At 68.4% G+C, this 57,671-nt stretch carries 45 protein-coding genes (1 of these 45 running past the window's edge); 20 read left to right on the plus strand and 25 right to left on the minus strand.

The window, feature by feature from the left end; all coding sequences use genetic code 11:
- Positions 1–205 (minus strand): hypothetical protein (locus OXG83_00005; GenBank protein MCY3963386.1); only part of this gene is annotated, 205 nt, incomplete at its 3' end.
- Between the two features lie 57 nt (positions 206–262).
- Entirely contained in the window at positions 263–1,096 is an 834-nt protein-coding gene (locus OXG83_00010; GenBank protein ID MCY3963387.1) for a hypothetical protein, read from the minus strand.
- A gap of 152 nt (positions 1,097–1,248) precedes the next feature.
- On the opposite strand from OXG83_00010, the gene OXG83_00015 reads away from it, so the two are divergent.
- Both OXG83_00015 and OXG83_00020 read left to right on the plus strand, forming a co-directional pair.
- Positions 1,249–2,820: a sodium:solute symporter family protein gene (locus tag OXG83_00015; GenBank protein MCY3963388.1), complete on the plus strand. Its 1,572-nt coding sequence runs from the start codon at positions 1,249–1,251 to the stop codon at positions 2,818–2,820.
- 3 nt (positions 2,821–2,823) lie between these two features.
- Positions 2,824–3,414, plus strand: coding sequence for a malonic semialdehyde reductase (locus tag OXG83_00020; protein ID MCY3963389.1), 591 nt, complete (start codon positions 2,824–2,826; stop codon positions 3,412–3,414).
- Position 3,415: 1 nt separating this feature from the next.
- On the opposite strand, the gene OXG83_00025 is transcribed toward OXG83_00020, so the two are convergent.
- From OXG83_00025 to OXG83_00040, 4 genes are read right to left on the minus strand one after another with little or no spacing between them, the layout of a single operon-like run.
- Positions 3,416–4,858: a TrkH family potassium uptake protein gene (locus OXG83_00025; protein MCY3963390.1), complete on the minus strand. Its 1,443-nt coding sequence runs from the start codon at positions 4,856–4,858 to the stop codon at positions 3,416–3,418.
- Positions 4,859–4,876: 18 nt separating this feature from the next.
- Entirely contained in the window at positions 4,877–6,901 is a 2,025-nt protein-coding gene (locus OXG83_00030; GenBank protein ID MCY3963391.1) for a PQQ-binding-like beta-propeller repeat protein, read from the minus strand.
- Entirely contained in the window at positions 6,898–8,067 is a 1,170-nt protein-coding gene (locus OXG83_00035) for an alpha/beta hydrolase (GenBank protein MCY3963392.1), read from the minus strand. Before OXG83_00035 ends, OXG83_00030 begins: the two co-directional genes overlap by 4 nt.
- Positions 8,068–8,123: 56 nt before the next feature.
- Positions 8,124–9,485, minus strand: coding sequence for a hypothetical protein (locus tag OXG83_00040; GenBank protein ID MCY3963393.1), 1,362 nt, complete (start codon positions 9,483–9,485; stop codon positions 8,124–8,126).
- 58 nt (positions 9,486–9,543) lie between these two features.
- Between OXG83_00040 and OXG83_00045 the strand changes: the two genes are divergently transcribed.
- A complete protein-coding gene (locus OXG83_00045; GenBank protein MCY3963394.1) occupies positions 9,544–11,043 on the plus strand; it encodes an AMP-binding protein in 1,500 nt (499 codons plus the stop codon).
- A gap of 13 nt (positions 11,044–11,056) precedes the next feature.
- Positions 11,057–11,914 (plus strand): SDR family NAD(P)-dependent oxidoreductase, encoded by an 858-nt coding sequence (locus tag OXG83_00050; GenBank protein ID MCY3963395.1) that lies wholly within the window; start codon positions 11,057–11,059, stop codon positions 11,912–11,914.
- Between the two features lie 94 nt (positions 11,915–12,008).
- Here OXG83_00050 and OXG83_00055 read toward each other — a convergent pair whose 3' ends face one another.
- Entirely contained in the window at positions 12,009–13,079 is a 1,071-nt protein-coding gene (locus OXG83_00055) for a hypothetical protein (GenBank protein MCY3963396.1), read from the minus strand.
- Between the two features lie 33 nt (positions 13,080–13,112).
- A complete protein-coding gene (locus OXG83_00060) occupies positions 13,113–15,728 on the minus strand; it encodes a DUF3604 domain-containing protein (protein MCY3963397.1) in 2,616 nt (871 codons plus the stop codon).
- A gap of 89 nt (positions 15,729–15,817) precedes the next feature.
- Between OXG83_00060 and OXG83_00065 the strand changes: the two genes are divergently transcribed.
- A complete protein-coding gene (locus OXG83_00065; GenBank protein MCY3963398.1) occupies positions 15,818–16,606 on the plus strand; it encodes a DJ-1/PfpI family protein in 789 nt (262 codons plus the stop codon).
- Between the two features lie 41 nt (positions 16,607–16,647).
- Here OXG83_00065 and OXG83_00070 read toward each other — a convergent pair whose 3' ends face one another.
- From OXG83_00070 to OXG83_00110, 9 genes are all read right to left on the minus strand, one after another.
- Complete coding sequence (locus tag OXG83_00070; GenBank protein MCY3963399.1) at positions 16,648–17,268, minus strand: superoxide dismutase family protein; 621 nt, start codon at positions 17,266–17,268, stop codon at positions 16,648–16,650.
- Between the two features lie 72 nt (positions 17,269–17,340).
- Entirely contained in the window at positions 17,341–18,585 is a 1,245-nt protein-coding gene (locus tag OXG83_00075) for a dicarboxylate/amino acid:cation symporter (protein MCY3963400.1), read from the minus strand.
- 30 nt (positions 18,586–18,615) lie between these two features.
- Entirely contained in the window at positions 18,616–20,070 is a 1,455-nt protein-coding gene (locus OXG83_00080; GenBank protein MCY3963401.1) for a DUF1501 domain-containing protein, read from the minus strand.
- 34 nt (positions 20,071–20,104) lie between these two features.
- Entirely contained in the window at positions 20,105–22,321 is a 2,217-nt protein-coding gene (locus tag OXG83_00085) for a DUF1549 and DUF1553 domain-containing protein (GenBank protein ID MCY3963402.1), read from the minus strand.
- Complete coding sequence (locus tag OXG83_00090; protein ID MCY3963403.1) at positions 22,318–24,792, minus strand: hypothetical protein; 2,475 nt, start codon at positions 24,790–24,792, stop codon at positions 22,318–22,320. The genes OXG83_00085 and OXG83_00090 overlap by 4 nt, the downstream gene beginning before the upstream one ends.
- Entirely contained in the window at positions 24,789–26,132 is a 1,344-nt protein-coding gene (locus OXG83_00095; protein ID MCY3963404.1) for a hypothetical protein, read from the minus strand. Before OXG83_00095 ends, OXG83_00090 begins: the two co-directional genes overlap by 4 nt.
- A 484-nt stretch (positions 26,133–26,616) precedes the next feature.
- Positions 26,617–28,035 carry a DUF1501 domain-containing protein gene (locus OXG83_00100; protein ID MCY3963405.1) on the minus strand — a complete coding sequence of 473 codons (1,419 nt, stop codon included), beginning with the start codon at positions 28,033–28,035 and terminating at the stop codon, positions 26,617–26,619.
- The gene (locus OXG83_00105; GenBank protein ID MCY3963406.1) at positions 28,032–31,943 is read right to left on the minus strand and encodes a PSD1 and planctomycete cytochrome C domain-containing protein; all 3,912 of its coding nucleotides are present in this window, start codon (positions 31,941–31,943) and stop codon (positions 28,032–28,034) included. Before OXG83_00105 ends, OXG83_00100 begins: the two co-directional genes overlap by 4 nt.
- A 28-nt stretch (positions 31,944–31,971) precedes the next feature.
- Positions 31,972–34,065, minus strand: a complete 2,094-nt coding sequence (locus tag OXG83_00110; GenBank protein ID MCY3963407.1) for a serine hydrolase — start codon at positions 34,063–34,065, stop codon at positions 31,972–31,974.
- Between the two features lie 144 nt (positions 34,066–34,209).
- Between OXG83_00110 and OXG83_00115 the strand changes: the two genes are divergently transcribed.
- The 4 genes from OXG83_00115 to OXG83_00130 all read left to right on the plus strand — a co-directional run bounded on the left by OXG83_00115 (position 34,210) and on the right by OXG83_00130 (position 37,776).
- Positions 34,210–34,737, plus strand: coding sequence for an SgcJ/EcaC family oxidoreductase (locus OXG83_00115; GenBank protein MCY3963408.1), 528 nt, complete (start codon positions 34,210–34,212; stop codon positions 34,735–34,737).
- Between the two features lie 2 nt (positions 34,738–34,739).
- Positions 34,740–35,258: an SgcJ/EcaC family oxidoreductase gene (locus OXG83_00120; GenBank protein MCY3963409.1), complete on the plus strand. Its 519-nt coding sequence runs from the start codon at positions 34,740–34,742 to the stop codon at positions 35,256–35,258.
- Positions 35,259–35,339: 81 nt separating this feature from the next.
- Positions 35,340–36,389, plus strand: a complete 1,050-nt coding sequence (locus tag OXG83_00125; GenBank protein ID MCY3963410.1) for a glutathione S-transferase — start codon at positions 35,340–35,342, stop codon at positions 36,387–36,389.
- A 106-nt stretch (positions 36,390–36,495) separates the two neighbouring features.
- Positions 36,496–37,776, plus strand: a complete 1,281-nt coding sequence (locus OXG83_00130; GenBank protein MCY3963411.1) for an MFS transporter — start codon at positions 36,496–36,498, stop codon at positions 37,774–37,776.
- Between the two features lie 8 nt (positions 37,777–37,784).
- Here OXG83_00130 and OXG83_00135 read toward each other — a convergent pair whose 3' ends face one another.
- Positions 37,785–39,239 carry a deoxyribodipyrimidine photo-lyase gene (locus OXG83_00135; protein ID MCY3963412.1) on the minus strand — a complete coding sequence of 485 codons (1,455 nt, stop codon included), beginning with the start codon at positions 39,237–39,239 and terminating at the stop codon, positions 37,785–37,787.
- Between the two features lie 67 nt (positions 39,240–39,306).
- Here OXG83_00135 and OXG83_00140 point away from each other — a divergent pair, with 67 nt between their 5' ends.
- The 4 genes from OXG83_00140 to OXG83_00155 are packed head-to-tail and all read left to right on the plus strand — an operon-like array spanning position 39,307 to position 42,445.
- Positions 39,307–40,578, plus strand: a complete 1,272-nt coding sequence (locus OXG83_00140) for a PQQ-binding-like beta-propeller repeat protein (GenBank protein MCY3963413.1) — start codon at positions 39,307–39,309, stop codon at positions 40,576–40,578.
- 24 nt (positions 40,579–40,602) lie between these two features.
- Entirely contained in the window at positions 40,603–41,664 is a 1,062-nt protein-coding gene (locus OXG83_00145) for a DNA adenine methylase (GenBank protein ID MCY3963414.1), read from the plus strand.
- A gap of 33 nt (positions 41,665–41,697) precedes the next feature.
- Positions 41,698–41,964 (plus strand): type II toxin-antitoxin system VapB family antitoxin, encoded by a 267-nt coding sequence (locus OXG83_00150; GenBank protein ID MCY3963415.1) that lies wholly within the window; start codon positions 41,698–41,700, stop codon positions 41,962–41,964.
- Entirely contained in the window at positions 41,951–42,445 is a 495-nt protein-coding gene (locus OXG83_00155; GenBank protein ID MCY3963416.1) for a type II toxin-antitoxin system VapC family toxin, read from the plus strand. Before OXG83_00150 ends, OXG83_00155 begins: the two co-directional genes overlap by 14 nt.
- Before the next feature lie 79 nt (positions 42,446–42,524).
- Here the strand turns inward: OXG83_00155 and OXG83_00160 are convergent, their stop codons facing one another.
- The 5 genes from OXG83_00160 to OXG83_00180 form a co-directional block, all read right to left on the minus strand.
- The gene (locus tag OXG83_00160) at positions 42,525–43,178 is read right to left on the minus strand and encodes a glutathione S-transferase family protein (GenBank protein MCY3963417.1); all 654 of its coding nucleotides are present in this window, start codon (positions 43,176–43,178) and stop codon (positions 42,525–42,527) included.
- 73 nt (positions 43,179–43,251) lie between these two features.
- Positions 43,252–44,118, minus strand: coding sequence for a dienelactone hydrolase family protein (locus OXG83_00165; protein ID MCY3963418.1), 867 nt, complete (start codon positions 44,116–44,118; stop codon positions 43,252–43,254).
- A gap of 51 nt (positions 44,119–44,169) precedes the next feature.
- Positions 44,170–44,757 (minus strand): gluconate 2-dehydrogenase subunit 3 family protein, encoded by a 588-nt coding sequence (locus OXG83_00170; GenBank protein ID MCY3963419.1) that lies wholly within the window; start codon positions 44,755–44,757, stop codon positions 44,170–44,172.
- Positions 44,754–46,448: a GMC family oxidoreductase gene (locus tag OXG83_00175; protein MCY3963420.1), complete on the minus strand. Its 1,695-nt coding sequence runs from the start codon at positions 46,446–46,448 to the stop codon at positions 44,754–44,756. Before OXG83_00175 ends, OXG83_00170 begins: the two co-directional genes overlap by 4 nt.
- A gap of 31 nt (positions 46,449–46,479) precedes the next feature.
- On the minus strand, positions 46,480–47,463 hold the full coding sequence (locus OXG83_00180) for a hypothetical protein (GenBank protein MCY3963421.1): 984 nt from the start codon (positions 47,461–47,463) through the stop codon (positions 46,480–46,482).
- A 97-nt stretch (positions 47,464–47,560) separates the two neighbouring features.
- Here OXG83_00180 and OXG83_00185 point away from each other — a divergent pair, with 97 nt between their 5' ends.
- Positions 47,561–48,571, plus strand: a complete 1,011-nt coding sequence (locus OXG83_00185; protein ID MCY3963422.1) for a PmoA family protein — start codon at positions 47,561–47,563, stop codon at positions 48,569–48,571.
- Positions 48,572–48,681: 110 nt separating this feature from the next.
- Complete coding sequence (locus tag OXG83_00190; protein MCY3963423.1) at positions 48,682–49,191, plus strand: nuclear transport factor 2 family protein; 510 nt, start codon at positions 48,682–48,684, stop codon at positions 49,189–49,191.
- Positions 49,192–49,198: 7 nt separating this feature from the next.
- Here OXG83_00190 and OXG83_00195 read toward each other — a convergent pair whose 3' ends face one another.
- Both OXG83_00195 and OXG83_00200 read right to left on the minus strand, forming a co-directional pair.
- Positions 49,199–49,966 carry a hypothetical protein gene (locus tag OXG83_00195; GenBank protein MCY3963424.1) on the minus strand — a complete coding sequence of 256 codons (768 nt, stop codon included), beginning with the start codon at positions 49,964–49,966 and terminating at the stop codon, positions 49,199–49,201.
- Positions 49,966–51,435, minus strand: coding sequence for a Gfo/Idh/MocA family oxidoreductase (locus OXG83_00200; protein MCY3963425.1), 1,470 nt, complete (start codon positions 51,433–51,435; stop codon positions 49,966–49,968). The genes OXG83_00195 and OXG83_00200 overlap by 1 nt, the downstream gene beginning before the upstream one ends.
- 138 nt (positions 51,436–51,573) lie before the next feature.
- Here OXG83_00200 and OXG83_00205 point away from each other — a divergent pair, with 138 nt between their 5' ends.
- The 5 genes in view from OXG83_00205 to OXG83_00225 are tightly spaced (at most 43 nt apart) and all read left to right on the plus strand, a layout consistent with a single transcriptional unit that may run on beyond the window.
- Entirely contained in the window at positions 51,574–53,148 is a 1,575-nt protein-coding gene (locus tag OXG83_00205) for a sulfatase (protein MCY3963426.1), read from the plus strand.
- Positions 53,149–53,191: 43 nt separating this feature from the next.
- Positions 53,192–54,742: a sulfatase gene (locus tag OXG83_00210; protein ID MCY3963427.1), complete on the plus strand. Its 1,551-nt coding sequence runs from the start codon at positions 53,192–53,194 to the stop codon at positions 54,740–54,742.
- Positions 54,739–56,202: an NADH:flavin oxidoreductase gene (locus OXG83_00215; protein ID MCY3963428.1), complete on the plus strand. Its 1,464-nt coding sequence runs from the start codon at positions 54,739–54,741 to the stop codon at positions 56,200–56,202. The genes OXG83_00210 and OXG83_00215 overlap by 4 nt, the downstream gene beginning before the upstream one ends.
- Positions 56,199–57,314 (plus strand): DUF993 family protein, encoded by a 1,116-nt coding sequence (locus OXG83_00220; protein ID MCY3963429.1) that lies wholly within the window; start codon positions 56,199–56,201, stop codon positions 57,312–57,314. Before OXG83_00215 ends, OXG83_00220 begins: the two co-directional genes overlap by 4 nt.
- A protein-coding gene (locus OXG83_00225; protein ID MCY3963430.1) for a carboxypeptidase regulatory-like domain-containing protein crosses the window boundary here: on the plus strand, positions 57,307–57,671 show its 5' end (the start). It continues 2,575 nt past the right edge of the window; the window shows 365 of its 2,940 coding nt (coding positions 1–365); its start codon is at positions 57,307–57,309; its stop codon lies off the right edge, out of view. The genes OXG83_00220 and OXG83_00225 overlap by 8 nt, the downstream gene beginning before the upstream one ends.

The raw sequence follows: 57,671 nt of genomic DNA on the forward strand, positions 1-57,671 counted from the left end.
CGACATCGTCCTTCAGTCCGGCGACATCGTTCTTGAGCAGGCCGACATCGTCCTTCAGCCCGGCGACGTCGTCCTTCGTGGCGCCCTGTTGTTCGCGTTGGCTGATCACGTCGGCTAGCAGCCTGGCCTGACGGGCGTCGAAGCCAACTTCTTCAAACCGTAGCTGCACCTCTCGGGGCTCGAGCGACAAGTCTATTCTCTCCATACCGACCAAGACGGATTGTGGAGCAGAAACCGAGGTTGCCCGGTGCCGGCGCGACCGCTAGAACTCGAACTCCAGCAGCACCTCCACGCTCTGACCCTCCGCGGTGACGGTGAACCGGTTCATTCCGAGGCGGAAGTGCTCCGCCAGTTCCTGGAAGTCGACTTCACCCATTCCGTCGACGATGGAGATTCCGATCCATCGGATCGTCTGGCCGTTGACCTCGGTGACGTGGGCCTCGTTGGTATCGGCCGCCAGTCCCGTGAACAGGAGCGGCAGGCTGACGAGCCGAACCTCGGGGTCGATGCTGTCATACGGGATGCTGACTTCGAATCCGGGGATGTCGGAGCGGAGAACCGGGAGATCCCGGGGCGTCACGACGTCTACCTCCGCGGGGGCGGCGGTCTGCGCGTCGAAGATGACGCCGCGGCTCAGGTGCGCCTGCTTGCCCTTGATGAGGATGAAAGGCCAGGCGATGACCTTGGCCAGGACAGCGGCGGTAACGAAGCGGCCCCTGCCGGAGCGGTCATAGCCGCCTGCCAGGCGGATCGATGAGTCGTCCACCGCAGCGACGGTGTTGGCTTCGACCTCGAGCCGGCCCCGGATGCCGGCGATCTTGGCCCGCCGGGCCTTGCTGACTTCGGACCAGACCACGGTGCCCGCTTCGATGACGACGCGGCCGTCGATCACGACATCCTCGGCGACCCTGGCGCGGACGCGGTCTCCCAGGCGGACGAAGTTGCTTGACTTCTTCTTTGTCGAGAGGCTCTCGTCGAGGACGCAGTAGACGGTCGTTCCGGCCGGAATCCGCACCCTTTCGGCGATTCCGGCGGCTGGCAGAGCGGTCAGCAGGACGGCAGCGACCGCCGCCCTGAAGAGACGGGTTTGGCGCACGGATGAGACCTCCCGGGTCATGAGCGTTGGCAGTGAGATCTACGCCGCCGGGCGGCCCGCGGTTTCAGTGCTCGCCGTCGAATCCGGGATCCACTCGTACCGGCTGCGGCTTGGTGCCGGTCCGCTCCTGCGATACCGTGACGCCTTCGCGCATGAGCTTGATCGTCTGGTCCTGGCTGTTCCTGGTCGTCTATCTGGGCGGCATGCTGGCCTTCGGCGTGATCGGCCGGAACCGGGTTCAAGGCGCCGACGACTTCGCGACGGCCCGGGCGGCCTACGGGCCTTTCTTCCTCGCCCTCGCCTTCGCCGCAACGACCGCGAGCGGCGCGACATTCCTTGGCTTCCCGGGGCTTGCCTACGAGCACGGCACCGCGGCGCTGCTGTCGGCGGTGCTGTACCCGGCCGGCGTGTATCTGGGCGTGCTGATCTGCATGCGGTTGGTGGCGAACGTAGGCGACCGGTTCGGTTCGCGTTCGATTCCGGAGTTCCTGGGAGACCGGTACCAGTCGGACGGCATCCGCGTGATCGTGACCGTGGCGTCCCTGCTCCTCTTCTTCTACCTCGCCGGCCAGCTCCTGTCGGGCCTGGTCATGTTCGAGACGATGCTCGGCCTGTCGCCGGCCTGGGCGCTCGGGATCACGGCCGTCGTGCTGATGATCTACGTGTCGCTTGGTGGCGCCCACGCGGACATCCTCACCGACGGCGTCCAGGGCTTCCTCATGCTGCTGATCGGCGTCCTCGTCATCCTCCTGTTCCTCTTCGGCGCCGGCCTCGACGGCGGCTTCGGCTCGGTCATCTCGAGCATCCGGGGCCAGGACCCGAACCAGGTGGGCTGGATCAACCGCTCTACGCCCCTCTACCACTCCTGGTGGTCGCAGATGGCGGTTCTCCTGGCCCATATCCCGCTCGGGCTGTTGCCTCACATCGGGAACAAGATCTGGGCTCTCAAGACCGGCCGGTCGCGTTTCACCTTCCTGCGCTTCGCTTCCGTGTTCGGCGTCACGCTGGGCATGCTCGGTCTCGGCGGCGCCCTGGCCCGGGCAGTGCTGGGCGGCCGTCTCTACGAGGAAGGGTCGAATCCGAACGAGGCCCTGCCGGCTCTGTTCATCGAGCTCTTCCCGGCCTGGCTGGCGGCGCTGATCGGCGTCGGCATCCTGTCCGCTGTCATGTCGACGGCGGACGGACTGGTCGTGTCCTCGTCGCAGATCGTCGCGAACGATCTCTACCGGCGGACGATCGCGCCTCGCTTCCATTCGCACTTGAGCGACGAGCAGCTCGACCGGCGGGTGCTGCTCATCAGCCGCTGGGCGACGGTGGGCGTCATGGTCGTCTGCGTGACGATGGCCTGGATGCTGATGGACATGAACATCGCCATCCTGGTCTGGACGGGGAACGGCGGCATGATGGCGGCGTTCGCGGGCCCGCTCGTACTCGGCGCGCTCTGGAGCGGCGTGACGCGCACCGGCGCGTACACGGGGCTGATCGTGGGCTTGAGCTCCTTCCTGATCCTGCACACCGGCGTCATCGATCCGTCCTGGTTCGAGGGCAGCTTCCTGCACCCGGTGTTCTCCTGGCTGCATGGGGAAGCGCCGAACCCGACCTCGTGCGCGGCGCTGGCCGGACTGTTCGCGATGGGTTGCACGGCGGCCGTGTCGTTGGCGACGAAGCCGCTGCCCGAGGCCCATGTCGGGTCGCTCTTCCGGCGCGTCGAGGCGACGGACTAGGTCATGCCGAGGATTGCGGAGGAGGCGATGGATGTCCTGTTCCGGGACGCCCGCAGCCAGAACAGGTGGTTGCCGCGGGAGGTGCCGCGGGAGACCCTTCAGGAGCTCCACGACCTGATGAAGTGGGGGCCGACGAGCGCGAACTGCTGGCCGCAGCGGGTCGTCTTCACCGTGAGCGATGAAGCGAAAGAGCGGCTGGCTTCGATCGCCATGCCGGGCAACCAGGACAAGATCCGGCAGGCGCCAGCGACCGCGATCCTCGGCTACGACCTGGCGTTCTTCGACAGGATGGACGTGCTCTTCGCCCACAACCCGGGCATGGCCAAGATGTTCCGCAACAACGCGGAGCTGGCGGAGGTGACGGCGTTTCGCAACGCCACGCTGCAGGGGGCCTACTTCATGCTGGCCGCTCGCTCGCTCGGCCTCGACTGCGGCCCGATGTCGGGGTTCGACAACGCGAAGTGCGACGACTTGTTCTTCCCCGGCACGACCGTGCGCTCGAACTTCCTGTGCTCGATCGGCTACGGTGATCCCGAAGGACTCTTCGGGCGGCTGCCGCGGCCGGAGTTCGAGGAGGTCTGCCGCGTCGAGTAGGTCAACGCCGCCAGAAGGCGGGCAGGAGAAGCGCGGTCACGGCCACGATCTCCAGGCGGCCGAGCCACATCAGGACGATCAGCAGCAGCTTCTCCCAGCCCGCGAAGAAGGCGTAGTCGAGTGACGGACCGGCGGCTCCCATCGCCGGGCCCACGTTCGAAAGGCAGGCGAGGGAAGTCGACAGGGAGGTCACCATGTCGTTGCCCGCGATCGCGAGGGTGGCGGCGACGCCCAGCCACAGGAAGGCGAAGAGCGTCATGAAACCTCCCAGGCTTCGTGCGACCTGATCGCTGATCGTGCGTTCACCCACGCGCAGGGCGAGCACGCGGCGCGGGTTGAAGATCAACTGGACTTCGCGGAGCGCCATCTTCAGCGTGATCACGAACCTGCCGACCTTGACGCCGCCCGCGGTCGAGCCGGCGCAGCCGCCGACGAACATGGCCAGCAGCAGCAGGGTGCGGGACGTATCGCTCCAGGAGTCGTAGTCCCGGGTCGTGTAGCCGGTCGTCGTCATCAGGGAAACCGAGTTGAAGGCAGCCTCACGTAGTGCCTCCAGGAAGGGCAGATCGGTGCTGCGCCAGCGATCCAGCGTGACGAGCGCCACCAGCACCGCGGCGATCGACGTGTAGGCGCGAAACTCGGTGTCGCGGTAGAGCTGGCTGGGCCGGAAACGCACCGCGAACATCAGGGAGAAGTTGATCCCGGCGATCAGCATGAAAGCGATGATCGTCCACTCGATGAAGGCCGAGTTGAAGGCGCCCACGCTGGCGTTCAAGGGCGCGAAACCGCCGATTGAGACGGTGGTGAAGGCGTAACAGAAGGCCTCGTACTGGCTGGCGCCGCCGGCGAGCAGCAGCAGGATGAGGGCAATCGTGAGGCCGACGTAGATCTGCCAGAGCACGGTCGCCGTCTTCTGCACCTGGGGCTGCATGATGTCCTGCGTCGGCCCGGGTACCTCCAACCGGTAGAGCAGACGGGCGCCGGGTCCCAGGCTCGGGAACAGGGCGACGAACAGGAGCAGGATTCCCATGCCGCCGAGCCACTGGGTGAGGCTCCGCCAGAGCAGGATGCTGGCGCTCAGTTGTTCGATGTCGGTCAGGATCGAGGCGCCGGTCGTCGTGATGCCCGAGGCGGACTCGAACAGGGCCGCGATCGGATCGGTGATCTCGCCGCTCAGCAGGTAGGGAAGTGCGCCGAAGAAGGAGGCCAGGATGTAGGCGCCGACCACGACCAGGATCGCCTCGCGCCGGTAGATCTTCTCGTGCGGTTTGCCCCACCAGTGAGCCGCTATGCCGGCCGCCGCGCACGCCAGGAGCGATCCTCCGAGCGCCGCGGCGGGTCGTTCCTCGCCGTGCCAGAGCGCGAAGAAGAAGGGGATCAACTGCGCGCCGGCGAGCAGCAGCAGAAGCCGCCCGACCAGACCGGAAACGGCTCGCAGGTTCATGGGGCGGGTTTGGCGGCCTTAGGGCGCCGGAGCCGCCGGCAGGTCAGGCAGTGCGAGGGCCAGCAGCTCGCCCTGGAACTCCTTGCCGCTGATCGCCATCACGACGTACTGGCGGCCTTCGTGGAGATAGGTCATCGGCGCTCCGCTCACGCCGGCTGGCAGTTCCGTTTCCCAGAGGACCTCCCCGGTCATCTTGTCGTAGGCGCGGAACTTGCGGCTGCCGGCGGCCTCGGGCTGGACGATCATCGCGTCGGAGCCGTCGGCCAGGAAGACCAGGGTCTTCGTGACCAGGGCGGAAACGCGGCCCTGCTGGCCGAGTGGCGGGAGGTCGAGGTGCGCGAGTGCGGGGTGGTCGCGCGGTCCGTCGCCGTTCGGAACCATCCACAGGTGTTCGCCGGTGTCGAGATCGATCGCGGTCAGGCGGCCATAGGGCGGCTTCGTGATCGGCAGGCCATTCGGCAGGGTGGCCCACTCGTAGCCGTCGGCCTCGCTCAGGTCGACCCGGTAGCGCACGTTGGAGCGCGCAGGGTCGGGTGGCGGCCGCAGGCCCAGGATCGCTGGCACGGTGACCGAGGGCAGGTAGAGCACGTTCGTCTCCGGATCGAGGGCCGCACCGTTCCAGTTCGTACCGCCAACCGCCCCGGGCACCTGGATCGTCGGTTTGGCGCCAGGACCTTCGATCAGCGTTGGTGGTTGAAAGATCGGGCCGATCCGGTACTCCGAAACGTACTCGAGCGCCATCGCCCGCAACTCCGGGGTGAAGTCGATCAGGTCGTCTATGGCCAAACCCTGGAGGTCGTACGGAAGCGGCCACGTCGGATGCGGCTGGGTCGGCCAGGCCTGTTCTCCGGGAACCTCGGACGGCGGTACCGGCAAATCGACGATCGGCCAGACCGGATCGCCGGTCTCCCGGTCGAAGACGTACAGGAACGCCTGCTTGGAGGGCTGCGCCAGCGCCTTGATCGGCTTGCCGTCGACAACGATGTCGGCGAGCACGGGAGCGGCCGGGAAGTCGTAGTCCCAGAGTCCGTGGTGCACGGCCTGAAAGTGCCAGAGACGCTCGCCGGTCTCGGTGTCGAGAGCGAGGATCGACTCGCCGAACAGGCCCATGCCCGGGCGGTGGCCGCCGTACCAGTCGTTGCTCGGGGTGCTGGTCGCGGCATAGGCGATGCCAAGTTCCTGGTCGCAACTGATCCAGGTCCAGACGTTCGCGGCGCCAGCCTCGGCGGCTTCCGGACTGTCCCAGGTGTCGAAGCCGAATTCGTCCGGCTCCGGGATGATGTTGAATCGCCAGAGGAGGTCGCCGGAACGTGCGTCGTAGCCGCGGATCATCCCGGGCGGGTTCTTGCGCCTCGACCAGGCGTCGGACGTCGACTCTCCGAGCACGATCACATCGCGGCAGACCACGGGCGCAGAAGTCCAGAAGTACTGCCGGCGGCGGATGCCCTCTCCCGCGTCCAGCATGTCGATCCGGCCTTCGTCGCCGAAGTCCTGGTCCAGGGCGCCGGTTTCGGCGTCGAGCGCGGTCAGGCGGCCGTTGCCGTTGAAGAAGAGGCGCCGTCTCTCCCCGTCATTCCAGGTGACGCCGCCGCGAACGGAGAGCCGCCCCAAGTTCCTTGGCTCTTCGTCCTCGAAGGGGTCATAGGTCCACAGGATCTCGCCGCTGGCGGGATCGAGCGCGGCCGCCCCGATGCCGGTGGCGACCAGGACCCGGCCGTCGCGCATCATCGGCGTGTTCTGGAACACCGTCGGCGGGAGGACGCCCCGGTGGCGCGCGGCGAGACCGTAGTCGATCGACTTCCATCGCCAGGCGACCTCGAGCCGGTGGACGTTGGTTCGGTCGATCTGGTCGAGCGGCGAGTACTTGCTGCTCCGGCTGTCGGCGGCGTAGTTGTGCCACTCGCCGACCGGTTGGGCCGCGGCAGTGCTGGTTGAAGCCGGCCGCGGAACCTGGGCTGTCTGAGCCTGAACCGCGGCTCCAAGTCCTAACGTGCTGACGGCAACGGCGCTGAGGTACCGGCGGATCCTGGAACCGCGGATCATTCCGGCTCGATGCCGTCGGGATCGCTCTGCTCTTCGCCAGAGGGAGCCGTCTCTTCGCCGCTCTTCTTCTCGTCTTCCGAGGCCCCCGGGATGTTCCTTCCGGCTTCCAGGGCCTCCTTGATCTCGTTGAAGCCTGGGGGGAGACTCTGATTGGCGAGCGCCTCGCTGAGCGACTCCTGCCAGGTCAGGCGCTTCCCGGGTGTGCCGTCGGGGTTCGGCTTTGGATCCAGCCACTCCAGGGAGTACAGGAAGCCATCCATCCTGGACACGGTGTCCTTGTACATCTTGTTCTTCTCGTCGCCCTCACCGCGCCCATGGTTGAAGAAGCCGTGCGCCTTGTCGTGGTAACTGACGAAGTCGCATCGCGCCTTGTGAGACCGCAGACCGAGGCAGAAGTCGTGGGCTGTGCTGTGGGGCACGGTCTGGTCGGCGGTGCCATGAAACATGATGGTTGGAGGCAGACCGGTGCGGAGGTGGTGGTACGGAGACATCGACTCGGCCGGCGCGCCGAGACGTTCGGCAAGTGCTTCGAGCCGTTCGCTCGCCTCGTCCGTGAGCTCGGGACCGCCTTCGACCGGCGCCAGAACGGTCGCTGGATTGAACAGAACCAGGGCGTTGGGGACCGGGCTCACGCCGTCGGGATCGGGATCGTGGCCCGGCAATGTGGCGGTAGCCGCGGCCAGATGGCCGCCTGCCGATCCACCGCCGGCGGCGATCCGATCGGGATCGATGCCGAGCCGGTCCGCGTTGGTGCGCAGCCAGCGGACGGCGCTCTTGGCGTCCTTGACGCACTCATCCGCCGTCACTCCGTGGCGGCTGGCCACCCGGTAGTCGGCCGCAGCCGCGACCATGCCGCGGTCGGCGAGGTATCGGCAGTGTGGAAGGAACTGCTGAGGCGAGCCCGCGCGCCAGCCTCCACCGAAGAAGAAGACGATCGCGGGTCTGCTGTCCTCAGCCGAGTGGCCCTCGGGGTTACACAGATAGATCTTCAGTTCGACATCGCCGACGGTGCGGTAGACCTCCGGGGTCGTTCCCTCCATTTCGGGCGGATAGGGCCGTTGGGCCGCGACCGGAGCGGCAGCGGCCACAACCAGGAGGACGGCAAGGGAAAGCGACGCGCGCATGGACGGACGTCGGTTGGATCGGAGGAAGGTCGAACGGGTCATCGGCACCTCGTGAAGATCGGGAAGTCCGCGCCGGATTGTACCGGCCCGGGAGAGGGTTACCCGCCCGTCTCGATGGGTGTCTCAGCAGCCTCCCCGACGCTCTCGCCGGGTTCGCCGCGGATCCAGACCAGGCGGTACTCGTCGAGGGGCTGCAGCTCGGCTTCCAAGGCTTGCTGGATTCGCCTCGAGGAGCCCGGCCTGGCACTCATCGGCCCCCTCTCCAGGAAAGCGGAGACGCGCTGGTTGCTCCTGCAGGCGTCATCATCCTCGCGGCAGCCGAAGTCGTCGTTCTGGGTCTCGAGCAGGAAGACGAGCGGGTCGGGCGAAACGAACAGGCCGTCCAGGGTCCGGTAGGCGTTCCAGAGGTCGAGCGAGGGGATGCCGTAGCCGTTGCCGCCCTCCACGAACCCGACTGCTTCGGCCACCGCGCCGTCAGGTTTGACGGTGACGATGCCCGGGAACGGATCGAAGACCCGGCGCGACAACTCCTGCAGCGTGAAGGCGTCCCCATCTTTCAGTTCGAAGATCTCGACGAGCGGTTCACCCGCGTCCACGACCCTCTCGATCAGTTCGACCTCCAGGTCTCGGAGCCGAGAGAGGCTCTCCGAGCCGCGGCGGACGGGCGGTGGCGCTGCCGGCGGTGTCAATTGCCGCGGTTGTGAAATCAGTTGAGACTCCGGCAGTTCCTCGCCGTCCGCGGCCGCGAACAGCCCGCGCAGCGTCTCGAAGCGGCGGCCCGGGTTCTCGTCCATGTACTTCCACAGCACCGCGATCCGTCGCTGGTAGCGGGCAGCATCGGCCGCGAAGTTGCGGAAGCCGCGGTCGACGGTTGTCGACTCGCCCGCCGTCGCTCGCGTGCCGCCCGTGAACAGGAACGCCAGGGTGACGGTCTGCGGCGGCGGACGGCCCTGATCCGGCAGCCGTGGCTCGTTGTCCCGGACCTCGAAGACGGGCTGCATCGGAGTGTCGACAAAGAAGTCCTGGAGAGCGCCGTTCGGATCGGCCGCCAGCGCCCAGCGGCGGTAGGAGGTAAGTTCTCTTTCGGCCCGTTGCCACTCAGCGCCGTCGGCCAGCGGCTCGAAGATGCGGTCGAACCGGATGTGCCACGGGTCATGCTCGTTCATCAGCGCCTGGGTGCGGTCGTTCACCCGCCGCGCGACGAGGGAGTTTTCCTTCGGGATCATGTGGCGCCGGATGTCGACCTGAGCCTCGATTCGCACGTAGCCGGCTATGTCCACTGGCGTTGGCGCATCGGTTTCCGCGGCTGGCGCGTCCGCGGATTCCGGGAAGAACTCGAGCGTGAGCGTCTCGGAGACCGGATCGTCCGTGCAGGCCGGGAGGGCTGCCGTCAGGAGGACGACTATCAGCGGTAGAGCGCTGCGGCGAGAGGAACGGAGGGGCGTTCCGGTTCGGTGCATGGACCTAGTCTGCAACACGCGTAGGATCAGCGATCTTCCGGAGAACCGACTCTCGACGATGAACCTCTTCGCCCTACTCTACGAGCGTTTCGAGGAGGCGCTCGATTGTCCCGCGCTGGTGCTGTCCGGCGCCGCGAAAGGTGCAAGGGAACCGGCGTGGACGTACCGCGACCTGGATCGTGCTTCGGCCCGGTTCGCGGCGACGCTGCGCCTGCGCGGTGTCGAGCCCGGGGACCGGGTGCTGGTGCAGGTCCCGAAGTCGGTCGAGGCGGTGGCGCTCTACCTGGGGGTTCTGCGCTGCGGCGGAGTCTATGTACCGTTGAACACGGCCTACACCGAAAGGGAGGTGGCCTTCTTCGTGTCCGACGCGTCACCGCGGGTCGTTGTGCGTGACGCGACAGGTGTTGGCGTGGGGGACTCCGGTGCAGCGCCGCGCACTGTCGACATCGACGCGTTGTGGCGGGAGAGCAGGTCCTTCGATCCCGATCCGGCGATCGAACGCCGCGCCGACGACGATCTGGCGGCCATCTGCTACACGTCGGGCACGACCGGGCGTTCCAAGGGCGCGATGATCACGCATCGGAACCTGACCTCGAACGCACTGGCGCTGCACGAGATCTGGGGCTTCGAGCCCGGTGACGTGCTGCTGCACGCCTTGCCGATCTTCCATGTCCACGGACTGTTCGTGGCTCTCCACACGGCGTTCCTGAACGCCTCGAAGGTGCTCTTCCTGCCACAGTTCGATGCCGCGGACGTGCGCCGTTTGCTGCCCGAGGCGACGGTGCTGATGGGTGTGCCGACGTTCTACTCGCGGCTGCTGGCGGAGCCTGGTTTCAGAGCCGCGGACTGCGAGGGCTTCCGGTTGTTCGTCTCCGGCTCGGCGCCTTTGACGGAAGCCGTCTTCGGTGACTTCCAGGCCCGCACCGGTCACCGGATCCTGGAGCGCTACGGCATGACGGAGGCCGGCATGATCACCTCGAACCCGCTGTGTGGGGATCGGGTGGCGGGTACGGTCGGCTTTCCGCTGCCGGACGTCGAGGTTCGGGTCGTGGGGGAGGACGGCGCCGAGCTGCCTGCGGGCGAGGTCGGCACCCTGGAGATCCGCGGACCGAACCTCTTCGCCGGCTACTGGGGCCTGCCGGACAAGACGGCAGAGGAGATGCGCGGCGACGGCTTCTTTGTCACCGGCGACCTTGCGAGCCTCGACGGCGAGGGCCGCGTCACCCTGGTTGGTCGCGGCAAGGACCTGATCATCGCAGGCGGATTCAACGTCTATCCCAAGGAGGTCGAGGACCGGCTCGACGAAGTAGCGGGCGTAGCGGAATCGGCGGTGATCGGCGCGCCGCACGCCGACCTGGGCGAAGGCGTGGTCGCGGTGCTCGTCGCCGACGAGGCTCCGGTGGAAGACGATACGCTCCGCGCCGCGCTCGATGCGGGGCTCGCGCGCTACAAGCAGCCCCGCCGTTTCTACTGGGTCGGCGAACTGCCGCGCAACGCGATGGGGAAGGTGCAGAAGAACGTGCTGCGAGAACGATACCGCGACGCGTACGACGGATGAAGGAGAACGCTGAATGACGCAGACAGAGAAGAAGCTCGAAGGCAAGGTCGCCCTGGTCACCGGAGCGAGCCGCGGCATCGGCAAGGCGATCGCCGAGCTGTTCGCGGAGCACGGAGCGCGGGTCGCCTGCACGGCGCGGACGCTGTCGGAGGGCGGGCACTACCTCGGCGGCTCGCTCGAGACGACGATCGAGGAGATCCGGGCCGCTGGCGGCGATGCCACTGCGTTCGCCTGCGACGTCTCCGAGTACGAGAACTGCGAGCGCCTGGTCGACGAAGTGCGCGACGCGATCGGGCCGGTCGACGTGCTGATCAATAACGCCGCCCTGACCTACTTCATCCCGGTCGTCGACTTTCCGATCAACAAGTGGCACCGCTCGACCGCGGTCAACTTCCACGCGCCGTTCTATCTCTCGAAGCTCGTGCTGCCCGGGATGATCGAACGTGGCGCGGGCAGCATCGTCAACGTCTCCTCGGGCGCGGCGATCGGCCCCGGCCGCGGTCCCTACAAGGGGCCTCAGTTCGCGGGCGGCTCGCTCTACGGCGCCGAGAAGGCGGCCCTGGAGCGCTTCACCCAGGGCCTTGCTTCCGAGGTCTACGAGGACGGCGTCTCGGTGACCTGCTACAGCCCGTCCCAGATCGTGCCCACGCCGGGCGTCGTCCACCACCGACTGATGGAGGGACGCGACCCGAACGAGGCCGAAACCGTCGAGATCATGGCGCAGGCGGCCCTGCTGCTCGCCACCGAACCGATCGACCGGGTCACCGGCCGGGTCACCTACAGCCAGGCGATCCTGGAGGAGTTCGGCTGGATCGAGAAGGGGCGGGGACTCGGCACGGAGCGCCAGGGCTCCGGCTACAGCATGATCTAACCACTGGGTGCGCCGGCCGTTGCGCGGGCCTTCTGGCCCGCGATCCGGGCGATGCCGCGAAGCGGCGAGCCCGGGTTCAAGCCTCCTTCGCCCGCTACTCCGCGCCTTTCACCGGCTTGCCGGCGGCGATCCACTCCTTCTCGAGCTGCCTCGCCCCCCTGAGTTGGCCCAGCATCGAGTAGTTGCCCTCGTGGCAGGCGTACTCGTAGTTGTACTGGTCGGTCCTCGGCCAGGGCATCTCGCCGCCGAACGGCGCCGTGTACTCCTCGTCCTCGACCTCGAACTGGTAGAGCAGCGACTGGCCGTCGATCGGGCTGAAGCGTTCCGTGACCTTCATCGCGCCGCGCGGCACGCCGGCCGACGTTCGACCGTGGAACATCTGGGGCGCCGCTTCACGACGGAAGTTCGTCGTCTCGACGACCAGGGTGTCGCCCTCCCACCGGCCGATCGAGTCGCCGGAGTAGGACTGGTACGCCGCGGGCGAATGCTCCGCGTCGATCCTCACGACCCGCGTCCAGTGCATCCACTCGATGTGGATCATCAGGTAGTCGTCGGTCTGCACCAGGGTCTTCAGGTTGTTGTAGGAGATCGTGCGGATCGGGATCGAGGCGCCGGGCTGGTAGATGCAGCGGACGCCGAGGACCATCGTCTCCGGGCTGTCGAAGGGCGTGTCACCGGATTCCAGCCACCAGGCCGTGCCGTCGTCGTTCATCCAGATGAACCGCGGCAGTGCCCCGCGGTTCTTCTGGGCTTCCTCCGTCAGCGGTGGCATCCGGCCGTTCGGGGGGTGCGTCAGAATCGACGTGCGGTACTTGCCGTCGATCTGGAACATCGTGTGGCCCGGATCGAACCAAGCGTAGTTGTAGCTCTGCCGGTCGATGAAGGCGCCTTTCTCCGGCGGCGGCCGATCCGGCGCACTGGCGGCGTCGCCGTCCAGGACGCGCTGACGCTGGTTGGCTTCGACCTCGGCCGCCTCCTCGGGGCTGAGGACGAGTTCCTCGCCGCGCTCGGGCCGGCGCTCGAAGGGCGTCAACGAGCGGATGTCGTAGCGGCCGGTGAAGTCGGGCTTGCCGCTTGGGGTGCGGGGAATGTCGTCGTCGGAGGCCGTGGCGGCGCCGGCCCCCCATATGAGCAGCAGAGAAAGCAGCGCGAGGGTTTTTCGCATCTCGGTTCTCCTTGTTCGACGGTGCCGTCTAGCCTACCCGGAGCTTTCGCCGACCCAGAAGGGGCTCGACCAGGCCATGCTGCCGTCGATCTGACGCACCCGCAGGTAGTAGTAGTCGCCGGACTGGACCTCGCCCTGGTCGGTGAAGCTGAACTCCTGGTCGAGTGCCCGTCCCTCGGTCACGATCTGGGCGGAGAGCGCGTCGATGTGCTCCAGCACCTGGTACTCGTGGCGCTCGACCTGGCCCTTGAGGTCGCCCAGGCGGAAGCGGACCGTGTTCGCGGGCAGTTCCTGGGGCACGCGCACATAGCCGCCCGAGCCGCGGGACTCGGTCGTGGTCTCCATCTCGACGGTGATCACCGTGTCGGGCCCCGCGCCGCGGAGTTCCAGGACCAGGGACTTCGGGCGTCCGCGGGTAGGGAAGTCGAAGTCGATCCGGTTGCGGTCTTCCGCGCTGCGGGCAACTCGATAGGTCGCGGGCTGTATGAACCAGGGATCGTCGTAGTCGACGAGTTCCGCCCCGGCGACGAGGATCGCCCCCTTCCAGGGTCGGCCGCCGCGCGGCGGCGTACGTTCAGTATGGATCTCGGTCGACGACTCGAAGGTGATCTGCACGCGCGCGTCCTCGGAGAGCGCGCTCTCCAGGTATCTCCGCGTGTAGACGATCGCGCCGTTCTTGATCACGTCGATCTCGTCGACGGGCGCCGTGCCGTGGACCCGGCAGTCGATCCGCCGGACCGTGGCGTCCTCCTGGCGGGTGCCCATGCGAGCGCCGTTGAGCGTCGCTTCGAGGATGATGCGCTCGCCGGTCGTCGAGTAGGCGGCCCGGTCGCGGAGCGCGCTGAAGATCGCGTCCGCGTTGTTCTCGGGCGCGTACACGGCCGCCAGACCGCCCAGTTGCCGGTTGCCGGCCCCGGAGTACCCGGGATGGCCGTTGTGGTTGTCGGAGGCGCCGATGAAGCCGACCTCGAAGCCGTTCTGCAGGTACTTGTTGCCGAACCAGTCGAACGTGCCATGGCCGGACTGGATCTCCACAAGACGCTCCATGTCGGGATCGCTGTTCGTCCAGTCGCCGGGCTGGTGGGCGTGGGGGATGACCAGCACGTCGTCGGCGCTGTTCTGATCGCGCAGACCGGCGTAGAGCTCGTCGAGGAGGGGAGCCTTCTGGTTCGGCACGCGGCTGCGGCCGGGCGTGTCGCGGAAGAACACGTTGTGGTGGCCGCCGAGCGGCGAGCGCGAGGTCCATTCGAAGCCGAGGATCGTTGTGAACTCGCCTTCGATCCGGTACTCCTCGACCAGTTCCTGCAGCTTCCTCCACTCGCTGTCGTCCATCCAGATGTCGTGCTCGGAGAGGCTCAGGAAGTCCAGCCGCGCCACGTCGCGCCCGAAGCGGTAGTAGCCATCCGGCGAGCCCTGGCCTTCGGCGAAGGCGGTGTGGCCGTGCGTCTCGCCCCAGTAGACGCGGGCTTCGGGATCGTCCTCGACGCGGACGGGATTGCTGGTCGCCCGGATGGAGCCGTCCTCGTTCCGAACGGAGAAGCGGTAGACGCCGGGTTCGGCGAGGCTTACGTTCTCTAGCAGCGAGATCGCCGGACTGCCGGCGGCGATCGTCCGGAACGGCTCACCGTCCAGCAGCACGTCGAGCGCGGGCATGACGCCGGACGACGGATTCTTCATCCGATCCTCGGCGCGGACGGCGAGGGTGAAGGGCTCGCCCGGCGCCACGATCGACGGGGCCACGGCGTTGACGTAGCGGACCTCCTCGCGCCCCAGGACCTCGAACGAAGGCCAGGCCGGCCGGAACAGGTCGCCCGTTCCCTCGATGTCGGCGTAGACGTGCAGGATCACCTGGTCGTTGGAGGTTTCCTGCAGGGTGTATCCGGGTCCCCCGCCCGACGTGTCGCCGTAGGTGATGGTGATCGTGTCGCCTTCTGCGAGAGCCGTGCCGCCGAGGCGAAACTGCAGCACGGTCCGCGGCACGCCGGGGCTGACCTGGCCGCGTCCGGCGCTGAAGTGCATGCCGAACCATTCGCCCCAGGGTTCGCCGGAGGTGAACGTCGCGTCCGGATTCGAACTCCCGACCGTGACGTAGTTCGGGCCAGCCGGATCCTCGGCCTGAATCCCTCCCCGCCGTGCAGCCCGCACCAGGATGCCGCCGCCCTCCGCCATCCCGAGCGTGCCGACGGTGTAGATCTGCCGGATCGTCACCTGGTCGCCGGCGCGGAACGGACCCGGCGGGTCGAGCGTCAGCGTGCCGACCGCTCCCGGGTGCTCGTCCTTGATCTGGAACTCCCGGGTGTAGAGGCGGATGAACTCGGGGATCCTCGGCACCGGAATCGTCGCCCCGCCCCCCAGCCCGCGAAGTGAGCGGTTCGCATTCGCGAGAAGCTGGGGGAAGACGTCGGGGATCGGTCCGCCGGTGAGGGAGTACGCGTTCGCCCACTGCCACAGCGTGTCGAGTCGCTCGCTCAGGACGGCGACGTCTTCGGTGCTCTCGGGCGCTTCCAGCTTCAGCGCCTCGACGCGTTGCCGCAGCTCGGGTGTCAGGTAGTCGCCGGAGTCCTGGGTGGTGCAGCCCTGGGCGACCAGCGCCAGAGCGAGCGGAGCGAGGAGCACGGGGCGGGTTGCGAAGCGGCGTCGATTCAACATGGCGAACCCTCGCGGTTTGGCTGCCGGTCTCTCAGATTGGCGGGACTCTCCCCAGTACCATAGCGGGCCGAGATTCCTGGGAGGTCCGCATGACGAAACTTGCTTCAGCGTTCGCGACCGTTGTCGTCCTCGCGACCGTGTTCGCCATCCCGGCCGCGGGGCAGTCTGATGCTCCCTCGTACGACCCGCCGCTCGACATCGGTGTCGTCCTGTACGACGGCGCCGAGCCGCTCGACGTCTTCGGGCCGGTCGAGATGTGGCTCAACGTGGGGCCGGGCCTGATCCGCGTCCACCTGATCGCGGACTCCGCCCGTTCGGTCGCTCTGACCACGACGACCTATCCGGCTGAGATGGCTCCGAAGGTGGAGGCCCAGTACGGCTACGACGACGCTCCGCCGCTCGACGTGATCATGGTGCCGGGCGGTATCGGCACACTCCGGGAAGTCGAGAACCAGCAGTTGCTGGACTTCATCGCTGAACGCGCCGCCGAGGTCCAGCTCACCACCTCCGTCTGCACCGGCTCCGCCATCCTCGCCAAGGCCGGCGTCCTCGACGGCCTGCCGGCGACAGGAAACAAGGCCTTCTTCAGCTACATCGCCGGCTTCGGTCCCGAGACCGAGTGGGTGGAGGAAGCCCGCTGGGTCGATGCCGGCCACGTGATGACGTCCTCCGGCGTTTCCGCCGGCATCGACATGAGTCTGGCCGTCGTCGCCCGCTTCTTCGGTCAGGACGCCGCGCGGATGCTGGCCCAGGCCACCGAGTACGAGTGGAACGAGGACGCGGGCCGGGACCCGTTCGTCGGGAACCTTGACTCGGCCATGCCGTACCTGGAGCGCCTGGAGGCGGCCGCCGGGGAGTCGTCCGGTTCGGGATCCTGAGCCCGGGCCCTGCCCCCGGGAACGGATTGAAGGCGCGGGCGCTAGGGGTAGGGTGTGATCACGCCGCAGGCCGCTCGGGAACCGCCTGCGCAGCCGGCCGCCTCGCCTTCGGGGCAGTAGGAGTCGGGGTTCGTGTGGATGATGAAGGCGCTGCCGTCTTCGTCGAACACGGAGAGCGGACCGTCGGAGAGGGTCACCCGCGTTGTCGTCACCATGTGGTAGCCGCGGCCCTGGCGGTCCAGGGTCATGTTCGTCAGGTCACCGGCGTGGAACGGGTGGTTGCCGTCCGGGCTGGTATTCGAGTTGGGGCCGGGGTCGAAGTGCCCGCCCGCGGTGCCACACGGATTGCACGACGCGGTTTCGTGGATGTGGACCGCGTGCTTGCCTCGGGTGATGCCGGTGTTGGCGTACAGGCGGAGATAGATGTCGACCGCCTTGACGCCTTCTTCCGAAGGCCGTTCCTGTAGATAGCCGAAGCCGACACGGTTCGTCGGAATGTCGCAACTGTAGAGGACGGCCCGTCCGGCCGCCGCCGCACCTGCAGTGGCGGCGGCGAAGTCCTCTTCAAGGTTCTGGGCGGACACGACGGCGGCTCCGCCGAGCGAGAGCATGGCGACGGCAGTGAGCGGAAGGATCGTCGTCTTGCGGCAGTTCGTGCGCATGTGTTGGGGGCTCCTCCAGTAGACATCAAGGCGATGAGTAGAGGTCAAGATGATTCGGGCAGGATTCCCAGTCTAGGGCAACGGCGGTTGCGCGGCTCCGTCGGCCGGTTCCCCGCGGTCGCCACGAGTCATCGTGTCGACCGTGGTCGCGGCGCACATGTGGCCGATCACGTTGGCCGCGGAGCGGAAGACGTCGGGCACGCGGTCGATCCCCAGCAGGATGGCGAGTCCCGCGAGGGGCACGCCGACCACGTCCAGGGCCGGCGCGAGCGACACGATGCTGGCGCTGGGCACCGGCGCGACCGTCATCGCGGCGAGGAAGATGGCCAGCACCGCGGCGGCGATCATCCCCGCGTCGAGCGGCACTCCGTACATGGCGGCCAGGAAGACGAGCGACGCGCTCTGGAACAGCGCGCTGCCGGGACGGTTGATCGACGCCGCCAGCGGCAGGATCAGCGTGTACTTGCGCTCGGACAGGCCGAGCTTCTTCGCCTCCTGCAGCATCATCGGTAGCGTTCCCACGGACGTCGTCGTGGTGAAGCCCACGGTGTACGTGCCCACGGTCGCCGGGATGAAGCGCCAGGGCGGTACGCCGCCCAGGAACCAGACCAGGGGCAGCAGAACGAGGCCCTTCAGGATGAAGAGGCCCACCACGACGGCGATGATGAAGACGGCGAGGTTCTGCAGCATCGCCGTCCCGGTCTTCGCGATGACCGGCGCCGCGAGGCCGAAGACGCCCACCGGCGCGGTCCACAGGATCCAGCTCATCAGCTTCGTCAGAGCGTCGCCCAGGGCCTCCGCGAACGACGTCAGCGTCCGCCGTTTCTCGCTGGGCAGGGCCGTCGTCGCCGCCGCCAGGAGGGCGACGAAGATGAGCAGGGAGAGCAGCGCGCCGTCGGCGGCGACCTGGACCGGATTCCGCGGGACGAGGTTGACCAGGAAGTCGACGATGCCCACACTCGCGGTGTCCAGATCGGCCGTGGGCGTAGGCGGCGCCACGGGCGCCGTGAAGGTGAGCGCGAAACCCATCACCCCCATCCCGATCAGGATCGCGGGCAGCGTCGTCGCCCAGAAGAAGCCCACCGCCAGTCCCCCGAGCCGGCCGAGCTTCCGCAGGTCGCCGATCCGCCCCACGCCGACGAAGACGACCGCCGCCACCAACGGGATGACGACCATCTGGATCGCGCGCAGGAAGACCTGGCCGAGCGGCTCGACGGCCTCGGCGGCCCACAGTAGCGTCGGCGAACCCGTCGCCGACGCGGCGATGCCGAGCCCCAGGCCGAGCGCCAGCCCGACGAGAATGGCGCGGGTGTTCACGGAGCGCGTCGATCGGCCCGGACGGCCGGTCTACGCCCAGAGACCCCGAATCACCTCGCCCTTCACCAGCTCTCTCGGCTGGTCCAGGTGATTCAGGATTTCCATCGCCGGATCGATCCCCAGGGTGTAGTACACGGTGGCCAGCAGGTCGTTCGGGTGGACCGGCTTCTCGCGGGGGGCGGAGCCGGTCTCGTCGGATTCTCCGTAGAGCTGGCCGCGGGAGACGCCGGCGCCGGCAACCAACGCGGTGTAGCAGTAGGGCCAGTGATCGCGGCCGTCCGGGGAGTTGCTGTTGCCGGAGGTGCTGACGCCGAGGCGCGGTGAGCGGCCGAACTCGCCGACGGCGACGACCAGCGTCTCGTCGAGCAGGCCACGGTCGTCCATGTCGGAGAGGAGGGCCGACAGCGCCCGGTCGAGGACGGGGCAGTGCAGGTTCTTGAGCGGCCCGAAGTTGGCGGCGTGCGTGTCCCAGGAGTCGACTTCGGGGTTGCCGTTCGCCACCGCGGGCCAGTTGAGCTGGACGAAACGGGTGCCGGCCTCGATCAGCCGCCTTGCCATCAGCGCGCCCTGGCCGAAGGTGTTCTTGCCGTAGCGCTCGCGCATCTCGTCGCTCTCGTTCGAGAGGTCGAACGCCTGACGCGCCTTGCCGGAGAGGACGAGGTCGTAGGCCTTCTCGTAGTACTCGTCGAGCGCGGAGTCGGCGACCGCCTTCTCGAGCTCGGGCAGCGAGGCGTTCAGGCCCTTGCGGAGTTCGAAGCGGCCGGCGAGGCGTTCGGGGGAGGTCTCTTCGCGGAGCTCTAGGTCGCTGAGTTCGATCGGCTGGTTCGGGTCCTGGTAGAGGCGGTACGGGTCGTAGGCCTTGCCGAGGAAGCCGGCGGCGCCGCCCTTGCCGATCACGTTCGATTCCTGGAGCGGCCGCGGCATCTCGACGAAGGGGAGCATCGCGTCGTCGAGCGGCTTGAGCTTGGAGATGTGGGAGCCGGCGGTCGGAAAGTCGGCCGGAGTCGGCGGCTCGAGCTGGCCAGACGGCGACACGCGGTCCGGCGGGTAGCCGGTCAGCATCTGGTAGATCGCGGCGGTGTGGTTGAAGAGCCCCTTCGGCGTGTAGCTCATCGAGCGGATCAGGGTGCACTTGTCGACGTGGTCGGCGAGCCTCGGCATCGTCTCGGAGAGCCGGATGCCCGGGATCTTCGTGTCGATCGCGCCGAACTCGCCGCGGATGTTGGACGGCGCGTCGGGCTTCGGATCCCAGATGTCGATGTGGCTCGGGCCGCCCTGGAGGAAGAGCAGGATGACCGACTTCGCGCTGCCGAAGCCCTTGCCGCCCGCGAGTGCGTCGGCGGCGGCGGTCGCGGCGTGCGCGTCCCGGAGCGCCAGGGTCTGGCTGAGCGAGATGCCGAAGATGCCGAGCGAGCCGACGCGGAGGAACTCGCGCCGGGTCGGGCCGTCGCACGTGTGGCCGGACTGTCCTGGGATGACGAGCATGGTCGGAGGCTCCTTTTCGGCTACGAGCTAGAGCTTAGGAGTTGAAGAGGAAGGCGTTGGAGTTCAAGAGCGCCCACATCAGGTCCTGGGCCGCCGCGGTGCGGCTGGCCGAGGACTCGAAGTGGCCCTCCGCAAGCTCGGCTTCGTCGCCGGTCGGCAGCCGGCCGATGGCGGAGAGGTAAAGCTCGGCGATCAGCTCCTCGTTGTCCAGGCCTCCGAGGACGAGGTTCGCCACCCGCCCCTCGGGGTCGGCGATCGCGTCGGCGATGACGGAGCCGTTCAGCAGGCTCAGCGCCTGCGGCAGGCTCATCTCCGTCTTCCGCTCGCACTCGCAGGCGGTCTCACGGTCGGGTTTGCCGAACAGGTCGAGGAAGCCCTCGATGCCCATGCTCGCCGTCATCACGTGCGGATCCGGGAGCGCCGTGGCGTCGAAGTCCTCGGGCAGGGTGTCGATCTCGAACCGGGAGTCGGTGGCGCGGGCGACGGCGTCGGCCAGTTGCTCGGCGCTGAGGCGCCGCGGTTCGTGGCGGGAGAAGTTGATCCGGTCGTCCTGGTTCCACTCGTTCGTCTGGAAGGACGACTGGTAGGCCCGGGAGGTGGCGATCGTCCGCATCAGGTGGCGGAGGTCGAAGTCGTTCTCGATCAGGTCCGCGGTCAGCGCGTTCAGGAGCGCCGCATTGACCGGCTGGTTCGAGGCGCGGATGTCGTCGACCGGGTCGATGATGCCGCGACCCATGAAGTAGCTCCAGACGCGGTTCGCGATCGCCGGGGCGAAGTAGGGGTTGTTCGGCGACGTCAGCCAGTCGGCCAGCGCGGCCCGGCGCTCGAGACCCTCACCGAGGTCCGGTGCGCCCTCGACCGGCACCAGGTACCTGGGCGGCACGATCGCGTTCGTCTTCGGGTGCAACTGCTCGTTGTCGCGTCGCTTGTCGAAGACGATCTCCTCGCCGGTACGGAAGCCGGGCCGGACGCCCAGGCCGGCGAAGAAGGCGGTCATCTCGAAGTACTGGTTCTGGGTCCAGCGCTCGAACGGGTGGTCGTGGCACTGGGCGCAGACCATCCGCACCCCCATGAAGAGCTGGGTCGTCGTCTCCATCGCCTCCTTCGGATCGCGAGCGGCGCGGAAGTAGCTGGCGGCCGGCTGATCGAGGGTGCTGCCGGAGGCCGTGACCAGTTCGCGGACGAGCTGGTCGTAGGGCCGGTTCTCCTCGATCGCCTCGCGCAGCCAGCCGCGGAAGGTCAGCATTCCCTTGTAGCTCATGAACTTCCGGTTGCTGCGCAACAGGTCGCCCCACTTGAGGGTCCAGTGGTCGACGTACGCGTCGCTTGCGATCAGTTCGTCGACCAGGCGGTTCCGCTTCTCTTGTGTGGGCGTGTCGTCGGCGAGGAACGCGCGCACCCGGTTCGGGGTCGGGATCTGGCCGGTCAGGTCGAGCGAGGCGCGGCGGAGGAAGGCCGAGTCGTCGACCGGCGCCGAGGGCAGAACCTCGATCCGCTGGAGCTTCTCGTCGATCAGCTCGTCGATGTAGCTGGCCTGGGGCAGGGCGGTCCACTCGAAGCCCTCGCGGCCGCTGAGCACGGTGGCGGGCGCGGTGGTGAACTGGCCCTCGTAGCGCACGAGCAGGGTGCTTTCGCCGCGGCGCAGCCCGGTCACGACCGGGCCGGCGGAACCGTCCTCGACCGCCATCGTTTCCGTGTTGCTGCTCGTTACATGCGCCTCGCGAGTGACATCGCGGCTGCGGCCGTCGCCGTAGTGCGCGATGACGGTCGTCTGCTGCCGCATCCCCGGCCGGTTCATGAAGACCTCGGCCGGGTGGATCTCGAGGCGTTCGACCCGGTCGCGCGCGAGATCCCCGTAGGGCACGCCCGCCCTGATCCAGTCGAGGATGAGGTTGTAGTAGCGGCCGCCGGGATCGAGGCGCAGGCCGCCTTCGTGGGGGACCTGCATCGTCGGCTTGGCGAGCATCAGGGAGCGCGCCGGGTCGGCGCGGTTGAACCGCCGGCCGGACATGTCGTAGAGCAGTGACTGGTAGTCGAACTCGGGGTCGTAGCCGCGCAGCGAGAGCTTGAAGCCGTTCTTGCCCTTGGCTGCGCCGTGGCAGGTGCCGTTGGAGCAGCCGACCTTGTTCATGGCGGGCAGGACGTCGCGGATGAAGGTGACGGGTTCGGCGGCGTCGGTCGCGGCGTTGGCGGCGGCGCCGGGAGTTATGGCGGCGATCGTGAGGGCGAGGGCGATACAGGGACTTTTCATCTGCCCTTCACCTCCATGCGCGCGGTCACCGGGACCGTAGTGTAGGCGGAGCGGACTTCTCGCTCGCCGGCCAGCCAGGACGACGAGGTGATCAGGAAGTCGTAGTCGCCAGCTTCGACGGCGTCCGACGCCTCGCACGCGAGTTGGAACCTGCCGTCGTCTTCGGGCTCGACTTCGGTGCCGTCGCAGACGACGCCCGTGGGGAGGGCGTCGGCGCGCAGTTCGACCGGTTGCCGGAAGCTCTCCTCGCGATGCAGGACGCCTTCGACGGCGCCCTTCCTGCCGGATCGGACACCCGCCTTCGCGACTTCGATCCGGTAGCCCGGGACGATCTCGAGTGTTGTGCCGGGCGTGTAGAGGCGCTCGGGACGTCCGCCCACCGTGACTTCGCCGGTGAGGGTCACGGTGTAGCGGTCGTGCTGGGTGCCATCGCTGCTTCGGATCAGCTTGCTGCCCTCCGACTTGTTGTAGTCGGCCTTCTCGGTCGTCTCGACCCGAAACTCGCCCACGCCCACGCCGATCAGGGCAGTGACGACCATGGGCGGTTGCACCGGGGCCTCCTCACCCGGAGGCGCCTCGAATCTCCACCCGAAGTCGAACGGCATGCCCTTGACCAGCCTCACCGTTTCGGTCTCCAGGCCGATCAGCCGGGGTCCGGACCGGCCGGTGAGCAGGACCGGCAGGCGCGACTCGAGCCAGGGAGCGCTGAACGACCGCTCGGCCTCCGTCGTGTAGCTGCGACCGTCGCCGGCGCGGACCGCGGTCGTGCTTCCGGGCACCGTCGCCCGGCGGCGGATCACGGTGCCGTCCTCAAGCACCGCTTCGCCCCAGATCTCGAAGTCGAAGCGCTGGCGCGGCGCGTCGAGGTCGGCGGTGACCAGGATCCGCCCGGAGCGCGCCAGAGTGCGTGTGTCGAGGTCGCGCACCTCCCTGGTGATCCATCCGTCCCGGGCCTCGATGCCGGCCGGCGGTTCCTCGACGTAGAGGCGAATCGGCCCCAGGTAGCCGCGGCGCACGGCGCCGACCTCGATCGGCTTCGAAGCGCCCCTGTTGAGCGTGAGCTGGGCCGTGCTCAGGCGGAGCTCGAAGTCGGGGCCGTTCGCGGTCGCCGTCAACCGGTAGCCGAAACGCGGGCCGCCGCGCCCGACGAGGTCCTCGACCGCGACGTGCAGCTCGTCCACGCCTTCCGGCGTCTCGACCAGGACCCAGGGGTCGAAGGAGGTGGCGGTCGGCGATAGCAGCCGGAAGGTGTCGGGGTCGGGGATGTCGTCGCCGGAGGAGGCCAGGTACTCGCCGTCCGGCGTCGTGACGGTCAGCACGCCGAACAGGTCGGAGGAGCCGAGCGCGGCTGCCTCGACCTCGATCAGAAGCCTCTGGCCCGGCTCGGCGGCGATCCGGTACTGGTCCGGCTCGCCGGCATCGTCGATCCGTCCGTTGACGACCACGGGCGTGTCGAGGGCATCGTCGGCGGTCGTCTCACTCTCGAGGACTTCGGGATGGCTGCCGACGACCACCTGGAACGGAAGGGCCACGCTGGCCTTCGCGGTAGCTGTTGGACCGACGCTGTCGAAGGCGTTCTCCGTGACGACGGCGCGGGCGACTTCCCTGGTGGCTGCCACGCTGCCGCCGGTGATCCCGAATCGTGTCTCCTCGCCGCGGCGGGCCCCCAGCGGGAAGACGGCATGGGCGTACTCGTAGTTCGCCGCGGCGATCAGCTTCAGGCGGTAGAAGTTCCGCCTCTGGTCGCTGAAGCGGGCGTCGTGGACCTCGACGACGTACTCCCCGGCCTCGGGCGGCTGCCAGTCGAGACGGGCGTCGACGTCGATGCCGGGCCCCTCCTGGTTGAAGGCGATCTCGCTGCCTTCGCTGTCGAGCAGTCGCAGCACCGGATCGATCGCCGAACCGACGCGCCGCGCCTCGACCTCCAGCACGATCCGCTCACCCGATGCAGCCCGGAAGCGATAGCGGTCCCGCTCCGCCCCGTCGAGCGTGCCGTTGACGATGACCGGAAGAGCATCGAGTTGCGGCGGTTCGGTGGCGGCGCTGCTGTCGCGCAGACTCCGTTCGGAGACTTCGGACACGGTGTCCACGCGGAACAGCAGCGCGTTCGACAGCCCGTCGTCGCTGACGGCGCGCAGCGGGTAGAGCCCCGGCGCGGCGTCTGCGTCGATCTCGACCAGGAAGACCGCGGCCTGGAGGTTGCGGTCGTTCGGCCGCCGCTGCTTCTGCAGCCGGTCCTCGTCGGCGGCTTCGCCGAGACGGGCGAACGAACCAGGCAGCGTGCTCTCGATCTCCAGCTCGCTGGCGACACCGTAGCCCTCGATGACCAGCCGCAGGGCTCGCCCCTGCTGGCCGCCGTGCGGATGCATGTCGACGAGGTTCGGCGGCGGGCCCGCGGCGGCCGCGACCGTGGCGACGGCTATGCCGGCTAGCGAAAAGGACGCGCCTCGCAGCAGTCGATGACCGTTCACGGCGCTCCTCCGGCGGTCGTAACTCCCTGGGGATTGCCTTCGAGCGGCACCGGTACGAACTCCTGCAGCAGTTCGCCGTCGCCGGCGCGGTAGAGCCTCAAGCGACCGTCGAAGCCCGCCGTCGCCAGCTCGGCGCCGGTCGGGTCGAACGCCATGGTGTAGATACCGGCGCTGTGGCCCGAGGCGGTCGCGGCCAGTTCGCCGGTCTCCAGGTCGTAGATCGGCACCGTCGCGGCGGCGCCTCCCACCGCGAGACGGTTGCCGCGCGGGTCCACCGCGAGCGCGAAGATCTCCCCGTCCTGGCGCTCGAACTCCCGGACCAGGGTCGAGTCGTCGGCGATCAGCATCTTCCGGGCGCGGTCCATCCGGTAGTAGTAGGGCACGCGGTCCTCGCCGCCGATGACGACCGCCTCGATTCGCGGGTTCCGGACGATCGCCGCAAGCTCGCCGCGGAGCAGGTTGATGTTCTCGATGAAGGCGCCGCTCGAGGCGTCGATCAACTTCGCGGCCCGGTCGCGGCCGACGGAGACGATCCGCCGTCCGTCGCCGCCGAAGACGACGCCGAGCACCCAGTTCTCATGGTGGTTCATCCGCAGCAACTCGCGGCCGCTGGTCGCCTGGTGGATGCGGACCGTGTGGTCCGCGCAGCCGATCGCGAGCCGGCGCTCGTCCGGCGATACGGCGAGGCCGAACAGCGTGTCGTGGCAGAGCATGTTCGACACCCGGAGCTTCCGGTCGTCGACATCCCAAATCTGGATCTCTCCGAACCGCGCGGGCGTGCCGCCGGTGGCGATCAGCCGCCCGTTCTTCAAGAAAGCGAGCCCCTGGATGCGCTGCGAGACGCTGCTGAAACGGGCCTCCAGGCTGTCGCCGCTGCCGATCTTCGATCGACGGTGGAGCAGCACCTCCCGGTTGCCCGATACGGCCAGCCAGTCCCCGTCGGCGGAGTAGGCGACCGCCGTGATCACCGGCGGCTGCCGGTAGACGATCGGCCCCGTCGCAGCACCGAGCCGCATCTCCTCCGGTGTGTCGTCGGCGGCCCCGGCCGCGATCCAATCGCTGATCGCGGCAATCTCCGCCTCCGCCAGCGGTTCCGCCCGCATCGGCATCGCCGGCTCGATCTCCCCTCGGAGCATCTGCAGCATCCGGCTCTCGTCCGGCTTGCCGGCGACAAAGGCAGGCCCGCTCATCCCACCCGCGGCGAGCCCTTCGAAGCTCGTCAGGTTCAACTCACCACCCAACTGCGCCGGCTGATGACACCCCTGACAGCGTTGCTGGATCACCGGCCAGACGTCGCGGTAGTAACTCGGACCCCCTTCCTGAGCGGCTGCGGTGGTCACGCAGAGTACGGCCGCGACTGCTACGGCAAGCAACCGGATTCCGCCTCCGGCGGATGCGGACCGGAAGGCTGGCGCACCGACAGTCGGCGTCGCGGCGCTTGTTGGCACGGGCTCGCCGCTTCGCGGCATCGCACTCGATGCGGACCAGAAGGTCCGCGCACCCAGAGATCGGGCGTTGCCGGTACAGCACTTCTCTACTGGCATTGTCGAGTCGCCGCTCCGTCCGGATCCCCCAAGTCGCGAACCGACGCCGGCAAACCACCCGAGAGCTCGTAGTAAGACGGTGTCCAGCCTGGGGGGAGGTCCGGAGGGGCGGACACCAGCGGGCTTGGAGCGAGCGACGCTCGATGACCTCACAGGATCCGACATCGAACCGAAGCGAGCGGAATGAAGCGAGCGCCGTCCCCCCATCCTCCTCTGAGCGCGAGCGGCCGCAGGAGTCCGCCCCCCGCGGCCCCGACTCAGGCGGGTGCCCGCCACCGCCCTACGCCAGGATCCCATCGACCACGTTGCCGTGGACGTCGGTGAGCCGAAAGTCGCGGCCGCCGTAGCGGTAGGTGAGGTTGGTGTGGTCGATGCCGAGGAGGTGGAGGACGGTGGCCCAGAGGTCGTAGATCGTGACCTCGTCCTCGACGACGTGGTAGCCGAAGTCGTCCGTCGCGCCGTGGATCGTGCCGCCCTTGATCCCGCCGCCGGCGAGCCAGATCGAGAAGCCGAACGGGTTGTGATCGCGGCCATCGGAGCCCTGGTGGAACGGCGTGCGGCCGAACTCGCCGGCCCAGATGACGAGCGTCTCGTCGAGCAGGCCACGGGCCTTCAGGTCCTTCAGGAGTCCGGCGATCGGCTGATCGACCTGGAGCGCCATGTTCCGGTGACCGACCTCGAGGCCGGTGTGCTGATCCCAGGGGTTCGCGGCCTGCCCCGCGTCGTCCGGCTCCGGCAGGCAGCTCAGTTCGACGAAGCGGACGCCGCGCTCGACCAGCCGCCGCGCCAGCAGGCACTGGCGGCCGTAGTCCGCCGTCGTCTGGTTCGGGTGGTCCAGCGCGTAGAGCTCGCGCGTCGCCCGGGTCTCACCGCTGATGTCGCAGAGTTCGGGCACTTCGGCCTGCATCCTGAACGCGGTCTCGTAGTTGCGGACCGCCGCCTCGACATCGGCGTGGCCGCCGAGCCGCTCGAGGAAGGCCTGGTCCATCTCCTGGACGAAGTCGAGCCGCTCACGCTGGGCCGTAGGGGCCTCCAGCGCCTGGATGTTCTGGACCGCGTCCTCGGCGTCGCCGCGCATGATGGAGCCTTGGAACTCGGCCGGCAGGTAGCCGTTGCTGTAGATGCCGACGCCACCGTGCGGGATGCCGGCCTGGCCGCTTTGCAGGACGACGAAGCCGGGCAGGTTCTCGTTCTCGGTGCCGAGCCCGTAGTTCACCCAGGCGCCCGCGGACGGGTGACCCACCAGCGGGAAGCCGGTATGGAAGAAGTAGTTGCCTTGGGCGTGCTCGTTCACCGTGCTGGTCATCGAGCGGATGACTGCCAGATCGTCGACGCACTCGCCGACGTGGGGGAACATGCTGCTGACCGGGATGCCGCTTTCGCCGTACTCCTTGAACGGGAAGGGCGAGGCGAAGATGTTGCCGTTCTCGTTGAACTGGGTGCGCTCGATCTTCGTCGGCATCGGCTTGCCGTGATCGCGGTCGAGCCGCGGCTTCGGGTCGAACGAGTCGACCTGGGACACGCCGCCCGACATGTAGCAGAAGATGACGTGCCGGGCGCGCGCTCTTGGCGCGCCATGGGCCGCTCCGGGCAGGAGCGCCGAGCCGAGCATGCCGTTCAGCGCGATGGCGCCGAACCCGGTCGAGACCTGGGCCAGCATCTGCCGGCGGCTCATCAAGGAACACTGGTGGTCGCTCATCGGAGGTACATGAACTCCTTCAGGTTGAACATGGCGTGCGCCAATCGGCGCCATGCGTCGCCGCCGCCGGCGCTCTTCTCGAGTTGGTCAGCTTCCGCCTCGAGGCGCGCGATGTGGGACCAACTGCTGCGGTAGATCCGTGCCTGCTCGGCTTCCGACGGTGCTTCGATGTTCCCGAGTGCGGAGGCTGCGACGTCGGCGGGAACCAGTACTCGGTCGTAGAGGCGGGCCTGAAGCACCCCCAGGGGCGCGTCTCCGGCGCCCGCGAACTGGACACGATCCTTCTCCAAGCTCATCGGAAGTTCGCTGCGGACGTTTTCCGGATCGGACTCAGCACCGTTCCGGTACGCGGTCCAGGCGCCCTTGCGATCCCGCGCCAGGACCAGGTGGACCGGTGGCGATTCGTCGGCGTCCGCCTCGCCCGGCAGGCCGCCGACCCAGGCTTCGAGCGTGTACTCGTCCAGCGTCCGCCGGATCGGCTTCGACGTCACGACATCCGATGCCCCGAGCCACAGTGCGCCGTCCTCCACGTGGACGTCGCGGCCCAGCTTGATGGGAAGAAAACCGATGGCGTCGTAGACGCGGCCGTTCTTGGGCTGGTCGTCGAACTCCCACGCGGCGATCGCCCTGGGCGCCGACGCCCGGTGGTAGAAGCGAAGTACGCCGCGCGTCTTGTCCGCGGTGAAGTCGCGGATTTCGGCGCTCTCCTCCCGGCGGTCCATGGCCGCCGCACTCCAGGCTTCTACGTCTTCCCGCGCGGGTTTCCGGTCCTGGGCCTGGTTGAGGAACTCTGCGGCGGCGCCGAGTTCCGGTTCAGTCGGGGGCCGACCGAGGGCGAGGCGGAACATGGCGACGATGCGTTCCCGGTCGCTGCGCAGGTCGGGGTCGCGGGCGATCCGTTCGGCGAAGCGGGCCGCCAGGTGCATGACTTGGGTGTTGTTCATCATGAGCAGCGACTGGGCGGGCACGTTCGTCTGGTCGCGCTGGCCCTTGGTCGTCACCGGGGTGGGCAGGTCGAGCGTGTGCAGCAGGGGATCCGGCTGATTCCGAATGACCTGTACGTAGACGCTGCGCCGGCTCGACCAGCCTGGTTCCGGGAGCGTCTCGCCGGTGGAAACCGGTTCGAGTTGACCGGCGGCAATCAGCATCGAGTCGCGCACGGCCTCGGCCTCCAGGCGGCGCAGATGGGCATGGGAGAGGAGGTCGTTCCGGGGATCCCGTTCCCGGGCGGCCGCCTCCGGCGTCGACGCGAGTTGGAAGGCCCGGGTCGATGCGAGCCGCCGCACGAACGTCTTGAGGGACCAGCCGTCCTCCCGAAGCGTCGTCGCCAGGTGATCGAGGAGGGCGGCGTTCGACGGGAGCTCACCCATCTGCCCGAAGTTGTCCGGCGTGCCGACGATCCCGCGCCCGAAGGTGTGGGCCCAGAGGCGGTTCGCGATGACGCGGGCCGTGAGCGGATTGCCGGGGTCGAGGATGCTCCCGGCCAGGGCCAGTCGCGGATGAACCGAGTCGGGGTACGGCTCGGGGTCGATCGCTTCGAGGAATCGCTGTGGCACGGGTTCACCGAGCTGCCGGTGATTGCCCCGCTCCATCAGCGGCTGATCGAAGCGCGGGCCGGAGAGCACCGCGGGGGAGCGGGTCGGCGCGGGGATCGCCTCCTCGAGCCGCCGGATCGAGTCGACGATCGGCCCCGCTTCCGGCACCTCGTCCGTGTCGTTGGAAAGCAGGCCGCGGCGAACGAAGTTCGCGAGGAAACGTGCCTGGGCGTCGGTCATCGAACCGTCGCGCCAGGCCGCGACCGCGCCCTGAACCGCTTGGCCATAGCGGGCCGCCAGTTCGCCGCGGTCGCCGGGCGCGCCTTCGATCTCGAACAGGGGCGCGGTGAACTCGGCTGGCTGGTCGCGGGGAAGCTGGGCGTTCTCGTCGAGCACGACCGCCTCGGTGATCCCGAACCAGGAGCGGTCCGACCGCCCGCCGGAACTCTCTCCGGTCATCGGGTGATCGGCGGCCGTCACCAGCTCGATGTAGGCATGGTCGCCATCCCAGTAGGCGAGGTCCCAGTGCTGCCATCGCCATTCGCCGTCCGAGAGGGTCTCGATCGGATGGACCTCGCCTCGTTGGGGGTAGTTCTGGACCGCGTAGCGTGCGACCGCGCCGCCGCGGCCGGCGATCCGCACCGCCAACTTCTGATTGGCCTCGATGAGAAACCGCGGTGACGAGAAGGTGCCGTTGTGGCGGTTGGTGAGTGAGTGCGTGTAGACGCCGCCGGGCAGGATGTCGGCGACGATCGTCCCGCCGCCCTGGGCGACCTCGTAGCTCCCGGCTGCCTGCGGCTTCGCATCGGCAAGGCCGTTGCCGTGCCGGTACCACTGCTCAACGTCCCTGGTTCGGCTCAGGTCCCAACGCTGGACGGCGGGCGCCTGTCGGCGGGCCTCGAGTTGCTGCCGGCTCCGTTCGTAGGCGGCGGACAGTTCCTGCCACCGCTTGGCAAAGGCCCCGCGGCCGCGGACCCGGCCTGCCCGGACCCAGGCGTAGAGCGGGTCGTAGGGCGACTGGCCGCCCGTGAGTGCCGCGGCCCATGGGCCGTCCGGCCGCTGCAGCCTGCCCGGCACCTCGGCGGCGGCTTTGAGCCATGCCTCGGCGAGCACCTGCCTCAACTCGCCCTTCAGCCGGGTCAGGTCGTCCCGGTGGGCGTTCCGCCGCGCCTCGTCGTCGATCGTCTGAACCCCCGGGCGGCCGTTCACCATCGTGCCGTAGAGGGCGTAGAAGTCGGTCTGGCTAATCGCGTCGAACTTGTGGTCGTGGCAGCGTGCACAGGCGACGGTCATCCCCAGGAACGCCTTGGAGACGACGTCGATCTGGTTCTCCGTGAAGCGGACCTGTTCGTCGAGGGCATCGGTGGGGCCGAAGCCGTGCAGGACGAAGCGGTACTGGGCGATACCGATCGCCGACTCGTTGATCCCGAGTTCCGCGTTCATCCGCGGCTCGTCGAGAAGATCGCCCGCCAGATGCTCGCGGATCAACTGGTCGACCGGGACGTCGGCGTTCAGCGCCCGGATCAGGTAGTCGCGGTAGCGCCAGGCGTAGGGAACCGGGGGGTCGCCCTCGCTGCCGTGCGTCTCGGCGTAGCGGACCCAGTCCATCCAGTGCCGCGCCCAGCGCTCGCCGAAGGCCGGGTCGGCGAGCAGCCGGTCGATTTCCTCCGCGACCGCGGCGTCCCGGTCGACCGCGGCGCGACGCTCGAAGTCGTCGACCTGGGCGGGCGTCGGCGGCAGGCCGGTGAGCACGTAGGAGAGCCGGCGCATCACGGTCCGCGGCTCGGCTAGGGGAGCGGGTTCGAGACCGGCGTCCGCGATCCCCGCAGCCAGGAACCGGTCGATCGGGTTGCGCGACCAGGTCGCGTCGGCGATCTCGGGAGGTGCCGGGTCGGTGATTGGCTGCAGGCTCCACCAGCTCTTCCTCTGTTCGAGGATCGTCTGCCACGCAGTCGCTTCCTTGAGCGCGTCGGCGGAGGGCGGTTCGTCCCTGGGATCGGGCGCCCCGATCTCGATCCAGCGCTCGAAGTCGGCGACCACGTCGTCGGGCAGCTTCGCGCCCCCCAGCGGCATCCGGAAGTCGAGGCTCGGGTGCCTCATGGCGCGCAGCAGGAGGCTGCTGCGCGGCTTGCCCGGCTCGATGGCGGGGCCCCGCATGCCGCCTTCGAGCAGGCCGCCGCGATAGTCCAGGCGCAGACCGCTCTCCGCGATCTCCGTGCTGTTGTGGCAGGTGTAACAGTGCTCGACCAGGACCGGTCGGATCTTCTGCTCGAAGAACTCCAGATCCTCCGGGGCGAACTCCGCCCCGGCCGCTGGCCCGCCGAGCAATGCAGCGGCCAGGATCGCGGCGCCCGAGCACAGCGAGGTCCTCACGTTCGCGTCCATTGGAGCGCTGGCCAGTTTACAACGGCGCCGGTCGCCCGCTCCGCTCGTACGGGTCGACCACGCTGCCGGCTATGCCGGCGCGGATCATGCCGAACAGTTCGCCACGCCACCCGCGCCCCTTCGAGATCTCCGTCGAGATGGTCACGACGACCAGATCCTCGGCGGGGGCGACATAGATGTACTGGCCCCCGTAGCCGCTGGCGATGTAGGCGCTGCGTTCCCGGGACCCTCGGAGCCACCAGAGGTAACCGTAGCCGCCGTAGATCCGGCCGCGTCCGCGCGGCCCGACAAGTCCGGGGCGGGTGGACCGGTCGACCCACTGCCAGGGCAGCAGTTGCTCGCCGCCCCAACGGCCCCGATTCAGGTAGAGCTGACCGAACGTCAGCATGTCGCGCGGCAGGAGGGAGAGGTTGTTGCCGCCCATGTGGACGCCCTGCCGGTCGCGCGCCCAGGCCGAGCGGCGGATTCCGAGCGGATCGAAGAGGTGCTCGCGGGCGAAGTCGTGGGTGCTTTGACCGGCGGCGCGGGCAAGGATCGCCGAAAGCAGGTGGGTCCCGCCGGTGCTGTACGAGAAACGGGTTCCCGGCTCGGCCTGGAGGGGCCGTGCCAGGGCGGCCCGAACCCAGTTGCGGGAAGCCACCCAGGAACCGTAGTTGCCGAAGCTGGTCGATTCGAGACCCGACGTCATCGTCAACAGGTGGCGCACCGTAATCGCCTGCTTTCGTGGATCGTCGAGATCGGCGGCTTCGGGCAGCACCTCCGCGATCGGTTGATCGAGTTCGAGAACACCCTCTTCGACCGCCAGGCCGGCCAGTGCCGAGAGGACGCTCTTCGAGGCCGACTTCAGATTGTGCAGGCGGTTGCCTGCAGAGCCGCGGAAGTAGCGCTCGGCGACGAGGCGGCCGTGGCGCGCGATCAGCAAACCGTGGAGGCCCTCGAGTTCGCCGATGTCCTGGATCGTCTGTTCCAGCCGGTCCGCGTCCAGCCCGACCTGGTCGGCTGGGACCAGTTGCCACTCGCCGGGCCAGTCGTCGTCGGGAGGAGGTAGCGGCAACTGGAACTCGACCAGGAGGCCGGGATGATCGGAGATCGCCGTGTCGGGCAAGGCGGGTGGCCATTCGCTCCAGAGGGGCCACCACCCGGACGCTTCGGCGTCGAGCAGCACGTGGTCGATGCCGCCCGGGAGCAGGTCGCGGTAACCCGCCGCCTCGAAGCGGCCGAGCGCAGGGTGGCTGCTATCCAGGTTGAAGTCGCCCGCGATGAGCGCCGGCCGGGCTGGCAATGAGAGGACGCGCTCCAGCAGGTGTTCGGTCTGGGCGCCGGCGAGTTCAGGGTCGCCGTTCGCTGCGTGGACGCCCACCACGTCGAAAGGTAGAGCCGGGTGCTCAATCTGGGCGGACAGGGCGATCCGGCGCTCGAAACGGTCCCGGTCGGGAAGGAGTGGCCAGGTCGCCGGGTCGGCAATGGGAAAGCGGCTGAGGATTGCCGAGCCTTCCTCGAATCCGAGCCAGCGCAGCGAGCCGTTAGCGCGGGCGTAGACCGCCTGCAGATCGAGGGCCTCGGCCAGGCGGTCGGCGAGACAGCCGTCGGCGACCGTGCACCAGGCTTCCTGGAGGACGACGATGTCGGGTCGCAGGTGGGCGATCGCGTCCGCAAGGCGACCCGCACGCACCAGGCGGTCCGAGGCGGTAGCGGGTGGCAGGAGGCGCCCTTCTCCGTCTGGATAGCCGTGGTATGCGTTCAGTTGGAGTACACGAAGCCGATCGGCTCCAGGCACCGGCTCCGCTGTCGCCGGGCCGCCCACCAGCCGTGGCTCCGCCGGCTGCTGGCGAGCCAGCAGCTCGACGAAGGCCGGACTCGATGCCGCAGCCAGCAGGCCGAGGCTCAGGACCGTGCCGCGCAGCGCCGGATGAACTCGACGGGCAAGGGCCGCCACTCCGATCGAAACGAAGCCGGCGAGTGCCGCAGCGACGAGAACGAGCCGCGCCGCGTCAGGCTGGACGACGGTGATCGATCCCGCGATCCAGGGGATCGAACCCAGCGCCACGGCGGTCAGGCCAGCGGCTGAAGCCGCGGCGACGGCGGCGAGAGGCGGGCGCGGGCGCGTCATGATTGCGGGGAGACTATGCGTAGCGGTCCAAACGCCGCACGGCGGAATCCGGGTGCTACCCTAGGAGTTACAGACTACGAGCAACGCTCTTGCGGCTTTGCCGCGGAAAGGAGGTCCGGAATGGGTTGTCGAGAAATCCGCCGGATGGTCCCTGCCACCGTCGCGTTCTGCTCGGTCCTGATCCTTGCAGCGGGTTGTGCGGCGCCCCCGGAGGAAGAGGCGCCGGCACCGGAAGTGGATCCGGTGGCCGAGAATGAAGCGGCCCTGAACGAACTGGCGGCCAAGTATCTGCAGGCCGTGAACAGAGGCGATGCGGATGGCCTGGCGGTGCTGTACACCGAGGATGCAATCCGGTTCCCTTCGGATGGCCGGCGCATCGAAGGGCGCGACGCCATCCGGCTGTTCGCCGCCGCGGACTACGCCGATACCGACTGGGAGATGCAGCTCCACGTCGAGGAGAGCGACTACAGCGGCGATCTGGCGTTCGTGCGGGGCACGTACGCCATCACCCTGACACAGAAGGAGAACCCTTCCGCCGTCTACCAGGAAGTGGGCAAGTGGATGGACCTGATGCGTCGCGAAGAGGACGGATCGTGGTTGATCGCGCGGGAGATGTCGAACCGGGATTACCCGCCGGGTCAGATGCCCGATCCGCCCGGGGAGGAGGGTTGAACATGAAGTGGCTCACTCGTGTGCTCGAGTATCCCGCGATCAGCCTGCTGGCTGTCCTCTTCGTTGGTTTGTTCACCGTCGCCTGTCCGCCGGCCGAGGAGGAGGTCGCCGAGGAGCAGAGCGCGGTCGAACCCAGCATCGGTGACGAGAGGGCCCTCAACGCTTTGATCGCCGACTTCATGGTCGCCCTGAACACCAGCGACGCGGACGCCATGGCGGCGCTGTATGCGACGAACGGGCGCAGGATGCCGCCGAACGGGCTTCCGCTCGTCGGCCGGGAAGCGATCCGGCAGGACATTGCGCAGACCTTTGAAAGTTCGGATCTCGAGGTACAGCTTCAGGTCGAGGAGACCCGGTTCAGTGGTGAGCTGGCCTACGTCCAGGGCACCTTCGCCCTTGGAGTGACCCCGAAGGACGGTTCACCGCGGACGGATTCCCTGGGCAACTGGATGCGCCTGATGCGGCGCGAGCCGGATGGCAGGTGGCTCGTAGCGTACGAACTCTGGAACTTCGAGTCGTAGGCCAGAGTCAGCGGCTGCGGGGCAAGGGCTGAGTTCGCCGGCACCGTCTTGGCGGCGGGCTATGATCCGTCGCCGCTCCTGATGTCCGAACCACTACCGCAGCTCCTCACCTTCATGGGCGCCCCAGGGTCGCCCTACACGAGAAAGATGCGCGCGCTGCTGCGCTACCGGCGCATCCCGTACCGGTTCCTGATCTCGGGCGCCGGCGGCCGCGAGGATCTGCCCGCCGCCAAGGTGCGCCTGCTGCCGACCTTCTACCTGCCCAATGCCGAGGGCGAGATCGAGGCGGTCGTCGACTCGACGCCGCTGATCCGGCGCTTCGAAGCAGAGTTCGACGGTCGCTCGGTGGTTCCGCCGGATCCTGTGACCGCGTTCATCGACTACCTGCTCGAGGACTTCGGCGACGAGTGGCTGACCAAGGCGATGTTCCACTATCGCTGGGTCTACGAGGCGGACATCGAGAAAGCCGGCCAGATCCTGCCCCGCTGGAGGCAGGTCGAAGGTCCCGAGGAACAGTTCCAGCAGGCGGCGAAGACGGTCTCCGAACGCCAGATTTCGCGACTCTGGGTCGTGGGCTCGAACGAGACGACGGGCCCGGTGATCGAGGCGAGTTACCGGCGCATCCTGGAGCTGTTCCGGGATCACCTGACGGAGCGGCAGTTCCTGATGGGCAACCGTCCCGGCGCTTCCGACTTCGCGTTCTTCGGCCAGTTGACGCAACTCGCGGCCTTCGATCCGACGCCGATGGCGGTGACGTTGGAGGTGGCGCCGCGCGTCTATGCGTGGGTCGATCGGGTCGAGGACCTGTCAGGCCTTGAACCGACCGGGGACGACTGGATCGGGCGCGAGCTGCCGGCGACGCTCCGGGCGCTCCTCGGCGAAGTCGGCCGCGTCTACGCTCCCTTCCTGATCGCCAACGCGAGAGCGCTGGCGTCGGGCGCCGAGAGCGTCGAGTGCGAGATCGACGGCCGGCCCTGGGTGCAGAAGCCGTTTCCGTACCAGGGCAAGTGCCTGATGTGGTTGCGGGAGCGGTACGAGGAGTTGACGGCTCAGGACCGGTCGGCTGTGGACGGGCTGCTGGACGGCACCGGTTGCGAGATCTTGTTCGGGGGCGCGGGAGCACCGTCCTAGCGCCGCCAAACCTGTCGCAGACTCCATGTTTGGCCCCAGCCTCCACTTCCCCAGAACCTCGCGCCGCGGAACTTGCTTCGCTGCGCTCTGAGGCGCGAGCTACCAGGTGCCTTCAAGCGGCCGGACCGGATTCTGGCAGTCGTTCAACCCGAGGTTCTACGGCTGGAGGATGTTGCCGGCCGCCTGGCTCATCTACGGCCTGGGCGCGGCGCCCTTCTATAGTTGGGGCTACTACTCGCCGGAGTTGGCGGCCGAACTTGGTCTGAGCAGGGGCGATACCGGCCTCGCCTTTGGTAGCTGGACCTTCTTCGGCGGCGCGGTGGCGCCGCTGATTGGCATCTGCCTGACCCGCTACGGACCGCGCCCCGTGTTTACCGCCGGCTTCCTGGCCACGGCGGTCGGCTACTTCCTGACCAGCCGTGCCATGGGTCTCTGGGAGGTGCTGCTGTACTTCGGGCTTTTCGCCGGCCTGACCCACGGCTTCTCCACCGTGCTGCCGACTCAGACCCTGGCGGTGAATTGGTTCCTGCGGTACCGGGCCCGGGCGATGATGTTCCTGATCACGGCCGCCGGCATTCTGGGTCCTCTGATCCTCAGGTTCGACGCCGCTTTGCTGGAGCGTGGTCATACGTGGCGGGATGGTTGGGCGGTCATCGCCGGTTTGTGCGCGGCGCTGGGCGTCCTGTCCTACCTCGTTATCCGCAGTAGACCGGAGTCGATCGGTCAGTTGCGGGATGGCGCCCGTTCACTGGACGAGCTGCAGTCCGCGACGGCCGGGACCGCGGTGGAGACTCTCGATGAATGGACCGCGCGGGAAGCGCTGCGTACGCCGCAGTTCGCGTTGATGGTGGTTTGTGGCCTCGGCTACGCGGTCCCTTGGGGCGTGCTGGGCGCGCATGGTCGTTGGCACCTGGAGGACAATGGATTCGATCTTGGTGCGGCGGCGGTTCTGTTGGGGCTGATGGTCTTGGCGAGCACAGCGGGTCGCATATGCGGTGGCTTCGCCGACAGGTTCTCGCCGCCGCGTCTACTCGGTGTCGCCCTCGCGATGGAGGGTACGGGCCTGTTGCTGTTCCTGTTCGCCCGCACCACGGATGTCGCGCGCGTCTCGCTGGTCCTGCTGGGTTTCGGCTTCGGCATGGCCTACATCTGCCAGGCGGCGACCTTCGCCAAGTTCTTCGGGCGCCGCGCTTTCGCCACGACGACCGGCACCAGGTTCGCCGTGGGCGCGCCGTTCGGCGCCGGTGTGCCGTGGATCACCGGTTGGGCGTTCGACACCCAGGGCAGCTACGCGATCCCGTTCATTACGATCGCAGCGGTGACCCTGACGGGATCGGTGGTTGCGTTGCTGCTGCGACCGCCGAGAAAGAAGACGGGCCGGCCCTAGGTGCGGTGTCAGGAGCGGCGCGTGGTCGCTCTCCCGCGGACGTGGGTCCGATAGGCGTGAAGCGCTCGTTGACGGGCCTCGGCGTGGTCGACCATCGGTAGCGGGTACGTCTCGCCGAGTCGTACAGCCGCTTCGGAGAGCGTGGCGTGCTTTGCCAGCCAGGGGGCGTGGATGGCCTTGTCGGGCAGGTGTCGCAGTTCGGGAAGCCAGGTCCGGAGATACGCGCCCGATGGATCGTAGCGCCGCGACTGGGCTACGGGGTTGAAGATGCGGAACCAGGGGGCCGCGTCGGCACCGCTTCCCGCCGTCCACTGCCAGCCGCAACTGTTGTTGGCCCAGTCCGCGTCGACCAGGGTGTCCCAGAACCAGTCCGCTCCGTGCCGCCAGTCGATCAGCAGGTGCTTGGTCAGGAAGGAGGCGACGAGCATCCGCACCCGGTTGTGCATCCAGCCGGTGGTCCAGAGTGCCCGCATCCCGGCGTCGACGATCGGATAGCCGGTCTCGCCCCGCTGCCAGCGGCGGAGGTCCTCCGGCGCGTCCCGCCAGGGCATGCGGTCGAACTCCGGCCTGAGGTTGCGGGTGCCCATCTCCGGGTTGTGGAACAGGAGATGGTGGCTGAACTCGCGCCAGCCGAGTTCGCGCAGGAAGGCGTCCCGGCCTGGGCCGGGCGATAGAGCCGTGGCCTTGGCGGCGATCTGACGGGGACCGATCTCGCCGAAGTGCAAGTGCGGCGACAGGCGGCTGGTTCCTTCGATGCCGGGCCGGTCGCGCTCCTGGTCGTAGTGCTCGGCCGCACCGGCGAGGAAGGCGCGGAGGCGCTGCTGCGCGCCCTCCTCGCCGGGCTGCCAGACGTCGCGGAAGCCGGCTGCCCAATCCGGCTCGTGGCAGCGGAGCTCCCAGCTTTCGAGGTCTTCGCTCGCCGGCCAGGTGGCCGGCGCCGCGGGCGGTGGCGGAATTGCAACGGGTCGAGCGAACCCGTGCTCCAGGCACTTCCGCCAGAACGGTGTGAACACTCGGTACGGCCCGCCTGTGCCGCTTCGGATGTCCTCGGGCTCGAACAGGAGACCGGCCTGGAACGTCAGCGTCTCGAGTCCGGCTTCGGCGCAGCGTTCCGCGATCTCCTCGTCGCGTTGCGTGATCGCCGGTTCGTGCAGCCGGTTCCAGACGAGCGTCGAGGCGCCGGTTTCCCGAGCCAGATCCGCGACGATGCGGCAGGTGTTCCCGCGCCGGAGGATGAGCCGACTCCCCTGGCCTCGCAACGCCCGGTCGAGCGCCTGAAGACTGCCGTGCAGCCACCACCGCGATGCGCCGCCGATCGGCTGCTCGCCCTCCTCCTCATCGAGCACGAAAACGGGGACGACGGGACGTCCGGTCCCGACTGCCCACGACCACGCGGGGTTGTCAGTCAGCCGCAGGTCCCGCCGGAACCAGGCGAGAATCGGTCGCTGCGCGGTCGGAGGCATGCAGGCGGAGCGTACGGCAGTTGACGACGCTGGCTCGACGGAGCAGAGTGTCCGAGCGATGAGGCGAATGAGAACGGGCCCGATCGGCCTTCGACCCGCCGTTTCGACCGCCGTCGGCCTCTTCCTGCTCGCGCTTTCCGTCCCGCCTCCCCCGGCAGCTGGCGAGGACTGGCCGCAGTGGAGAGGGCCAGGGCGGGACGGCGTTTCGACCGAAACCGGGCTCGCCGACCGCTGGCCCGCGGGGGGACCGCCGCTGCTGTGGCGCGTCGACGGCCTGGGCGAGGGCTACGGCACGGTGGCGGTGGTCGACGGCTCCCTTTACGTCCAGGGAACCCGCGGCGGTCGAAGCCTGGTGTTCGCCCTCGATGCGTCGAACGGCAGCGTCCGCTGGGAGCGTGAGCTCGGCTCGCGGTTGCGGGACGGCCGCGGCAACGGTCCGCGGGGAACGCCGACCGTTGCCGGCGATTCGCTCTACGCGCTGACCGGCGTGGGGGAACTGGCACGCATCCGTCTCTCGGACGGCAGAGTCGCATGGCAGCGGAACATCCTCCGGGACTTCGGCCAGCGGAACATCAGTTGGGGGATCAGCGAGTCGCCCCTGATCGAGGGCAACTGGGTGGTCGTGATGCCGGGCGGCGACGGCGGCGCGATCGCGGCCCTCGACCGGGAGACGGGCGCCACGGTGTGGACCAGCACCGGCCTGACCGATCGGACCGGCTACTCCTCCCTGATCGCCGTCGACCTGGAGAACGGCGCCGAGCCGCTACGAACGATCGTCGGCTTCACGTCGCGGGCAGGCGTCGGCGTTCGGGCCTCCGACGGCGAACTGCTCTGGCACTACCGCGAGCCGGCGAACCGCACGGCGAACGCGGCGACGCCGATCTACGCGGACGGCCTCGTCTTCTACACCTCGGACTATGGCACCGGCGGCGGCGCGCTCCGGGTGCGGGTCGTCGGCGACAACGTGCGCACTGGACAGGCGTGGTTCGAGTCGCGACTTCGCAACCACCACGGCGGCGTCGTGCTCTACGAAGGACATCTCTACGGCTTCTTCGGCAGCGCCCTTGCGTGTGTGGACTTCGAAACCGGTCGGACCGTGTGGCGAGACCGCAGCGTTGGGAAGGGCTCGCTCACTCTCGCGGACGGCAAGTTGTTCCTGCTCGGCGAGAGGTACCTCGCTGGTCTGGCGGAAGCGACTCCTGATGGCTACGTCGAACGGGGTCGATTCAAACTGGACAACCGCGGCCGTCCAAGCTGGGCCCATCCGGTGGTCAGCAACGGTGTGCTCTACATCCGCAACTGGGACGAACTGCTGGCCTACGACGCATCGGCCCGGTAGGCGGACCGCTGCCCGCAGTAGTCCGTGCCGATCAAGTACCTCGGTTCCAAGCGGCAGTTCGTGCCGCTGATCGCCGATGTTGTCGAACAACTTCGACCGGCCTGCACGGTGCTCGACCTGTTTTCGGGCACTGCGAGAGTGGGCGCCGCGCTGAAACGGCGGCAGTACCGGGTGCTGGCGAACGACTACCTGGCCTGCGGCGAGGCGATCGCCCGCTGCTACGTCGAAGCCGACGGCACGTCCGAGCAACTCCGGCAGGCGAGGCTGCTGATCGACGAGTTCAACCGGCTGCCGCCGTCGGCGGAGTACTTTACGGAGGTCTTCTGCGAGAAGAGCCGCTACCTGCAGCCGAAGAACGGTGCCCGTGTCGACGCCATCCGCGAGGAGATCGAGCGCAAGGACCTAGACCCGGAACTCCGGGCGATCGTGCTCGTCTCTCTGATGGAGGCGGCCGATCGGGTCGACAGCACGACGGGCGTGCAGATGGCCTATCTCAAGCAGTGGGCGCCTCGAGCTTCCAATGACCTGGAGCTGCGGCTGCCTGAGATCGCTCCGCGCGCCGATGCCGGCAAGGGCAGGGCGCACCGCATGGACGCGACCGACGCCGTAGGGGTGCTCGAAGCGGACATTGCGTACCTCGATCCGCCATACAACCAGCACAGCTACCTGGGCAACTACCACGTGTGGGAGAGCCTGGTCCTGTGGGACAAGCCCGAGCACTACGGTGTCGCCTGCAAGCGCATCGACTGCCGGGAACGCAAGAGCGACTTCAACAGCAAGAAGAGGTTCCGCGCCGCGTGGGAGCGGGTGGTCGATCGAGTCCGCGCGCAGCACCTCATCGTTTCCTTCAGCGACGAGGGCTTCATCGGCCGCGAGGAGATGGAAGCGGTGCTGGCTCGTCGGGGGGAGGTTCTGGTGATCGAGAACGACTACAGGCGGTACGTCGGCGCCCGGATCGGCGTGTTCAACCCGAGCGGCGAGAAAGTCGGTCGCGTCAGCCACCTGCGGAACAAGGAGTACTTGTACGTCGTGTCACCTGAGAGGCTGCAGGAGGCCGCCGTACGAGCGATGACGACAGCCGATTGACATACCGACATACTTCGCTGTAGGTTCACCTGCATGCGCACGACGGTACGGCTCGACGACGAACTGCTGGCAGAAGCGAAGCGTTACGCGGCGCGGACGGGGCGGACCCTCACCTCTCTGATCGACGAGGGGCTCCGAGAGGTGCTCGCACGAGGTGAGCGGCGGGCGCCGGCGAAGCGTGTCGAGCTGCTGACCGGCGGAGAAGGCGGCCTGAGGCCCGGAATCCGAAGCGATCGACTGACGGACTTGCTCGACACCATGGACTGCGAGCGCTTCCTGGATCTAGTTGATCGTTCCTGACGTCAACGTGCTCGTCTACGCGCACCGCGCGGACATGACCGAGCATGAACCGTACCGTGAGTGGCTCGATTGGTTGGTGAACTCTGGCCCGGCCTACGGCATGTCGGAGATGGTGCTGAGTTCCTTCGTGAGAATCGTGACGAACCGTCGGATCTACTCGAAGCCGACAGAAAACCACGAGGCCCTTGCCAGCGCCGCCCGACTGCTGGCACCTCCCCAGTGTGTTCCGGTTCGACCGGGTCCGGGGCACTGGGAGATCTTCGAGGACCTCTGCAAACGCCATGCACCTCGGAGCAAGCTGGTCGCCGACGCCTATCTCGCGGCGATCGTCATGGAGGCGGGGTGCGATCTGGCCACGGCGGACAGGGACTTCGCGCGTTTCGAGGGTCTTCGCTGGCACCATCCGCTGGCCGGGAGACCGGGCGGTGCGGGCGATGTCGTGATGGAACCGACGCGTCGCCCCTGGCTCGTGTCGGACTGACACTTTCCAGCGTTGCTCACCTTGGGTGCGCCGGCGTCTTCGCCGGCATCCGGTGCCGAGGGCCTGCCTCGGGAGCAGGTCAGTCGTGCAACGGACCCGATCGCTCGCCGTCGGCGAACGCGATCTGGAACCCCGGACGGCCTTCGAGCCGACTCAGGTAGGCGACGACGTTCGGGTACCTGTCGTCAAGCACACGCAGTCGCTGCGCCAGGGCCAGCGAGTAGCCCATCATGATGTCGGCGGCCGTCAACTCACTTCCCAGCAGGTAGTCGCGTACTCCGAGCGCCGCCTCGACCGCGTCGAGGCAGATCTTGGCGCGCTCCTGGCCGTCCTCGACGACGGCGGGGATGCGCTCCGCCTCCGGCTTGAGGATGCGGTGGTGGACCATGTCGCCGAGTGGCCGGGCGAGGCTTGCCTCCGCGAACCAGGACCACTGCAGCAGGAGCGCGCTTTCCGGCGTGCCGGGCCGTGCCTGCAGGCGGCCCTCGCCGTAGCGCTCCAGGATGTAGTGGACCATCGCGCCGGACTCGATCATGGTGAAGGGGTTGCCGTCCGCGTCGACGTCCGTCAACGCCGGCACCTTGCCGATCGGGTTGAGCCGCCGCCACGCGGCTGACTTCCGGTACTCCGGGCTGAAGTCGACCGGGACGACTTCGTAGGGAAGGTCGAGCTCCTCGCAGAGCCAGATGACGCGCGCCGAGCGGGTGCGCGGGACGTGGTAGATCGTGATCATCGAGTTTGTGGTGGAGGCGGCAGGCGATCAGGCCGCCGCGTGCGGCGGCCTGACCGAGACTCCGCGTTCCGCGCTACGCCAGGGCGCGCTCGAACAGGGCCAGGAGCCGGCTCCACGCCCGTTCCGCCTGGGCCTCGTGATAGACGGGCGTGTCGGGTGGGCACCAGCCGTGCATCGCGCCGTCGTAGACCTCGATCTCGGCCGGCAGGCCCGCCTTCTCGAAGGTCTCGCGCAGCACGTCCTTGGCCTCGGGTTGGCGCTGATCGTCGTTCTCGGCGATCGCGAACAGGTAGTGAGCCGTCATCTTCTCGACGAGAAGGTGCGGGCTGTCCGGCCTGTCGGTGACAAGGCCTCCGCCGTGAAAGGAGGCGCCGGCGCCGATCCGGTCGGGGATGGCTGCCGCGGTCCGCATCGTCATCGGACCACCCATGCAGTAGCCCATCGTCCCCATCTTCCGGCCCTTGTCGACGGACGACTGGCTGTCCAGGAAGCTCACGAAGGCCTTCGCGTCCGTCACGTTGGTTTCCGGACTCAGCGAACCCATCAGCGGCCGCAGGGTCTCGCGCAGCGCGCCGAAGTCGGTCCCTTCGGCGATGGGCGCCTTCTTCGACCGGTAGTACTGGTTCACCACCAGCACCGAGTAGCCCGATTCGGCGAGGCGCGTCGCCATTTGCCGCATCGCCGGGCGCAGACCGAACGCGTCCGGCCAGATGAGGACGCCCGGATGGGCGCCGCTCGCCGGATGCACGAAGTAGCTGTCGCAGACGCCGTCGGGAGTCGTGACCTCGATCTCGGATTCGGTCACGCTCTGGGCATTCGCGGGCCGGGGAAGGAGCATCGTCAGCCCGGCTCCGGCCGAGACGGCGCCGAACTCGCGGCGGGTCAGTTGCTTCCCGTGCAGGTACCTGGCGTTCTCGGCGTCTGTCCTGTCGTCACACATTTGGGTCTCCTTGCTGGCTGGCTGGAACTTGGGTGAACCTGGGTCCTGACTCTAGACGTGGCTTTCGCCGGGCTTGTGCTGGCAGCCGCGGAAGCGCTCCACGCGGACCCGGTCCGGCAGCCCGAGCGCTTCCGTGCGTCCGACCTTGGAGGTGTAGAACGCGAACAGGGTGCGCCGCTTCAGATCGCTGAAGAAGGCAGCCCCGGCTGCGAGTTCTGGCGGGTGGTCTTCGTGGTCGTCGCTGATCTCGCGCAGCATCTCGAGCTGGCGGGCCGCGTCGAGACTGACGAAGGTCGAACCATGGACTTCCTGCGCGCGCCGGTCGATCCAGTCCAGTCCGCCGAGCGCGGCCAGTTGATCGTCGCCGTCGGCGAGCGAGAGCTCGAGGTCGATGAACTCGTGGACGCCGGCGTCGCGGGCGCCGGGCGTGTCCGTGCGCGGCAGGATGTGCTCGCAGAGCGTGCCCAGCAGTTCGCCCTGGGCGGGCGTCAACAGCCGGGGGGTCCAGCCGGAGCCTTCGGCCTGGTAAGCGGCCACCGCCGGGATCGCGGCGCGAATCGGCTCGGCCTGCAGGGTGGCGTAGCCGAACGCGCCGGCGCCGGCCGCCAGGACGTTCCGCCTCGTCGTCCGCTTGCTCATGCCAGTTCTCCCCGCTTGTGCTGGTCGATCAGGTACTCAGTGGAACGCAATGCCAGCGACATCATGGTCAGCGTCGGATTGACGCAGCCGATGCTCACGTAGCAGGACCCGTCCATGACGAACAGGTTCTTCACCGTGTGGGACTGCTGGTACTGGTTCAGGTAGGAGGTTCCCGGATCGTCGCCCATGCGGGCCGTGCCGACCTCGTGGATGCCCGAGCCCAGCGGCGCCGGTTCCGTGTTCTGCGTGATGTTCGTACAGCCGAGCGCCTCCAGCATGGCGCGGCCCTCTGCGATGATGTCCTGGACCATCGCGTACTCGTTGCTGCCGAGCGTGCAGTTCATCTGCAGCACGGGCACGCCCCACTTGTCGGTCACCTCCGGGTCGAGGGTGACGCGGTTCTCGGGTCGCGGGAGGATCTCGCCGAAGCCGCCGAGGCCGATCGTCGAGATGGTGCTCGACTCGACCATCCGCTTGAAGTCGGCGCCGAAGCCCGGAATGGCGTTGCCGTGCTGCCAGGTGGTGATGTTCTCGCCGCCCTGGTAGCCGTAGCCCCGAATGAAGTTCGGGTTCCTGGTCGCCGGGTCCTTCAGGTTCTGGAAGCGGGGTATGTAGATGCCGTTTGGCCGGTTCGCGCGCTCCGGTTGAGCGCCGGCCCGCGCTTCCAGGACGCCGCGCACCCCGGTCGCGTAGATGTGGTCCATCACGTAGCGGCCCAGGCAGTCGCTCTCGTTGGCGAGACCGCCCTCGGCCGAGTTGAGGAGGATGCGGGTCGAAGCCAGGGTCGAAGCGCACAGCACGACGACGTCGGCCTTCGCTTCCCGGGTCAGGTCCGTGTTCTTGTCGACGTAGGTGACCCCGGAGGCGAGGTCGCCGGCCTTCATGTCGACCTTGATGACGGCGGCGTCCGGCACCAGGGTGAACCGGCCCGTCGCCTCGCAGTCGACGAGGGTGGTCTGCGGCGAGTTGAAGTAGGAGTTCGTCCGGCAGCCGTAGTGGCAGGGGCCGCAGTAGTGGCACATGTCACGGCCGTTGTGCCGGCGGGTGAGGACCGCGTTGCGGCCGATCGTCATCGGCCGGTTGAACTTCTCGGCCAGGGTCTCCTTCAGCATCGCCTCGCCGCAGGTGAAGGCCATCGGCGGCAGGAACTCGCCGTCCGGCAGGATCTCCAGCCCCTCCTTGCGGCCGTTGACGCCGATGTAGCGCTCGACCCGGTCGTAGTACGGGGCCAGGTCGGCGTAGCTGATCGGCCAGTCCAAGCCGTACCCGTCGAGGCTGGCCGCCTTGAAGTCGTAGTCGCTCATCCGGTACGACTGGCGTGCCCACATGATCGAGCGGCCGCCGACGACGTTGCCCTGGATCCAGTTGAAGTGGGTGCCGGGGGCCTCGGTGTAGGGGTTGTCGACGTCGTCGATGAAGAAGTCCGCGTTGACCTCGGTGCAGGCGTAGCAGTACGACTGGCGGTGCCGGCGCTGGAGCAGTTCGTTGCGCGGGTCGGGGCGGCCGCGGAGTTCCATGTCGTGCGGCAGGGTGTGCTCGCGGAAGTCCGTGGCCGGGTCGAAGGCGCGGCCCGCTTCGAGCATCAGCACGTCCATGCCCGCCTCGGTAAGAACTTTCGCGGTCCAGCCGCCGGTGGCGCCGGAGCCGACGACGACCGCGTCGTAGGTCCTCGTGTCGGAGGTCTGCTTCATGCGGGGGAAGTTCTTGGGCCAGAGGTGCCTGTCAACGGACGACCGCCTCGGTCGACGCCTCCACGTTGTACGGCAGGGCCTCGTCGCCTTCGAGCCCCAGCCGCTCGTTGATCGCCAGCAGGTGGTGGTCGACGCCGATCTCGGCGCCGGGGCGGAAGCCGGGCACCGTGATCACTTGGGCCAGCACACCGCCCAGGCCGCGGTGGATCACGCCGCGCGGCAGGTAGATCAGGTCGCCGGCGCGGACGTCGTGGACTTCGAAGAGTTTCTCGGCGAGTTCGGGCGTCATCGTTTCGGGCGACTCGATGTCCGCGGCGTGGTAGCTCGTGAGCAGCCGATCCTCGTCGTTGCTCATCTGAACCAGGTAGAACTCGTCGAAGCCCGTGTCCACCGGGTGGTAGTGGGTGAAGGAGTCGGTGATCCGCACCCGGTGGGCGTTCAGGCCGTGGAAGGTGTAGGGCCCGTTGTCGTTGAGCCAGGTGAGCAGGATGCGCCGGTAGGCGCCGGTTTCCGTGGCGCAGCCGCCTGGGACGTCCGTGATGTCCGGGTCCCAGTCGGGACGGATTGCCGCGGGCACGCCGTCGCCCGGGGCGTCCGGGACGTCGAAGACGAGCGCGGCGATCGCGGGCTCGACGGTGAGCCGCTCGCCGCGGCGGAGCACCGCGATGTCACCTACGTGCAGCTCGGTCGGGGTAGGGCCGGAGGTTGTATGGATCTCGGCCGCTGCGGGCTCCTCCTCGACCGGCGTCTGAACGAAGACGAGCCGGTTCGAGGCGTCCGCTGCGATCTCCGTGGCCGCGGCCAGGAAGGTCATCGTGTATCCGGGATTGGCCGTCTCGAAGTGCCCCTTGACGCGGGCGAAGGCGGCCTGACCTTCGGCGTCGTCGTCGAACAGGTGGGCGCGGACGACTTCCGCCGGTGGTTGCCCCTTCACGGGTTCCGCGTCCGAGCCGTCGGCTTCCGCTTCCGCCTCACCCGCGATGCAGGAGGTGAACGTCACCGAGGCCAGGAGCATGGCCGCCAGCGCAGCCAAGCATTTCCGTGGATTCACGGGCGAGACGGTACCATGCCGGGGCCTTCCCGGAACGCGAACAACGGCAGAGGAACCGACCATGTTGCGCCGCCTGAATCCGCCAGCCGCCGCCGTTCTGTTCCCTTGCGTGTTCGCGGTCTCAGCGACCGTGGCGGCGGAGGACGGCGGTCCGATGATCGAGCTCACCAGGCAAGCTGGCGACCGCGTCCTGGTCACCGTCGACGGCGAACCGTTCACCGAGTATCGGCCGGGCGGCGAAGCGGATGGCGGCGGCCACCTGCCGTACCTGTACCCGGTCTACGGTCCGGCAGGGCAGGCGCTGACCCGCAGTTGGCCGATGGTCGAGGCGGAAGGCGAGGAGCGGGATCATCCTCACCACCGGTCACTGTGGTTCGCGCACGGCGCCGTTGGCCCGGCCGACGGCTCGAAACGCTACGACTTCTGGACGGGCCGCGACGGCTCCGCGATCGTCCACGAGAAGATCCTGGCCGCCGAGTCGGGTGAGGCCGGTGTGCTACGGACGGTCAACTCCTGGGTCGACCCTGGAGGCGACGAGGTACTCAGCGAGGAACGGGCGATGACCTTCCTCGCCGGTGCCTTTGACAGCGGCCAGGCCTGGCGCGCCATTGACTTCGATCTGCAGCTACGGACCGGCGACGCGGCGATCGTCCTCGGCGACACGAAGGAAGGCACGATGGCCATCCGCGTCGCGCCGACGCTCCGCCACCAGGGCGAGCACGCCGCCGGCGCGATGCTGAACAGCGAAGGCGTCGAAGGCGTCGCCGTCTGGGGCAAGCGCGCGGCGTGGGTTCACTACAGCGGGCCGGTCGACGGCAGGCCGGTCGGCATCGCCATCTTCGACCACCCCGGGAACTTCCGTCACCCGACCTGGTGGCACGCCCGCGCTTACGGCCTGTTCGCCGCCAACCCCTTCGGTGTCCACGACTTCGAGAAGGCGAAGAAGGGCACGGGCGACTGGACGATTCCGGCGGGCGGCGAGCTCAGGCTGCGGTATCGGCTGCTGTTCCACGACGGCGAGGTGTCGCCGGAGCAGCTCGACAGCGCGCTCCGGCAGTACGCGGCCGACTAGCCCTCGCGCCGGCAGACGGGAAACCTGCCGTGCTACCCTCCCCGCCGCCGCTCGGGCGTCCGGTCCAGCGTCACAGAACGAACCGAGAACAACGCCTGGAGAGACTCCCAATGCGCCCAGCCCACTTCGTTTCGATCGCGATTCTCGCTGCCTGCCTGGCGGCCGGCAGTCCGGCGTTCGCCGGCGACGACAGCGCCGTGGCGGCCGTGAAGGAGGTCTTCGAGACCGGTGTTGCCGCGCTCAACGAAGGCAACCTCGACGGTTTCCTCGACACCGTTCACGACGAGGCGCTCTCCTTCTATGCCTGCGGTCCCACGTCGGGCAAGCAGGGCCGGGAAGCCTGCGCGGTGGACTGGCGCCTCTTCTTCAACACCACGACGAACGCACGCTTCGAGACGCGGAACGAGGAGTACCGGATCATCGGCGACACGGGAATCGCCTACGGGGAGTACTCGTTGTCGGTGAACTACAACGGGCAGGGGCGGCAGACTGTGCACGAAGGCCGCTACACGATGACCTACACGCGGGTGGGCGACGAGTGGCGAATCGCCATGCAGCACAACACGCCCGTGGGTGACTCGCCACAGCCGGTGCGCGAGCTGGCCCGCGGGGCCCGTTGAGCCTGGCCTAGTCGAAAGCCGGTCTGACCGCCCGCTTCGTCTCCGGCGCCCAGATCCGCACCTGGCTGAAGCGGCCGGTGTCGTCGAAGGAACCGAAGCCGACCCTTCCCCAGCCGAGCGGATCGCGGTCGGTCGACACCGTCGGCTGCTTCTCGCCGTCGAAGTAGACCCGTAGCGAGCCGTCCTGGCGTTCGACCCTGACCCGCTTCCAGCCGCGCTCCCAGTCGACGCCTTCGTCCGGGACCGCACCCATCGGCGCCCGGTCGGCGTTGTCGACCAGGAAGATGTTGTGGGCGCGGTCGTCCGGCTCCGTGGCCAGGTGGGCGTAGTAGTAGCGGTTCGGGCCCTCGAAGCCGAAGAAGAGGCTCAAGTCCCGGTGGCCGTACTCGCGGCCCGTCTGCCAGGCCTCGGCCTCGAGCACGAAGTCGGCGAGCAGGAGATCGTCGATCAGGGCGATGTTGAGCGGTGAACGGTGCTTCGGCTTGTACTTGCTGCCGCCCTTGAGGTCGAGGTAGCCGCGCCAGTCTCCCGCGCCGTACTCCCACGCTCGCTGGTCGCTGAACGTGAAGTCGTCGAGCGCCGAGGCGTCGGTGAAGTCCTGGGAGTAGACGAGTTCGTAGCCCTTCGGCACGCCGGATTGGGCGTGCAGGCTGCCGGCGGCGGCGATGGTGGTGAATGCGGCCAGGCTTAGCCAGACCGGCGCCTTGCGCCGGATGCCGGCGGGGACGCCGGCGCACCCAGTCTGTTGCGTCGCTTCGATGCGTGTCCGGCGCATCAGACGGTCCGCGGGACCACGAACGGCTCGCGGTACTCGCGGGTCAGCAAGCGGCTCGCCTCCAGGTCGCCCCCGATCGTCTCGGTGTCCGGGTCGATCTCGAGCCACGGGCCGACGATCGGTTGCTCGACTTCCGGGTCGACGCCGTTCTTCGACAGGTGGTCGAGGAACCGGTCGGCGGTGTCGCCGGCGTGGCGGAGCTTCGAGGCGATCTTCGACACCTTGGCCGGCCCGCCGGCTTCACCGCGCAGGTAGGAGATGTTGCCGAGGTGGCAGAGGGCGCTCGACAGGTGGCCGTCCTCGATCGAGGCGGTCAGATCCTCGCTGCGGCGGCTGCGCACGGCCTCGACGAAGTTCGCGTAGTGGTTGGCGCCGCCCTTCCAGGACTCCAGCTTCTTGCCCTTGGCATCGTAGGCAGTGGCTTGGGTGTAGCTCGGAATCTGCACGTGGCCGCCCTCGCAGTGGACGATGACGCCGATGCTGGCGCCGAGATAATCGTCCATGCCGTCGCGCCACTTGCCGGCCTGGGCCTTGGCGTCGCGCGGCAGCCCGCGCACCTCGAACAGCAGCGGCGCCCGCTCGTAGTCGTGGTACACGAACTGGGTGTTCGGGGTGTTGCCGTCGTCGACGTAGCCGAAGCGGCCGCCGACGCTGATCGTCCGAGGGGGCAGCGCCGGCTCGCCCAGCGCCCAGCGCGCAATGTCCATCTGGTGGATGCCCTGGTTGCCCAGGTCGCCGTTGCCGGTGTCGAAGACCCAGTGCCAGTCGTAGTGCAGGCGCTCGCGCATCAGCGCCTTCTTCGGCGCCGGGCCGCACCAGAGGTCGTAGTCGACGGCCGGGTCGATCTTCTGCGCGCCTTCCACCCGGCCGATGCTCTGCCGTGGCTTGTAGCAGAGGCCGCGGGCGAGCTGGATCTCGCCGATGTGCCCTTCGTTGACCCAGGCCAGCGCGTCCTGGATCGAGGGTGACGAGCGGATCTGGGTACCGGTCTGGACGATGCGGTCGTACTTGGCCGCCGCGTGGACGATCTGGCGTCCCTCCCAGACGTTGTGGGAAACGGGCTTCTCCAGGTACACGTCCTTACCGGCCTGGCAGGCCCACACCGCCTGCAGCGCGTGCCAGTGGTTCGGCGTCGCGATGGACACGGCGTCGATGTCGTCGCGCTCGAGGAGTTCCCGATAGTCGCCGATCGTCAGCGGATCCGTCGCGCCGGCCTCGATCGCCTTGGCCTTCGCCGTTTCGAGCACGTTGCTGTCGACGTCGCAGAGGGCGGCGACCTGGACACTGGGCAGATCGATGAACTGATTGACGTGGTCTCTGCCGCGTCCGCGGAGGCCGACGACGGCGACGCGGAGCTGCTGGTTGGGACTCGCGGCGGTCGTGCCGGCCGAGGCACGGCATCCCAGAGTCGTCGTGGCGGCGGCAGCGGCGGCCGAGCCGAGGAAAACGCGGCGGGTGATGGCGGACATGGTGTTCCTCCCAGAGTCGGAAGCGCGCCTGGAGGCGGCCACCGATTGTAGCCGCCACGGGCTTGCATGAGACAGGCCTGTTTCCTGTGCGTCAGCGCGGCGCGGACGCCGCGACTCGACTGCTAGCGTGGTCGACCGATGCGGCCGGCCCGTTTCCTGACACCACTCGCGATCCTTGCAGCCGCGGTCTGCGTCGCTTGTCTCGCCGCCTGCGCGGCCGAGGCGCCCGCCGAGCCGCCGAACATCGTCTTCCTGCTGGTCGACGACCTCGGCGCGATGGACATCGGCGCCTTCAACCCGGACACCTTCTACGAGACACCGAACATCGACCGGTTGGCGTCCGGCGGGGTGCGCTTCACCCGGGGCTACGCCGCGAACCCGGTGTGCAGCCCGACGCGCTACAGCATCATGACCGGCCGCTACCCGACCCGCGTGGGCGCGACGAACTACTTCGCCGGTCGTCGCGAGGAGAAGTTCGCACCCGCTCCGCTGAACGACCGGATGCCGCTCGGGGAGTACACGCTGGCCGAGGCGCTTCGGGACGGCGGCTACAGCACGGCGTTTTTGGGCAAGTGGCACCTGGGGCCGACGGAAGAGTTCTGGCCGCTCGCGCAAGGCTTCGACGTGAACGTCGGCGGCCACCGCGGCGGCATGCCGCGCAGCTACTTCTCGCCCTACTCGAACCCGACGCTCGAGGACGGCCCCGAGAGCGAGCATCTCACCGCGCGGCTCACCGACGAAGCGCTCGCCCTGCTCGACGGCTATGCGGTGGACGAGGAGGGTAAGCCCTTCCTGATCTACCTCTCGTACTACACGGTTCATACGCCGCTGCGCGCGCCGGCGCACCTGATCGAGAAGTACGCCTCCAAGGCCGGCGTCGAGGTCAGCGTGTCGGAGGCGCCGCCGGGTCGCGTGGCCGAGTATCCGGCCGATCCCGACGACTTTGGCGACGAGGAGCAGGTCTGGCCCCGCGACGAGCCCCGGCGGGTGCGCGAGGTCCAGAACCACGCCGTCTACGCGGCGATGGTCGAGACCCTGGATACGAGCGTCGGCCGTATCCTCGACCGCCTCGATGCCCTGGGTTTGACGAAGAACACGATCGTCGTCTTCTTCTCCGACAACGGCGGCCTGTCGACGGCGGAAGGGTCGCCCACCTCGAACCTGCCGCTACGGGGCGGCAAGGGCTGGCTGTACGAGGGTGGCATCCGGGAGCCCATGATCGTCCGCTGGCCGGCCGTCGCGGCCGCTGGCGGCGTGATCTCGGCGCCGGTCATCAGCACGGACTTCTACCCGACGCTGCTGGAAGCGGCGGGCGTCGACCTTCGGCCCGGGATCGAGATCGACGGGTCGAGCTTCCTCGATCTGCTCCGCGGAGGCGAAGCGGGTAAGAACGCTGGGGCCGCCGCCTCCGAGCGTGACCTGTTCTGGCACTACCCGCACTACGCCAACCAGGGCGGTTTCCCGGGCGGCGCGATCGCACGCGGCCGGTACAAACTGATCGAGCGCTACGAGCGCGGCCAGGTCCACCTCTATGACCTCGAGGCCGACATCGGCGAACGGAACGACCTGGCCGCCGAGGAACCCGAGCGGGTCGCCGAAATGCGAGCGCGGCTCCACGCCTGGTATGGCCAGGTCGGCGCCGAGTTCCTGAGTGCCCTGCCGGGCGGCCCGGAACCCTGGCAGCTAGCGGTGCGATCGCCGAGCAGCCCGTAGCGGCTGGCGCAGCCCCGGTTCGATGCTGGCGTAGGCTTGACCGATGAGCACCGTTGGCAGGGTCTGGAGTCTGGCGGCGTCGACGATGGTGGCCTTTGCCTGCACGGATCCGGTCGACGACGGCGGATCCGGAGAACTGCCCGCGGAACCGCCGAACATCGTCTTCCTCCTGGTCGACGACCTCGGCGCCATGGACGTGGGCGCCTTCAATCCGGACACCTTCTACGAGACGCCCAACATCGACCGTTTGGCGGCGGGCGGGGTTCGCTTTCTGCGCGGTTACGCCGCGAATCCGGTGTGTAGCCCGACCCGGTTCAGCATCATGACCGGGCGCTACCCGACCCGGGTGGGCGCCACGAACTGGTTTTCCGGCCGCCAGGAAGAGACGTTCGCTCCCGCGCAGCTCAACGACTGGATGCCGGTCGAGGAGTACACGCTTGCCGAGGCCCTGCGCGACGGGGGGTACAGCACCGCCTTTCTGGGCAAGTGGCACCTGGGGCCGACGGAGGAGTTCTGGCCGGAGGCACAGGGTTTCGACGTGAACGTCGGCGGCTACGTTCGGGGGAGGCCCAGTAGCTACTTCTCGCCCTACTTGAACCCGAGGCTCGAGGACGGGCCCGAGGGCGAGTACCTCACCGAACGGCTGACCGACGAGGCGCTTGCCCTGCTCGATGGCTACGCGGCGGACGAGGAAGGCAGGCCCTTCCTGCTCTACCTTTCGTACTACACCGTCCACACGCCGCTGGAGGCGCCGGCCGACCTGATCGCGAAGTACGCGGCGAAGGCGGGCGTCGAAGTGGGCGCGCCGGTCAATCCCGACAGCCTGGGGTTTGAGGAACAGATCTGGCCTCGCAACGAGCCGCGCCGGGTGCAAGAGGTACAGAACCATCCCGTCTACGCGGCGATGGTGGAGAGCCTGGATACGAGCGTCGGCCAGATCCTCGACCGCCTCGACGTTCTGGACCTGGCCGAGAACACGATCGTCGTCTTCTTCTCGGACAATGGCGGCCTGTCCACCTCCGAGATGTTGCCGACCTCGAACCTGCCTCTCCGGGGCGGCAAGGGCTGGCTTTACGAGGGCGGCATCCGTGAGCCGATGATTGTCCGCTGGCCCGCGGTGGCGGCCGCTGGCAGTGACGTGGCGTCGCCGGTAATCAGCACCGACTTCTACCCGACGCTGCTCGAGGCGGCCGGCATCGACTTGCCTGCCGATGTCGAGGTCGACGGCAGGAGTTTCCTCGACCTGCTGCGCGGCGGCGAGGCGAGTGAAGAGGCAGCCGCCGCAGCCGCGGTTCGTGACCTGTTCTGGCACTACCCTCACTACAGCCACCAGGGTGGCTTTCCCGGCGGCGGGATCTCGCAGGGTCCGTACAAGCTGCTCGAGCGCTACGAGGACGGCCAGGTCCATCTCTATGACCTGGAAGCCGACGAGGGTGAACGGAACGATCTGGCTGCCGAGCACCCCGACCGTGTCGCGGAGATGAGGGCGCGGCTCCACGCCTGGTACGGCGAAGTGGGGGCGCAGTTCCTGAGTGCCCTGCCCGACGGCCCGGAACCCTGGCGGCCGCCCGTGGAGGCTGGGGACGGAGTTTGAGCCGGACCTACACGCCTCCGGGCCACCATCGCACCGTCAAGGCCTTTCGGGAGCACCTGCGCGGCCTCGACCCGGCGTTCGACTGCGGGGAGGAGCTGCTCGGTCCGGAGGGGCCGTTGGCCAAGCCGTTCACCGTGTTCGGCCGCGAGGCCGGCAACCGGTTCGCGATCCACCCGATGGAGGGTTGGGACGGGAACCGGGAAGGCAGCCCGAGCGACCTGACGCGGCGGCGCTGGCGGCGGTTCGGCTTGAGCGGCGCGAAGCTGATCTGGGGCGGTGAGGCGGTGGCCGTGGTGCCGGAGGGGCGCGCGAATCCGAACCAGCTCTTCATCGACGGCAATCGGCTGGAAGGCTGCATCTCCTGGCTGGAGGCGCTTCGCCGCGAGGTCCTGGCGGGGCACGAGGAGAGTGGAGTAGGCGGCGGCTGGCCCGTCATCGGCCTGCAGTTGACTCACTCGGGGCGACTGTCGCGGCCCGATCCGCCGCCTGCGCTTCCGCGGCCGCTTCGAGCGCAGGTTCATCCGGTGCTGGACGCACGGCTCGGCGAGGCCGCGAACCGTCCACTCGTCAGCGACGAGCAGTTGGAGGAGGTCGCCGGCGCCTATGTGCGCGCCGCGCGCTGCGCCGAGCGAGCCGGCTACGACTTCGTCGACATCAAGTGCTGCCACGGCTATCTGCTGCACGAGTTGCTGGGCGCGCACACCCGACCGGGTCCCTACGGCGGATCGTTCGAGAACCGGGTGCGGCTGCCGCTTCGGATCATCGCCGCGGTGCAGGCTGCGTGTCCCAATCTCGGCATCGGCGTTCGCCTGTCGATCGGCGATGTGGCGCCTTTTGGCGCCGGTGGGGATGGGATCGGCGTGCCGGAAGTCGAGGGCCCGAAACCGGCGGACCTCGGCTTCGGGCTCAACCCGTCGGACGTCGCCGTTCCCGAACCCACCTGCGCCGAGGCGATTCGCTACATTCGGTCGCTGATCGAGGCCGGAGTCGAAGTGGTCAACGTGACGATGGGTTCGCCCTACAGCTGCCCCCACCTGTCACGGCCGTTCACGTATCCCGCGTCGGACAGCTACCTGCCGCCCGAAGATCCGCTGCGCTCGGTGCTGCGTCAGCTGGCCGCCGTGCGCACGGTGCGCGCGGCGTTCCCGCGACTCCCCCTGGTGGGGACGGGCTACAGCTACCTGCAGGAGTGGCTGCCGTACGTCGCCGAGGCGGAGGTTGGCGGCGGTCACGTCGACTTCGTCGGCCTCGGCCGGATGGTCCTGGCCTACCCTCACTTGCCGGCCGACGTCCTGGCGGGGCGGCCGCTCGAGCGGCGGCGCGTCTGCCGCACGTTCAGCGATTGCACGACGGGGCCTCGCAACAACATGGTCAGCGGTTGCTACCCGCTGGATGAGCGTTACCGGCAGGCCCCCGAGTTCGCCCGGATCAGGGAGATCAAGAAGGCGGCCGCCCTATGAGCACGGCCTTCCAGGGACCCTCCGGCGGTGTAGCGCCGCTACCGAGGCTCTGTTTCGCCGCGCTCCACGTCGTCGTTCGCGACGGCTATGCCCAGGCCGGCCACTCGCTCGAGCAGCCCGGATCGGCACAAGAGATCGAACACTGGATCGACTGGAAGGCGACGGCCGGCCTGCGCCGCTACGTCGACTCGCTCGGCTTCGGCGTCGCGGAGGCGATGGACACGGCGCAGCGGTTCGAGATCGGCTGGCCCAGCGCGCGGCGGCTGATCGAACTCTGCTCCTCCCTGGAGCTCCGAAACGGCTTCGTCGCCGGGGCCGGCAGCGACCAGTTCGACGCGATCGGCAGCAACGCGCAACTGATCGACGCGGTGGCGGAGCAGGCGGAGTTCATCGGTCAGCAGGGCGGCGTACCGGTGCTGTTGCCGATGCCGCGGCTAACGGCCACCGGCGCCTCCGAGAGGGACTACGTCGACGTCTACGGCGCGATCATCGATCAACTGGAGGAGCCGTTGTTCCTGCACTGGCTGGGCGAGATGTTCCACCCGGCGATGCGCGGCTACTTTCCGGGCAACAGCCTGGAGCGGATCCTCGCCCGACATTCCGACAAGGTGCGCGGGGTCAAGCTGTCGCTCCTGGACGAGGAGTACGAGGTGCTGCTCCGGCGGCGCATCGGCATGCGCGGCCAGATCGTGCTGACGGGCGACGACTACCACTTCGGACGGCTGCTGGAAGGGCAGCCGCCAGCCAGGGGTTCCCGAGTTCGCGGCACGTTCGAACTGAAGGGCCGCAGGGTGGCCCTGGGCGACTTCAGTCACGCTCTGCTCGGCGCCTTCGACGCGGTAGCCGAGCCGGCGGCCGCGGCCCTTCGCGCACTCGGCGACGGGGACGTCGAGCGCTATCGCGAGTTGATGGGGCCGGCCGAAGAACTCGCCCGCTTCATCTTCCAGCCGCCGACGCGTCACTACAAGGCCGGACTCGCCTACCACGCGTGGCTGCGCGGGCTGCAGGACAATCCGATGCTGGTCAACCGGGAGGATCTGGCACGGGACGAGGCGTACTACCGCGGCGTCGCGTCTCTGGCCCAGCGCGTGGGCACGTTGGGTGATGACTGACTGGCGGCTTCCGCGGATTGGTGCCACGTCCCTGGCTCTGGCGCTGCTGCTCTGCTCCGATGCCGCGACAGCCCAGCAGACCGGGCGCATCGAGGGGACGGTGACGCTGCGCGGCGCCGCTTCGCCCGACGGCATCGGCATTCTGGCCGAGACCGACGCTGTGCCCCGGTCAAGGTCGACTTTCGCGGACGCGTCCGGCCACTACGCGCTTCCGCGGCTCTACCCGGGCCTCTATCGGGTCACGTTCACGACCCCGGCGGGAGCGAGCCGCACGGTCGAGGCCCAGGTGCTGCTCGGCCAGACGACGACCCTGGACCTGGAACTCGAAGCGGCGGCCGCCGCTGTCAGCGAGGAACT

It is taken from the genome of Acidobacteriota bacterium (assembly GCA_026707545.1).
Lineage (GTDB): Bacteria > Acidobacteriota > Thermoanaerobaculia > Multivoradales > Multivoraceae > Multivorans.

Coding starts and splice junctions, on each gene's coding strand:
- OXG83_00015 (MCY3963388.1), top strand. CDS start 1,249: ATGAGCTTGATCGTCTGGTCCTGGCTGTTCCTGGTCGTCTATCTGGGC.
- OXG83_00020 (MCY3963389.1), top strand. CDS start 2,824: ATGCCGAGGATTGCGGAGGAGGCGATGGATGTCCTGTTCCGGGACGCC.
- OXG83_00025 (MCY3963390.1), bottom strand. CDS start 4,858: ATGAACCTGCGAGCCGTTTCCGGTCTGGTCGGGCGGCTTCTGCTGCTG.
- OXG83_00030 (MCY3963391.1), bottom strand. CDS start 6,901: ATGATCCGCGGTTCCAGGATCCGCCGGTACCTCAGCGCCGTTGCCGTC.
- OXG83_00035 (MCY3963392.1), bottom strand. CDS start 8,067: ATGACCCGTTCGACCTTCCTCCGATCCAACCGACGTCCGTCCATGCGC.
- OXG83_00040 (MCY3963393.1), bottom strand. CDS start 9,485: ATGCACCGAACCGGAACGCCCCTCCGTTCCTCTCGCCGCAGCGCTCTA.
- OXG83_00045 (MCY3963394.1), top strand. CDS start 9,544: ATGAACCTCTTCGCCCTACTCTACGAGCGTTTCGAGGAGGCGCTCGAT.
- OXG83_00050 (MCY3963395.1), top strand. CDS start 11,057: ATGACGCAGACAGAGAAGAAGCTCGAAGGCAAGGTCGCCCTGGTCACC.
- OXG83_00055 (MCY3963396.1), bottom strand. CDS start 13,079: ATGCGAAAAACCCTCGCGCTGCTTTCTCTGCTGCTCATATGGGGGGCC.
- OXG83_00060 (MCY3963397.1), bottom strand. CDS start 15,728: ATGTTGAATCGACGCCGCTTCGCAACCCGCCCCGTGCTCCTCGCTCCG.
- OXG83_00065 (MCY3963398.1), top strand. CDS start 15,818: ATGACGAAACTTGCTTCAGCGTTCGCGACCGTTGTCGTCCTCGCGACC.
- OXG83_00070 (MCY3963399.1), bottom strand. CDS start 17,268: ATGCGCACGAACTGCCGCAAGACGACGATCCTTCCGCTCACTGCCGTC.
- OXG83_00080 (MCY3963401.1), bottom strand. CDS start 20,070: ATGCTCGTCATCCCAGGACAGTCCGGCCACACGTGCGACGGCCCGACC.
- OXG83_00085 (MCY3963402.1), bottom strand. CDS start 22,321: ATGAAAAGTCCCTGTATCGCCCTCGCCCTCACGATCGCCGCCATAACT.
- OXG83_00100 (MCY3963405.1), bottom strand. CDS start 28,035: ATGAGCGACCACCAGTGTTCCTTGATGAGCCGCCGGCAGATGCTGGCC.
- OXG83_00110 (MCY3963407.1), bottom strand. CDS start 34,065: ATGACGCGCCCGCGCCCGCCTCTCGCCGCCGTCGCCGCGGCTTCAGCC.
- OXG83_00115 (MCY3963408.1), top strand. CDS start 34,210: ATGGTCCCTGCCACCGTCGCGTTCTGCTCGGTCCTGATCCTTGCAGCG.
- OXG83_00120 (MCY3963409.1), top strand. CDS start 34,740: ATGAAGTGGCTCACTCGTGTGCTCGAGTATCCCGCGATCAGCCTGCTG.
- OXG83_00125 (MCY3963410.1), top strand. CDS start 35,340: ATGTCCGAACCACTACCGCAGCTCCTCACCTTCATGGGCGCCCCAGGG.
- OXG83_00135 (MCY3963412.1), bottom strand. CDS start 39,239: ATGCCTCCGACCGCGCAGCGACCGATTCTCGCCTGGTTCCGGCGGGAC.
- OXG83_00140 (MCY3963413.1), top strand. CDS start 39,307: ATGAGAACGGGCCCGATCGGCCTTCGACCCGCCGTTTCGACCGCCGTC.
- OXG83_00150 (MCY3963415.1), top strand. CDS start 41,698: ATGCGCACGACGGTACGGCTCGACGACGAACTGCTGGCAGAAGCGAAG.
- OXG83_00160 (MCY3963417.1), bottom strand. CDS start 43,178: ATGATCACGATCTACCACGTCCCGCGCACCCGCTCGGCGCGCGTCATC.
- OXG83_00165 (MCY3963418.1), bottom strand. CDS start 44,118: ATGTGTGACGACAGGACAGACGCCGAGAACGCCAGGTACCTGCACGGG.
- OXG83_00170 (MCY3963419.1), bottom strand. CDS start 44,757: ATGAGCAAGCGGACGACGAGGCGGAACGTCCTGGCGGCCGGCGCCGGC.
- OXG83_00175 (MCY3963420.1), bottom strand. CDS start 46,448: ATGAAGCAGACCTCCGACACGAGGACCTACGACGCGGTCGTCGTCGGC.
- OXG83_00180 (MCY3963421.1), bottom strand. CDS start 47,463: ATGCTCCTGGCCTCGGTGACGTTCACCTCCTGCATCGCGGGTGAGGCG.
- OXG83_00185 (MCY3963422.1), top strand. CDS start 47,561: ATGTTGCGCCGCCTGAATCCGCCAGCCGCCGCCGTTCTGTTCCCTTGC.
- OXG83_00190 (MCY3963423.1), top strand. CDS start 48,682: ATGCGCCCAGCCCACTTCGTTTCGATCGCGATTCTCGCTGCCTGCCTG.
- OXG83_00195 (MCY3963424.1), bottom strand. CDS start 49,966: ATGCGCCGGACACGCATCGAAGCGACGCAACAGACTGGGTGCGCCGGC.
- OXG83_00200 (MCY3963425.1), bottom strand. CDS start 51,435: ATGTCCGCCATCACCCGCCGCGTTTTCCTCGGCTCGGCCGCCGCTGCC.
- OXG83_00205 (MCY3963426.1), top strand. CDS start 51,574: ATGCGGCCGGCCCGTTTCCTGACACCACTCGCGATCCTTGCAGCCGCG.
- OXG83_00210 (MCY3963427.1), top strand. CDS start 53,192: ATGAGCACCGTTGGCAGGGTCTGGAGTCTGGCGGCGTCGACGATGGTG.
- OXG83_00220 (MCY3963429.1), top strand. CDS start 56,199: ATGAGCACGGCCTTCCAGGGACCCTCCGGCGGTGTAGCGCCGCTACCG.